Annotated in this window: 52 protein-coding genes and 1 tRNA gene (2 of these 53 running past the window's edge); 20 read left to right on the top strand and 33 right to left on the bottom strand. The window is 61.9% G+C overall.

What is annotated here, in order from left to right:
* On the bottom strand, positions 1-144 hold the start of the coding sequence (locus E1B25_RS15540) for a DUF6538 domain-containing protein (RefSeq protein ID WP_132830432.1). 2,730 nt of this gene lie to the left of the window's left edge; only the first 144 of its 2,874 coding nucleotides appear in the window; it begins with the start codon at positions 142-144; its stop codon lies off the left edge, out of view.
* Positions 145-244: 100 nt separating this feature from the next.
* Between E1B25_RS15540 and E1B25_RS15535 the strand changes: the two genes are divergently transcribed.
* Both E1B25_RS15535 and E1B25_RS15530 read left to right on the top strand, forming a co-directional pair.
* Positions 245-673 carry a hypothetical protein gene (locus E1B25_RS15535; protein WP_132830431.1) on the top strand — a complete coding sequence of 143 codons (429 nt, stop codon included), beginning with the start codon at positions 245-247 and terminating at the stop codon, positions 671-673.
* Positions 670-1,770 carry an AAA family ATPase gene (locus tag E1B25_RS15530; RefSeq protein WP_132830430.1) on the top strand — a complete coding sequence of 367 codons (1,101 nt, stop codon included), beginning with the start codon at positions 670-672 and terminating at the stop codon, positions 1,768-1,770. Before E1B25_RS15535 ends, E1B25_RS15530 begins: the two co-directional genes overlap by 4 nt.
* Before the next feature lie 797 nt (positions 1,771-2,567).
* Here E1B25_RS15530 and E1B25_RS15525 read toward each other — a convergent pair.
* Positions 2,568-3,026, bottom strand: coding sequence for a hypothetical protein (locus E1B25_RS15525; RefSeq protein WP_132830429.1), 459 nt, complete (start codon positions 3,024-3,026; stop codon positions 2,568-2,570).
* On the bottom strand, positions 3,013-3,723 hold the full coding sequence (locus E1B25_RS15520; RefSeq protein ID WP_132830428.1) for a hypothetical protein: 711 nt from the start codon (positions 3,721-3,723) through the stop codon (positions 3,013-3,015). The genes E1B25_RS15525 and E1B25_RS15520 overlap by 14 nt, the downstream gene beginning before the upstream one ends.
* Before the next feature lie 2,041 nt (positions 3,724-5,764).
* Here E1B25_RS15520 and E1B25_RS15510 point away from each other — a divergent pair.
* From E1B25_RS15510 to E1B25_RS15495, 4 genes are all read left to right on the top strand, one after another.
* Entirely contained in the window at positions 5,765-6,382 is a 618-nt protein-coding gene (locus E1B25_RS15510) for a hypothetical protein (RefSeq protein ID WP_132830426.1), read from the top strand.
* Entirely contained in the window at positions 6,382-8,373 is a 1,992-nt protein-coding gene (locus tag E1B25_RS15505; RefSeq protein WP_132830425.1) for a head maturation protease, ClpP-related, read from the top strand. Before E1B25_RS15510 ends, E1B25_RS15505 begins: the two co-directional genes overlap by 1 nt.
* Before the next feature lie 164 nt (positions 8,374-8,537).
* Entirely contained in the window at positions 8,538-8,768 is a 231-nt protein-coding gene (locus tag E1B25_RS15500) for a hypothetical protein (protein WP_132830424.1), read from the top strand.
* Positions 8,768-9,856: a tyrosine-type recombinase/integrase gene (locus E1B25_RS15495; RefSeq protein WP_132830423.1), complete on the top strand. Its 1,089-nt coding sequence runs from the start codon at positions 8,768-8,770 to the stop codon at positions 9,854-9,856. The genes E1B25_RS15500 and E1B25_RS15495 overlap by 1 nt, the downstream gene beginning before the upstream one ends.
* A 39-nt stretch (positions 9,857-9,895) precedes the next feature.
* On the opposite strand, the gene E1B25_RS15490 is transcribed toward E1B25_RS15495, so the two are convergent.
* Positions 9,896-9,970 (bottom strand) — tRNA-Gln (locus tag E1B25_RS15490).
* A 130-nt stretch (positions 9,971-10,100) separates the two neighbouring features.
* Positions 10,101-10,652, bottom strand: a complete 552-nt coding sequence (locus E1B25_RS15485) for an SH3 domain-containing protein (protein WP_206338560.1) — start codon at positions 10,650-10,652, stop codon at positions 10,101-10,103.
* Between the two features lie 105 nt (positions 10,653-10,757).
* Between E1B25_RS15485 and E1B25_RS15480 the strand changes: the two genes are divergently transcribed.
* Positions 10,758-11,744 carry a 2-hydroxyacid dehydrogenase gene (locus E1B25_RS15480; RefSeq protein WP_132830422.1) on the top strand — a complete coding sequence of 329 codons (987 nt, stop codon included), beginning with the start codon at positions 10,758-10,760 and terminating at the stop codon, positions 11,742-11,744.
* A 290-nt stretch (positions 11,745-12,034) separates the two neighbouring features.
* Here E1B25_RS15480 and E1B25_RS15475 read toward each other — a convergent pair whose 3' ends face one another.
* From E1B25_RS15475 to E1B25_RS15435, 10 genes are all read right to left on the bottom strand, one after another.
* On the bottom strand, positions 12,035-12,808 hold the full coding sequence (locus E1B25_RS15475) for an SDR family NAD(P)-dependent oxidoreductase (protein WP_132830421.1): 774 nt from the start codon (positions 12,806-12,808) through the stop codon (positions 12,035-12,037).
* Positions 12,809-12,851: 43 nt separating this feature from the next.
* Positions 12,852-13,997, bottom strand: coding sequence for a thiolase family protein (locus E1B25_RS15470; RefSeq protein WP_165937637.1), 1,146 nt, complete (start codon positions 13,995-13,997; stop codon positions 12,852-12,854).
* A gap of 25 nt (positions 13,998-14,022) precedes the next feature.
* Positions 14,023-14,448, bottom strand: a complete 426-nt coding sequence (locus tag E1B25_RS15465; protein ID WP_132830419.1) for a Zn-ribbon domain-containing OB-fold protein — start codon at positions 14,446-14,448, stop codon at positions 14,023-14,025.
* Positions 14,445-16,049: an AMP-binding protein gene (locus E1B25_RS15460; protein WP_165937636.1), complete on the bottom strand. Its 1,605-nt coding sequence runs from the start codon at positions 16,047-16,049 to the stop codon at positions 14,445-14,447. The genes E1B25_RS15465 and E1B25_RS15460 overlap by 4 nt, the downstream gene beginning before the upstream one ends.
* 4 nt (positions 16,050-16,053) lie before the next feature.
* Complete coding sequence (locus E1B25_RS15455) at positions 16,054-18,120, bottom strand: hydantoinase B/oxoprolinase family protein (RefSeq protein ID WP_165937635.1); 2,067 nt, start codon at positions 18,118-18,120, stop codon at positions 16,054-16,056.
* A 68-nt stretch (positions 18,121-18,188) separates the two neighbouring features.
* Positions 18,189-20,327, bottom strand: coding sequence for a hydantoinase/oxoprolinase family protein (locus tag E1B25_RS15450; protein ID WP_165937634.1), 2,139 nt, complete (start codon positions 20,325-20,327; stop codon positions 18,189-18,191).
* Positions 20,328-20,355: 28 nt separating this feature from the next.
* Positions 20,356-21,174, bottom strand: a complete 819-nt coding sequence (locus E1B25_RS22180; RefSeq protein WP_165937633.1) for a hypothetical protein — start codon at positions 21,172-21,174, stop codon at positions 20,356-20,358.
* On the bottom strand, positions 21,171-21,512 hold the full coding sequence (locus E1B25_RS15445; RefSeq protein ID WP_132830415.1) for an acetone carboxylase subunit gamma: 342 nt from the start codon (positions 21,510-21,512) through the stop codon (positions 21,171-21,173). The genes E1B25_RS22180 and E1B25_RS15445 overlap by 4 nt, the downstream gene beginning before the upstream one ends.
* Positions 21,513-21,515: 3 nt before the next feature.
* Complete coding sequence (locus E1B25_RS15440) at positions 21,516-23,489, bottom strand: hydantoinase/oxoprolinase family protein (RefSeq protein WP_132830414.1); 1,974 nt, start codon at positions 23,487-23,489, stop codon at positions 21,516-21,518.
* 62 nt (positions 23,490-23,551) lie between these two features.
* The gene (locus E1B25_RS15435) at positions 23,552-24,133 is read right to left on the bottom strand and encodes a TetR/AcrR family transcriptional regulator (protein WP_132830413.1); all 582 of its coding nucleotides are present in this window, start codon (positions 24,131-24,133) and stop codon (positions 23,552-23,554) included.
* 234 nt (positions 24,134-24,367) lie between these two features.
* Here E1B25_RS15435 and E1B25_RS15430 point away from each other — a divergent pair, with 234 nt between their 5' ends.
* On the top strand, positions 24,368-25,219 hold the full coding sequence (locus E1B25_RS15430; protein ID WP_245510731.1) for a hypothetical protein: 852 nt from the start codon (positions 24,368-24,370) through the stop codon (positions 25,217-25,219).
* Positions 25,220-25,407: 188 nt separating this feature from the next.
* Here E1B25_RS15430 and E1B25_RS15425 read toward each other — a convergent pair whose 3' ends face one another.
* From E1B25_RS15425 to E1B25_RS15395, 7 genes are all read right to left on the bottom strand, one after another.
* The gene (locus E1B25_RS15425) at positions 25,408-26,553 is read right to left on the bottom strand and encodes an iron-containing alcohol dehydrogenase (RefSeq protein WP_132830412.1); all 1,146 of its coding nucleotides are present in this window, start codon (positions 26,551-26,553) and stop codon (positions 25,408-25,410) included.
* 124 nt (positions 26,554-26,677) lie between these two features.
* Positions 26,678-28,060 (bottom strand): aldehyde dehydrogenase family protein, encoded by a 1,383-nt coding sequence (locus E1B25_RS15420; RefSeq protein ID WP_132830411.1) that lies wholly within the window; start codon positions 28,058-28,060, stop codon positions 26,678-26,680.
* Between the two features lie 8 nt (positions 28,061-28,068).
* Positions 28,069-29,430 carry a glutamine synthetase family protein gene (locus tag E1B25_RS15415; RefSeq protein WP_132830410.1) on the bottom strand — a complete coding sequence of 454 codons (1,362 nt, stop codon included), beginning with the start codon at positions 29,428-29,430 and terminating at the stop codon, positions 28,069-28,071.
* A gap of 91 nt (positions 29,431-29,521) precedes the next feature.
* On the bottom strand, positions 29,522-30,559 hold the full coding sequence (locus E1B25_RS15410; protein WP_132830409.1) for a TRAP transporter substrate-binding protein: 1,038 nt from the start codon (positions 30,557-30,559) through the stop codon (positions 29,522-29,524).
* A gap of 55 nt (positions 30,560-30,614) precedes the next feature.
* On the bottom strand, positions 30,615-31,937 hold the full coding sequence (locus E1B25_RS15405) for a TRAP transporter large permease (RefSeq protein WP_132830408.1): 1,323 nt from the start codon (positions 31,935-31,937) through the stop codon (positions 30,615-30,617).
* Positions 31,937-32,533, bottom strand: a complete 597-nt coding sequence (locus tag E1B25_RS15400; RefSeq protein ID WP_132830407.1) for a TRAP transporter small permease subunit — start codon at positions 32,531-32,533, stop codon at positions 31,937-31,939. The genes E1B25_RS15405 and E1B25_RS15400 overlap by 1 nt, the downstream gene beginning before the upstream one ends.
* A complete protein-coding gene (locus E1B25_RS15395; RefSeq protein ID WP_206338564.1) occupies positions 32,526-33,332 on the bottom strand; it encodes an N-formylglutamate amidohydrolase in 807 nt (268 codons plus the stop codon). Before E1B25_RS15395 ends, E1B25_RS15400 begins: the two co-directional genes overlap by 8 nt.
* Positions 33,333-33,482: 150 nt before the next feature.
* Here E1B25_RS15395 and E1B25_RS15390 point away from each other — a divergent pair, with 150 nt between their 5' ends.
* Positions 33,483-34,346 carry a MurR/RpiR family transcriptional regulator gene (locus E1B25_RS15390; RefSeq protein WP_132830405.1) on the top strand — a complete coding sequence of 288 codons (864 nt, stop codon included), beginning with the start codon at positions 33,483-33,485 and terminating at the stop codon, positions 34,344-34,346.
* 39 nt (positions 34,347-34,385) lie between these two features.
* Here E1B25_RS15390 and E1B25_RS15385 read toward each other — a convergent pair whose 3' ends face one another.
* The 6 genes from E1B25_RS15385 to E1B25_RS15360 all read right to left on the bottom strand — a co-directional run bounded on the left by E1B25_RS15385 (position 34,386) and on the right by E1B25_RS15360 (position 41,476).
* Positions 34,386-34,604 (bottom strand): formate dehydrogenase subunit delta, encoded by a 219-nt coding sequence (locus E1B25_RS15385; protein ID WP_132830404.1) that lies wholly within the window; start codon positions 34,602-34,604, stop codon positions 34,386-34,388.
* Positions 34,594-35,412, bottom strand: coding sequence for a formate dehydrogenase accessory sulfurtransferase FdhD (gene fdhD, locus E1B25_RS15380; RefSeq protein ID WP_132830403.1), 819 nt, complete (start codon positions 35,410-35,412; stop codon positions 34,594-34,596). Before fdhD ends, E1B25_RS15385 begins: the two co-directional genes overlap by 11 nt.
* A 2-nt stretch (positions 35,413-35,414) precedes the next feature.
* The gene (fdhF, locus tag E1B25_RS15375; RefSeq protein ID WP_132830402.1) at positions 35,415-38,315 is read right to left on the bottom strand and encodes a formate dehydrogenase subunit alpha; all 2,901 of its coding nucleotides are present in this window, start codon (positions 38,313-38,315) and stop codon (positions 35,415-35,417) included.
* A 112-nt stretch (positions 38,316-38,427) separates the two neighbouring features.
* Positions 38,428-39,945 (bottom strand): formate dehydrogenase beta subunit, encoded by a 1,518-nt coding sequence (locus E1B25_RS15370; protein WP_132830401.1) that lies wholly within the window; start codon positions 39,943-39,945, stop codon positions 38,428-38,430.
* Positions 39,942-40,442, bottom strand: a complete 501-nt coding sequence (locus tag E1B25_RS15365; RefSeq protein ID WP_132830400.1) for a formate dehydrogenase subunit gamma — start codon at positions 40,440-40,442, stop codon at positions 39,942-39,944. The genes E1B25_RS15370 and E1B25_RS15365 overlap by 4 nt, the downstream gene beginning before the upstream one ends.
* A 98-nt stretch (positions 40,443-40,540) precedes the next feature.
* Positions 40,541-41,476 (bottom strand): LysR family transcriptional regulator, encoded by a 936-nt coding sequence (locus E1B25_RS15360; protein ID WP_132830399.1) that lies wholly within the window; start codon positions 41,474-41,476, stop codon positions 40,541-40,543.
* Positions 41,477-41,650: 174 nt separating this feature from the next.
* Here E1B25_RS15360 and E1B25_RS15355 point away from each other — a divergent pair, with 174 nt between their 5' ends.
* The 3 genes from E1B25_RS15355 to arsJ all read left to right on the top strand — a co-directional run bounded on the left by E1B25_RS15355 (position 41,651) and on the right by arsJ (position 44,750).
* Positions 41,651-42,499: an arsenate reductase/protein-tyrosine-phosphatase family protein gene (locus tag E1B25_RS15355; RefSeq protein ID WP_132830398.1), complete on the top strand. Its 849-nt coding sequence runs from the start codon at positions 41,651-41,653 to the stop codon at positions 42,497-42,499.
* A complete protein-coding gene (locus E1B25_RS15350) occupies positions 42,496-43,494 on the top strand; it encodes an ArsJ-associated glyceraldehyde-3-phosphate dehydrogenase (protein ID WP_132830397.1) in 999 nt (332 codons plus the stop codon). Before E1B25_RS15355 ends, E1B25_RS15350 begins: the two co-directional genes overlap by 4 nt.
* 65 nt (positions 43,495-43,559) lie before the next feature.
* Entirely contained in the window at positions 43,560-44,750 is a 1,191-nt protein-coding gene (gene arsJ / locus E1B25_RS15345) for an organoarsenical effux MFS transporter ArsJ (protein WP_245510733.1), read from the top strand.
* Positions 44,751-44,762: 12 nt separating this feature from the next.
* On the opposite strand, the gene E1B25_RS15340 is transcribed toward arsJ, so the two are convergent.
* A complete protein-coding gene (locus E1B25_RS15340) occupies positions 44,763-45,242 on the bottom strand; it encodes a MarR family winged helix-turn-helix transcriptional regulator (RefSeq protein ID WP_132830395.1) in 480 nt (159 codons plus the stop codon).
* A 249-nt stretch (positions 45,243-45,491) separates the two neighbouring features.
* Here E1B25_RS15340 and ectA point away from each other — a divergent pair, with 249 nt between their 5' ends.
* Genes ectA through E1B25_RS15320 form a run of 4 tightly spaced genes read left to right on the top strand, consistent with a single transcriptional unit; the run spans position 45,492 to position 49,326 of the window.
* Positions 45,492-46,022 carry a diaminobutyrate acetyltransferase gene (gene ectA, locus E1B25_RS15335; RefSeq protein ID WP_206338559.1) on the top strand — a complete coding sequence of 177 codons (531 nt, stop codon included), beginning with the start codon at positions 45,492-45,494 and terminating at the stop codon, positions 46,020-46,022.
* 51 nt (positions 46,023-46,073) lie between these two features.
* Complete coding sequence (gene ectB, locus E1B25_RS15330) at positions 46,074-47,369, top strand: diaminobutyrate--2-oxoglutarate transaminase (RefSeq protein WP_132830394.1); 1,296 nt, start codon at positions 46,074-46,076, stop codon at positions 47,367-47,369.
* A gap of 6 nt (positions 47,370-47,375) precedes the next feature.
* On the top strand, positions 47,376-47,768 hold the full coding sequence (locus tag E1B25_RS15325; RefSeq protein WP_132830393.1) for an ectoine synthase: 393 nt from the start codon (positions 47,376-47,378) through the stop codon (positions 47,766-47,768).
* A gap of 58 nt (positions 47,769-47,826) precedes the next feature.
* On the top strand, positions 47,827-49,326 hold the full coding sequence (locus tag E1B25_RS15320; protein WP_132830392.1) for an aspartate kinase: 1,500 nt from the start codon (positions 47,827-47,829) through the stop codon (positions 49,324-49,326).
* Positions 49,327-49,395: 69 nt separating this feature from the next.
* Here the strand turns inward: E1B25_RS15320 and E1B25_RS15315 are convergent, their stop codons facing one another.
* Positions 49,396-50,985, bottom strand: coding sequence for a GMC family oxidoreductase (locus tag E1B25_RS15315; protein ID WP_245510729.1), 1,590 nt, complete (start codon positions 50,983-50,985; stop codon positions 49,396-49,398).
* A gap of 137 nt (positions 50,986-51,122) precedes the next feature.
* Between E1B25_RS15315 and lptF the strand changes: the two genes are divergently transcribed.
* From lptF to E1B25_RS15295, 4 genes are all read left to right on the top strand, one after another.
* Entirely contained in the window at positions 51,123-52,256 is a 1,134-nt protein-coding gene (gene lptF, locus E1B25_RS15310) for an LPS export ABC transporter permease LptF (RefSeq protein ID WP_132830391.1), read from the top strand.
* A 203-nt stretch (positions 52,257-52,459) separates the two neighbouring features.
* A complete protein-coding gene (locus E1B25_RS15305; protein WP_132830390.1) occupies positions 52,460-53,212 on the top strand; it encodes a glycosyltransferase family 2 protein in 753 nt (250 codons plus the stop codon).
* Positions 53,209-53,526 (top strand): lipid-A-disaccharide synthase N-terminal domain-containing protein, encoded by a 318-nt coding sequence (locus tag E1B25_RS15300; RefSeq protein WP_132830389.1) that lies wholly within the window; start codon positions 53,209-53,211, stop codon positions 53,524-53,526. Before E1B25_RS15305 ends, E1B25_RS15300 begins: the two co-directional genes overlap by 4 nt.
* Positions 53,492-54,997, top strand: coding sequence for an ArnT family glycosyltransferase (locus E1B25_RS15295; RefSeq protein WP_132830388.1), 1,506 nt, complete (start codon positions 53,492-53,494; stop codon positions 54,995-54,997). Before E1B25_RS15300 ends, E1B25_RS15295 begins: the two co-directional genes overlap by 35 nt.
* 6 nt (positions 54,998-55,003) lie before the next feature.
* Here the strand turns inward: E1B25_RS15295 and E1B25_RS15290 are convergent, their stop codons facing one another.
* The 3 genes from E1B25_RS15290 to E1B25_RS15280 all read right to left on the bottom strand — a co-directional run.
* Entirely contained in the window at positions 55,004-56,665 is a 1,662-nt protein-coding gene (locus tag E1B25_RS15290) for an ArnT family glycosyltransferase (RefSeq protein ID WP_132830387.1), read from the bottom strand.
* Positions 56,666-56,887: 222 nt separating this feature from the next.
* On the bottom strand, positions 56,888-57,046 hold the full coding sequence (ccoS, locus tag E1B25_RS15285; protein WP_132830386.1) for a cbb3-type cytochrome oxidase assembly protein CcoS: 159 nt from the start codon (positions 57,044-57,046) through the stop codon (positions 56,888-56,890).
* 4 nt (positions 57,047-57,050) lie between these two features.
* A protein-coding gene (locus E1B25_RS15280) for a heavy metal translocating P-type ATPase (RefSeq protein WP_132830385.1) crosses the window boundary here: on the bottom strand, positions 57,051-57,671 show its final stretch. The gene runs 1,563 nt beyond the window's last position; only the last 621 of its 2,184 coding nucleotides appear in the window; its start codon lies off the right edge, out of view — the gene reads right to left on this strand; it ends in the stop codon at positions 57,051-57,053.

Genomic DNA, 57,671 nt, shown 5'->3' with positions numbered 1-57,671 from the left:
CAGCCCCCACTTCCTGCGGGCATCACGCCGGCCGTACCCCCGGGAATGTGAAGCATTTTGTGAAGCACCAAGACGTGCAGACGGGAGGCTGGCCGCTTGATCAACGGCTATCCCATTGGGAAGTATGGATTTTTTATGGATCATGGCTGGGGTGGTAGGAACGAGTAGTTCTATTCACTCCAATGAGTTGGAATGTCGAACCTGCCAAAATACCCTTCTTGAAACATCACAGGAATCTTCCCCCGTGTCGAACTCCATCCCGGAGCTTTCGCGGGCGGTCAAATTCATTTTGAAGTGTATCGCCGCACTGGATGAATATGAAGTTGAGGAACTAGCGTATGAAATTTCACCGGACGACGCCGATCAATTGGCTATCCAGATTTTGGAGGAAGCCTGCGCAACACGGGAAGCTTGGGGCGGGGGCTCCCTCTTTGCTCAAGTCGCGGAAGAATACTGCCGCAACCGCTCGGCTGATCCTCATCCTGAAATCGAGTGTGATCTTCCTGATTTTGATGATCCCGATTTCGTGACCAAGATCCAACCCGACAGCGCCCCCCTGCCAGACAGGAAACGGTTGTTTGTCAGGTTGTGGAATGGCTTTGAACTTGAGGACAAGCGGGCATTTCTGTCGCGTGTGGACCCCAAAGGCGTGTTTAGGCAGGTGGCGGCATGAATGACTTTGACAACGTTACGCCGATTAGGAGCGATCCAGCACTATTGAAGCCAAAAGCCAAGGAACTGCTGGCAGCCGCAACATGGGCGGGGAATTTCGAGCCCTCCTTGAACCGGAACTATCTCGTTAAAGGCTGGTTGGACAAGGGCACTCTCACGGTTGTCTTTGGTCAGTCCAACGTGGGCAAATCGTTCTTTGCGCTCGATTTGGCGCACCACATTTCCAAGGGCGAGACTTGGGGCAATCGCCGCGTCAACAAGGGCAATGTTCTCTACATCGCGGCAGAGGGCGGCTCATCTTTTCCGAACCGGGTTTCCGCTCTAGATGATCCTGAATTCTGGGTCATTGCCGTGCCGGTGACTTTCGCAGGCAAAGCCTCTGATGCGGTATCAATGGTCGAAATGGTACAACACTTGGCGTCACAGACCGGAAGGTTTGACCTCATCGTTGTCGATACCCTGTCGCGCGTAATGGGGGATGGTGATGAAAACACCGCGCCAGATATTGCCGATTTGGTCAGGAATCTCGACGTGCTGCGGCGTGGCACCGGATCGAATATCATGCTGATCCACCATTCCGGCAAAGATGTTGCGCGGGGCGCGCGCGGGCATTCATCGCTGAGGGCCGCTGTCGATACTGAGATAGAACTGACCCGCGATGACATCGGGGTAATCACCGCAGAGGTGACAAAGCAACGGGACGGCCCGACCGGATACAAGTTTTCCTATTCTCTCCAGCAGATCGAGTTGGGGTGCGATCAAGATGGCGATCCCGTCACAACCTGCCTTGTTGAGCCGATCAGCGCAGGTGAAACCGACGGGGCGCAAGTCAACGGCCCCGCTCTAGCCGCGCTCAACGCCTTGGAAGTGCTTCTTGATGAGCGCGGTGAAATCCTTCGCGACCCTCGCTATCCCGGCACCCCCTGCGTGAACCACAAAGAATGGATGGAGGCGTGTATTGCAGGCGGCCAACTATCCAGTTCCGAAAAGCGAGAAACCCACCGGCGCATTTTCAATCGTGAGGTCGAAAACTTGAAAAAGCGTGGATTGGTCTCCATCCGGGATAATCGCGTCTGGCGACTTAATCCTGTAGATTAACATCAGGTTGCCCAGTTGTTCTCAGATTACAAATCAAGAAGTACTCAGATCAACATCAAAATGGAACGACGGCAACTCCCTAACGTCTTTCCTCTTTCTCTTTGGCGGCCAGCTATCCCTCTCGGACAAGCGGGGACCCCGTCAGCGAATCTTTAATCGCGAAGTCGCAACGCTCCAGCCCAATGTATTTGTGTCAGTTCGCGACCATCTGGTTTGGAAAAATGCGCTCATCCCCAAAATAGTCTTTCGCGCAACCAATCACGTCTATATGCCCCCCCCAAAAAAGGGTTAGCATTCTTGTGCTATGCGGTTAATCTACAGCTCTTGCCCAAGCTTTACTTCTAACACACTTACCCAAAGGTAAATCAAAGTCATAACCACTATCCCAGTAAAACACACTGCGATATTTGGCCAGACTTCCGTGGCAGCTTCTGAAAGAGAAAACTGAGCTTTCAGACCGGACTGTTCATTTAGATCAAATGACCTGATTCTTGGCCATCCAAACACTGAGAACCCTCCTGCGGCCGCGGAGTACATTAGAATAGCTCTCCAACCGAAAACCGTCAGCCTTCGCATTGTGGGGCAGTGGAAAGCCCAATAGAGAAATACTCCGATCACAGCAATAATTAGAAAGCTAAGCCCCAACAATATTGCTTTGACATTTACATTGTTGATCTGCTCTAGGGCCTCACTGGGAGTGACATACATGAATACCAGAAGGCCAAAAAATAAAACGCCGCCAACTGCAAGAATCGCGATAGCGAACGTCTTATTTTGCCCTATCGACGAGGAAGAAGTCACTGCGGGAGACTATCGCTTTGAATGAACTTTATGGACTTCCACAGCCGAAAGGCCACTAGGCCAATGATTGAAAAGATAAAGAATGCCGAGAAGCTCGGCACCAAATATTCTGGCCGTCCGGCGGATAACTCAAGGAGGAAAATAAAGAACGCAATGACCACAATGGCCCAAGACAATATCATAGCGCCATCGATTGCCAAGTTAATCCAACCAGAGAGGACGGGTCGGTTTGATGCCTTTGTTTGGGGAACCTTCAATTGCCGACGCGACTGAAGGGCAATACGCATAAATTCCAACTCTGCAGTTCGAGAACCATACTTCTTTGCGCCTAGAAGCACGGCTTCGGCCACAATGGTTCCGACTTTGTTTGTCGTGTAACCGGCCGAACACAAAACTTGCTGTTCGGCTCCGGGCGCCACTTCGTAACGACGTGATGCTAGTTCAGCTAAAGCCATAAGTTTCCTCACCAATTACAAAAATATCTGCACCGGTTTTTTGCCCGAAGCTCTCTTTTGCACATTCAGCTTTTTGTTTTGCCTTCTCAAGCTCAGCAATCAACTTCTTTATGTCATCTAAGTCGAGCGCCAAGCTTACTTCCTGCTCGCCCCCTTGCCCCCCGCTTCCCACATACTGAATTCGCAATGTTTGCGTCACTATCGCACCGGCGATAGACGCGTGATCACCGTCGAAGACTGGCCTTACATCAGTAATAACATTTGCCGAGGCGAACACTTGCTGGAAGTCTGTACTCAGATGCAGGGCCTTTGCTGGAAGCCTAACGCTTTCGCATTCAAGTAAGCTCAGAAACTCTACTCTAACCTCATCAAACCAAGCAATTGTAGCATCGGCAAACTCAGCGACTCTCATTCCCTCAAAAAGATCATCCCAAACAACCTCTGAGGAAACTTTTTCAACGCGTCGAAACGTCGCAAGAGAAACTAGCTGTGTACACAAGGCAATGGAGAATTCGTCATTTCCCGAAAGCTCTTTGACAGTGTCGAGCAGAGCAGAAGCGCGAATCGAAGGGGCGGCTTGCTTCGACAGCTTCCGTGCGATTTCACGGAAGTCGTCTGTTGTGATGCTGGCGACTGTTCTCAGCGCCTTAGCCTGGTGCGGCGCAATCCTCAGGTAGCCCACGACAAAGCCTCTCACGGTTCCTCCTGCTGCATTTCCCCCTGCGGAACAGAAAGAAAAGCGTTGATGGTGCTTAGATTCTATTGTCGTGGGGGCTGTCAACGCTCTTTTGTGTCGGTTTCTCATCAGGTCCAAGGTGTAGGGGCCGCTAGAAGCTCCGCCTATAGAGCTTATGTGGACTGGTGGGGTCGAAGGGGCGCGAGAAACCTTTGAGGCACCTCAGACCTCGCCTTCGTGCCTCTCAAGGGCATTCCCGTTTCTGAGGCAGGACAGTCGGCCGGATGTTGAGCGCAAGCATAACCAAAAAAGACTGTTTCAGTTCTGTCAGAAGTCGTTCGCTGGAAATTTCGCGGTTGCTGCCTTGCTGGCGCGAAAGATTCGGTGGCGACTGCCAACAACTTGAAACGCTAAAAGTTGAGACACATGCAGATTTAGGAGGTGTAGAACAGGACAAGGGGGGCACCCCCCTACGGGGGGTGTCCCTCCCCCCGTGTCCCATCCCACTATCACCGGGACAAGTCGAGACATGGCGGGACATATTGGATTTGTCCTACATGCCCACCCCGTCAACGCTACTGACTGCACCAAAAAGGGCGCGCTGCCCTTCCGACGCTCTATGCCTTGCTTGAGAGTTTTGGCTATTTGTCGCGCCCCATTCCCGCTGCGCTCGCATCTGGCAAAGCAGGTCAAGCGAGGTGGCCCGATGCTGGTGTTCGCCTGCGCTAGAGGGAGAAAACTTCGCGTTGATCCGCGCGTTCGCCTTGGGTCCTTCCGGGGCACCGAGCCCACGCGGGTAATTCGCACCCCACGCCCCCTCCGTAAGTGGGGTAAAATAATACCTACTTATTGAGATTGTTGTTGTTGTTCAGTGCGTTGCACGACAGCCCAAACAACTTCCTCCACGGCGAACTCGGAAGGTTACCTGTCGATAGTTCAATCCGATTCGGGATCAACTTGGGACTAAGGGATTTGCTTGGGATTAGTGTGCTCCACTAGTCCCAAGGTCAAGCCCTTGTTCTTATTGGATTTTATCCCAGATCTTCTTCAAATGGGACTATGGGAGTAATAATCCCGTATACGTATAGGGAAATAAGGACACACACCAAATTATTCACATGTAGAGGCCCAGAATACTAACCCCAATGGTCCCTTGATCCCAATTTTTTTGTTAAGTTTTTGATATACTTATGTAATCACCAAAAATTCCCGAGATTACTAATCCCAGCCCAATCCCAATTATGCCCCGTTAGTCCCAACCCGCGGGCCTAAGCCCGCCCGAAATCCGCGATGCAGGCTATCATCCAAGCGCACCAGATCTCAAATCTTCACCATTTCCCGAATGCGCTCGCCGCCGCTAGGCGGCCAATGCGCACGTTCTATTCGACTACGAGGCGAACACCGGCGCCTCCACCGTTTGGGCGTATGAATTCAATGCCAGCCGCCTCTAGCGCCGCTTGAACAGCTGAAACGTTGTTCGCAAGCCCGGTTGCCTCACCGGGGCTAGCTTCCATCCGGCGAAGGGTAGGCACCGAGATGCTTGCAGCATCGGCGAGCTCAGGCTGCGACATACCTATCAGCGTTCTAGCGGCAGCGATCTGCCTACCCGTTGGGTGATATTTTTCGCTCACTTTGATCATTTCCTATTGATCTTGGACCGTTTTGATCTAATCCTATCAGTATGAATTAAAGGTATCACCTTTTAAGGTTTGCGACAACAAACAACGAACTAAGGAAAATCGTTATGCCCCATCATCCTGACTTGGCACTTACCTCTCCAGCTGAGCGCCTCAAGACCCTTGCTAACCTTGTGGAGCTGGCCCTGTACGCCCCAGAGGGCGAGGTAACGCATGGAGGACGTACTGCACTGCAACTCGCTGCGAGGGAGGTTGTCGTTCTAACCGGCGAAGTCACCAAAGGCGCTATAGGTTCGCCTTGCAACTGCGGCAGATTTCAGCGTTTGCGCCCTAGCAAACAAGAATGCGAACAAAGTTCGCGAATCTCTTGACGTGCGAACTTTATTCGCGTATATTGCGAATATTATTCGTGAAAGGATAGAGATATGAAACTTGGAAAACTCATCGAACTGGCAGGGGGAAGCAAGAATGACTTCGACGGTGCTAAGCGTCGGGAGCTGCTGCCATTCAAACCGAAGGTCGGGTACTCGGCAAATTCCGATGGCAAAGTAAGTACTTTCGTCCAGCACGGGCCATACACGCTTGCCGATGCGGTTCTGTTTAAGGTGTACTTGGATTTGGTTCGCTCTGGCATGGTTGGAAAAGACGCCCGTGCATTTGCTCGCGCAGTCGGAAGCTTTGGACACATTCCTCGTGGCATTTCGAAGGTCGATCACAAGACACCAAATTTCTTGGATCATGCGGGCGATGATTTGTGGATCGCGCGAGAAGTCTTCACGGCGAACCACTTCTCAGACCCAAGACTTGATCCCAAAGACGGGCAGTACTTCGAAGTCAAACACTGGGCGGGCACACGAAGCGACATTGATCAGTTCATCGCAATGCAGAATGCCAGCCAAGTTGAGGATGAGCGCCAAACCATGTCGCTACACATCTACAACCTTTCGAAATCTGTCCGCGAGGTTAGGAATAAGGCAGATGTTCTGGGCATGGTCGAAGCCAAAGATAAGGGGCCGTATCGGGCACCGGCTGGTTTTCTGTGATGGCCCATGAATTGGCCCTCAATGGCATTGTTGGCATCGACTTTGATGCCGAGACCGTATCGGACGCTCTGGCCCTCATTTCCGGCCCCGTCCGTATCCGCTTGAACTCTGGCGGCGGTATTGCGTTTGACGGAACTGCGATCCACTCAGTTCTGTCTGGCTATCGAGGTCACAAGACGATCACCGTTCAAGGTATCGCGGCAAGCGCGGCTTCCGTGATCATGATGGCTGGTGATCGGATTGAAATGTCTGCCGGATCAGTTCTTATGATCCACGATCCTTCTCAGGACATCACCAGCTATCGCGGCACCAGCGAAGAGCACCGGCGGGTCGCGGAAAGTCTGGACAAGATTTGCGATGCAGTGGCGCAAATCTATGCGCAGCGGTCAGGTAAACCGATCAGCGAAATCCAGAAAATTATGGCCGCTGAAAGCTGGTTCACGCCGGAAGAAGCTGTCGCGGCAGGCTTCGCGGATGCTGCCCCCGCCGATGGCAAACAAGCGCCCCCGGCGGAATTTGACTATCGGGCTTATGCCCACTCCCCTTCAAACCTGATCCACATGTCCGTTCAGAACGATTGGATCAACGATTTTTCAAAGGCACCGATAATGGCAAATCAATCGACAGTCCAAGCCGACATTTCCGAACCCAAGGTTGCTCCGGCTAGCCTCGCACCGGTCATGAGCGCAGCGGATCGCAGCGATCCTCGCAAAGAGCTCAAACGTGTGACCGCCCTCACCAACTTGGCAATGCAGCCCCTTGCACAACGCGTTGGATCCACAACCCGGCTGGAAGGTTGGATTGACGAAGGAGTTACTTTTGAAGCAGCTCAAGCGTTCGTATTGAGCGAGCTTGCTGCACAAAGCCCCGTAACTCGCCGGTCGTCCGATGAAGCTCGCTCTTGCGGAGTTTCAGTTGGCCACTCTTGGGAAAGCGGTGACGCGCTCAACAGCAAAATTGTTGATGGCATCTATTCGCGTGTGAACCGCGCACATCAACCGACGATGGGCCGCGAATTCGCAGGCGCGTCTCTTTCCGAGATCGCCGACATTTGCTTGCAGCAAAATGGTAAGAGCACCGCAATGGCCTCTGTCGCCTCGCGGGTGGAAATGGCGCTGCATGGCACCAGCGACTTCCCCAGCATCCTGCGTGACGTGGGCAATATGTCCCTGTCGAATGCCTATGAGGCGGCGCAGTCGGCTATCAAGCAAACTAGCCGGGAAATCGCGGCCTCAAATTTCCGGTCTCTGCACTCCGTCAAGGTGTCAGCGGGCCCCGATCTTGAGGAAGTCAACGAGCATGGCGAATTCAGGTCCGGGACGGTTGAGGAAGGTGATGAAACCTTTGCCGTGAAGACCTATGGCAAAATATTTGGGATCACCCGACAGGCCATCGTCAATGATGATCTCGACGTGTTCTCGAACATGTTCCCGCTTCTGGGTCAAGGTGCCGCCAATACCGAGGCGAAACTGTTCGCCGGGCTGCTGGAAGAAAGCACGGGACTGGGGCCTAAGCTCTCGGACGGCAAGACGCTTTTCCACGCCGATCATGGGAACCTCGCGCAAGCGTCGGCAACGCTGTCGGTCGCAAGTCTGGGCACCGCACGGGTCGCGATGCGTCGCCAGACGGGCCTCGCAGGCGATTCTATCAATGTGGTCCCGGCATTCCTTGTGGTGCCGCCCGAACTGGAAACGCTTGCAGAGCAAGTCCTAACCGAGATCGCTGCCAGCGAGGTGGCGAATGCAAACCCGTTTGCAGGCAAGCTGAAACTGCTTGTTGAGCCGCGCTTCACCAGCGCAACCGCTTGGTACTTGTGCGCGGCCCCCGGTGCCCCTGATGGCTTGCAGCACGCCTATTTGGACGGTGTGACGGGGCCTCAGCTTTTCACGCGCGAAGGCTTTGAGGTGGACGGTGTTGAATACAAGGTTCGTATGGATTTCGGCGCGGGTTTCACTGACCATCGCGGCTGGTACATGAGCCCTTCTGCCTAAGCTGAGGGCGCGGCACACCGCGCCCGTACTTAATCGTGTGGCGGGGGGTTGTGCCTGTTTCCACATGTAGCGGGATGTCTGGTTGTCGATATGCCAGCATCCTTGACGGTCCCGGTGAGGTTTTTTCCTTTTCCGCACCGGGACGCACCCACCGGGAAATGAACATGTCAAACACTGCAATTCAATCCAGTATTCCCGCGATCTGTGTCAGCAAGCCCAGCGCCGCCGCCATGCTCAATCTGTCGCCCGGCAAGTTTTCGGAGTTGGTAGAGGCTGGTGCGATGCCGAAACCGCGTTGTGTTGGCTCTCGCCGCCTTTGGTTGGTGACTGAGCTTTACACCTGCGCAGCGGCACTGCCATCGCAGGACGAGGAAGACACTTGGGGCGATCTCTGATGGCTCGCCGGATCAAACGGGAATTTCCTGGCATCACCGCATACTTTGATCGGCATCGGAAACGCCGCTATCGGTTCCGCAAGAAGGGGTTCTCCACTGAAATTCACGGTGAGTACGGATCGAGCGAATTCCGCCAGAACTACGAAAGAGCCTTGAGCGGCTTCCAATCGCAGGAGATCGGCTCACCCGCGACAAAGCGTGGAACGGTCAACGCGCTTGCGGTTTCATATTACAAGAGCCCTGAGTTCGTGTCGCTCAAGGACAGCACCAAGTTGACCTATCGGCGGGAAATCGAGCGGTTGCGTGAGGATCACGGCCATAGGCTCGTGATCCAAATGAAGCGGCAGCACGTGATCAAGCTGTTGGAACCTTTGACTGATCGACCATCTGCCCGGAACAATCGTCTGAGGATGCTTAAAATGCTTTTGAACCACTCGGTTGACATCGGTTGGACAACTGCAAACCCAACCTCTGCAATCAAAAAAATGCGAACCAACGCGCATGGTTTCCACACATGGGCTGAGGATGAGTTGCAAAAATTCTTTGTGCATCACAAGGCGGGTTCCGTGGCGCACACAGCGGTCACGCTGATGCTCTACACCGCCTGCGCTCGGTCAGATGTCGTCAAGCTCGGATGGCAAAACCTAAAAGGCGGTCGTTTGCAGTACCGTCGCCAAAAGACTGAGGGTGTGTCCTCTGTGCTGATTGATATTCCGGTGCACCCGGAATTGCGAAAGGTGATCGACCAACTGCCGACAGACAAGCTCACCTTTCTGGAGACCAGAGGCAGGCGGTCGAGAACGGCAAACGGGCTAGGCACGGCCATGCGCAAATGGTGCGATGATGCCGGGTTGCCGAATTGTGCAGCTCACGGCTTGCGCAAAGCCTGTGCCACACGGCTAGCAGAGGCCGGGGCGACAGAGCGGGAAATCATGGCTTGGACGGGCCACACGTCGCCAACGATGGTGCAGGTCTACGCGGGCAAAGCGCGCCGTGGTCTGCTGGCAGATCACGGGTTTGAAAAGCTAATCCAGAACGAACAGGGTTCAAAAATTGACGAACCCAACAAGAAAGGTTCGACAAAGTGATCAGAAACATGAATGAAAACAGCCGCATGGCTGGAACATTGGCTGGGGTGGTAGGATTCGAACCTACGGTACACGCTACCAAAAAGCGTTGCCTTACCACTTGGCTACACCCCAACGATGTGTGGCTTCCTACTCGGCTTGTTCGGGCTGTTCAAGAGCCATTTGGCAAAAAATGCGGTAAAAATATTCGCCGCATGGGCTGCATGGATCACGGCCTCGTGTGACGCGCGACGCGGGCTCTGGATCAATCCCGGATCTCGTCCGAGGTGATCCCCCAAAGGCCCGTTTTCTGCGCCCAGCCCCGATATCCGCCAGCCGATATGCGACACCAGTCGAGCGTGCATTTTCCAAGACGGGCGACCACGCCCAACTCGAACCGGGCGGCCACCGGGGCCGCGCTGTCGGGACGTGACCGCACCGGCAGCATGTCCTGCTCCACCAGCACCGTGCGCACCCCGGACAGCAACGCATAGTGCACCCAGCCGCCCGCACCGTCGCGGTCCTGCACCCGGCGCCAGTGGCCATGTTCAGCCGTGATCTGCAGCGGCATGTCCCGGCGCTTGAACACCCAGTCGATCCGGTGGGTCAGCGACGGGCCACGGCGCACATTGCCCTCGCTCGTCTTCAGCGAGACAAAGCGCGGCAACGGCAGGTTGGTCACCGCCCCGCGATCGCCGGTTTGCTGCGCCTGTCCGGCACAGGCCAGAACGACAATTGCAACCGCCGCGACGGCGGCGCGTTTCAGTCCGATCGAAACATTCACTGACAGTCCGCCCGCATTCACAATGTGCCTCATGACGAAAAGCCTGCGTCATTTGCGCATGGGGTTCTTGTGCCCCGGCCCGTCCTGCGCCACGATGCCACGACGCGGGCGGTTTTGAAAAGCGTTGGAGGAGCATAAGTGCCAAGAGAACGACTGAGTGTTGTTGTGACGCGACGGTTGCCGGAAGCGGTCGAAACCCGGCTGAGCGAACTGTTTGACGTGCGTCTGCGCGAAGAAGACACGCCAATGACCCGGACCGAGCTGATCGAGGCGGTGAAAACCGCCGATGTTCTGGTCCCCACCCTGACCGACGCGATCGACGCCGGGCTGATCGCGCAGGCCAGTGACAAGCTCAAGCTGATTGCGAATTTCGGGGCCGGAGTGGACCATATCGATGTCGCCACCGCACGCCAACGCGGTATTCTGGTCTCGAACACGCCCGGCGTCGTGACCGACGACACCGCCGACATGACCATTGCCCTGATTCTGGCCGTCACCCGCCGCATGCCCGAAGGGCTGGCGATGATGCAACGTGGCGACTGGACCGGCTGGGCCCCCACCGCGATGCTGGGCGGGCGGATCGGCGGGCGGCGGCTGGGCATTCTCGGCATGGGCCGGATCGGTCAGGCCGTGGCCAAACGCGCCGCCGCCTTTGGTATGCAGGTGCATTATCACAACCGCCGCCGCCTGCGCCCCGAAATCGAAGAGGCCTATCAGGCTACCTATTGGGACAGTCTCGATCAGATGGCGGCGCGGATGGACGTGATTTCCATCAACTGCCCTTCGACGCCCAGCACCTTTCACCTTATGAACGCCCGGCGGCTCAAGCTGATGAAGCCCAGCGCCGTGATCGTGAACACCTCGCGCGGCGAGGTGATCGACGAAAACGCTCTCACCCGGATGATCCGCACGGGCGATATCGCCGGAGCCGGGCTTGACGTCTATGAACGGGGCGCCGAGGTCAATCCGCGCCTGCGCGAACTGCCGAACGTGGTGCTGTTGCCGCATATGGGCTCGGCCACGATCGAAGGGCGGATCGAGATGGGCGAGAAGGTGATCATCAACATCAAGACCTTCGAGGATGGCCACCGTCCGCCCGATCAGGTGGTTCCGTCGATGCTCTAGCTGCTCTTGCGGTGGCAGGGCGCGGGGTCCCCCGCAGACCCTGCGCCGGGATTTGAACGACGGGGTTTGAACCACAGGATTTAGACTACAGGATTTGGACAGCGGGCGCTGATTTCGATCTTGCGCCCGGAGCAAACCGGACACACGCCCAAACGCCGATTTGCAGCTTTGGCATAGCCGGCGTCCGGGGCTTCTGGCCCGATCTCTCGGTCGCCGAAAACCGGACGCCGCGATACGAGGATCGCCGCGTCCGGTTGTTTCGCTGATGGCGCTCTGCGATCCCCGACTGGTCAGACGGTGGTAAAGCCGCCATCCACGGTCATCACTGCACCATTGACAAAACTCGCCGCGTCAGAGCCGAGGAAGCTCACCAGTTCGGCCACCTCGGACGGTTTGCCATAGCGTTGCATCGGCACCATCTGCGTCATCATCTGGCGAACCGCGCCGTCGGGCATACCGGCCCCCATCCCTTTCTCGACATCGCCCATCATGCGCGACTCGATAGGCCCGGGATTGACCGCGTTCGAGCGGATCCCCGCCGCGCCGCATTCGGCGGCCACGGTGCGCATCAGGCCAAGCACAGCGTGTTTCGTGGCCGTATAGCCGCAGATCAGCGGGGTGCCAACCAACCCGCCGACCGACGAGGACACGATGATCGATCCACCGCCCGACTCCAGCATCCGGGGCACAACGTATTTGTATCCCATGAAGACACCGATCAGGTTGATATCGACAATCTTGCGAAAGTCCTCAGTCGGATAGTCGCCGATGGGATGGAAATCGCCCTCAATCCCGGCGTTGTTGAAAAAGATGTCGATCTTACCCCGCGCCGTGATCGCCGCCTCGACATAGGATTTTACCGCAACCTCGTCGGTGACATCGGCCACCACCGTGGTGCACTCGGGAATGTCATCGGCCAGCGCCTTGAGCGCGGCAGGGTCACGATCCACCGCCACGATATGCGCCCCGCGCGCCGCCATCAGCCGGGCGGTTGTCCCGCCGATGGCCCCACCGGCCCCGGTGATCAATGCGGTTTTCCCTGTCAATCTGGTCTTGTCGTCCATGGGCTTCTCTCCCTCTCCCTGAAAATATGGCGGGCCGCCGCTGTCAGGCGGCCGTTCGTTCGATGATTGCGATGGTGCAGGATTTGGTGTCGGCGTCCTTGTCCCCGCCCATGCAATGGGCCAGACCCAGCGCGCCCGTGCGCGGCGCCGGTCCCGCGTCAAGATAGCGAGCCACCTCAATGATCTGGGCGACCCCCGTGGCCCCGATGGGGTGACCGCGCGACATAAGCCCGCCCGAGGGGTTCACCGGCGTACAACCCGCCTCCCCCGCCAGCAGGCGTTCGGCGTACCGCCCCCCCTGCCCGACCGGGCACAGGCCCAGCCCCTCGTAGTGCAGGATCTCGGCGATGGAAAAGGCATCGTGACATTCCACCACGCTCAGATCTTCCGCCGTGATGCCGGCACGTTCATAGGCGATCCGCGCGGTGCGTGTATCGGTCTGCCATTCCGAAAGATCGGCGACCTGATCGTATGCGCCACTGGTCAGAACCGAGGCCCGCACCCGCATCCGCGCGCCCAGTTCGCGCGCCAGCCGGTCATTGACCAGAACCATCGCCGCCGCACCGTCGGCAACGGGCGAACATTGCAACCGCGTCAGCGGATCGACCACCATCGGCGCGGACAGCACATCCGCCAGCGTGATCGGATCGCGCATCATCGCGCGCGGATTGCCAGCAGCGGCGCGACGGTTCTTGACCGAAACGGCGGCAAGCTGCTCTGCCGTGGTGCCGAAACGGTCCATATGACGGCTGGCGCGCAGGGCAAAACCCGCAGGCGTCACCCGGCCCAGCAGCGTATCGGGCAGCGTCTTGCCCGAGTCGATCAGACCCAAGGCCGGGTGAAACATCTTCTCCGCCCCGACAACCAGCGCGGCGTCCACCTCTCCCGAACGGATCGCCATACCGGCGACGTGAAACGCTGTGGAGCCCGAGGTACAGGCGTTTTCCACATTCAGCACGGCACAGCCCGCCAGCCCGACATGGGCCAAGGCGTCCTGCCCCACCGTCAGGCTACCCGTCAGGCGGGCGGCCAGCGCATTGGCGAAAACCGCCATGCCGATACGTCCGGGCGACAGCCCGGCCTCCAACAGCGCCTCACGCGCTGCCGTCGCGGCCAGGGCCTCCAGCGAGGTATCCTGATGGCGACCAAACGCGGTCAGGCCGCAGCCCGCGATCCAAGGGGTTGTCATGGTCATCTTTTCCTTCTCGAAGGCCTCAGGCCGCGACGAAAACAGGCCGCAGGCAGGGGGTGCCCTCGTTATCTGTTCCAAACGGCTGCAGGGTCAGCGCCACCGCCCGGCCCGGCACCATTGCGCCGGCATCCTGCGGGGCGAACAGGCCAAAGACCCGCACCGGGGCGGCGTCGAGATCGACAAAGCCGATCATATAGCCCTGCGGCAGATCATAGGGCGGGCGCACCCGCACCCGGGTGACACAGTTCACCCGCCCCGCGCCGGGCAGCAGCACCTCTTCCGGGTCCGACATGTCGTCGCCGCAATACCGGCGCGGCGGGAACACCACCGTCTCTGCACACCGCCCGGCGCGCAGCCAGACCGTGCCCGCAGAATCGACATGAAACTGCTGCGCCAACTCGGGCGGCAACTCGGGCCCCACGGGGGCCGCTGAGGGATCGCCCGTCATGCCCGCACCTCGACCGTTGTCTCGGCATCCCCGGTTTCAGCATCTTCGGTTTCGGCGTCCCAAGTGTCGGCCGTCACGCCCTCGGACTTGAGTTTGTGTTTCTCTACCCGGGCGGTCGCCGTCTTTGGCAATACCGGCACAAAACGCACGTAGCGCGGCAACATGAAATCGGCCATCTTGCCCTGACAATAGGCGCGAACCGCCTGCCCGCTGACCTGTGCGCCGTCGCGGGGAACAACGCAGATCATCACGTCATCCTCGCCCAGATCCGACGGCACCGGGATCACCGCACATTCCACCACCTCGGGCATCATGTTGATCACCCGCTCCACCTCGAACGAGGAAATATTCTCGCCCCGGCGGCGCAGCGCATCCTTGTCGCGGTCAAGAAAGAACCAAAAGCCATCGGCATCGCGTTGCAGCAGATCGCCGGTGTGAAACCACAGATCACGGAATGCCTCGACGGTTTTCTCAGGCATCTCCACATATTCGATCATCATCCCGTTTGGCCGCTTTGGCCGCACCAAAAGCTCGCCCGGCGTATCCGGGGTTTCGATCGCGTTGCCGTCCCGCCCCATCAGCATCAGGTCATAATGCGCGGTCTGGCGCCCGCAGGAGCCGGGCCGCTTGCGCGCCGGGTCACTGGTGATGGGAACGCCGATCTCGCTCATGCCATAACCCTCGATGAGCGAGACACCGAAACGGGCCTCGAAGGCTTCGAACAGCCCTTTGCCAGCCCCGGCCCCCATCATCACCTGCAACCCATGGTCGCGGTCCGCCGGGCTTTCCGGCGCCTTCATCAGAACCGAAAGGATGGTGCCGATATAGTTGAAGGCCGTGCAGCGATGGTCCCGGATGTCATCCCAGAACCGACGCGCCGAGAACCGGTCACACAGCACCGTGCGTGCGCCAGCCATCAGTGCCGGCAAGGCGCTCAGCACCTGTGCGTTGCCGTGGAAAAGCGGCAGCGCATTGTACAGGCAATCGCCCTCGCCATAGCCGGTGGCCTCGCAGATCTGGCGCGCCGCGTTCAGGGCATAGCCCTGCGGCATCAGCGCCCCCTTGGACAGGCCCGTCGTGCCAGAGGTGAACATGATCGCATAGGGATCACTTGGCGCGACCGCGACCTCTGGCGGCACGTCCTCTATCGCCATCACCGCATCAAGGGACACGGCACCGTCCATATCCACAGGCCCCCGCACCACCATGCACGGCGGGGACGCCAAGTCGGCCGCGGCCTCTTTGAACGTCGGGATCAACCCGGGCTCGATCACGATCACCCGCGCCTTGGACAGCCGCAGCATATGCGACAGCACCGCGCCGCGATGCCCGGTATTGAGCGGCACCTCCACCGCGCCAAGGCGCGACAGACCGAACCACAGCGCGAGGTATTCGACACAATTGTCGATCATCAGCGCCACCCGGTCGCCCTTGCCCACACCGATTGCGGCCAACCCGGCGGCGGCCCGACGGCTCATCGCGTCAAGATCGGCAAAACTGAACGCGACATCCTTGAAGGTCACGAACGGCGCCTCGCCATAGCGGCGGGCCTGCTGCGCCAGCAGGTCGTGGATGGTTTGCGCAGTCATCGGATCTGTCATCGGATCATGCCTCCTGCGCCGCAGACCCGTCCCAGGGCCCGTAATACCGCAGCACCTCGGCCGGCGGCGAGAGTTTGGACCACTCTGCGACAAAGGCGTCATAGGGTTTGGCCCGGGCCAGACGCGCCTTGCGGGCCGCATCGCGCCGCGCTGTGGTCCCGTCTTTGTCGGCCAACCCGGTGCGCCCGTCGATCTCGACGATATAGATGTCGCGCGCGGCCTCGACCGAACAGCGACCGCTCGACACATCGTGCGCCACGGCATCGGGATCGCGCTGCAGCGGATCGCCATATCCGGCACCGCCGGTGACCGGAACATAGAAGGTGTCACCGCCCTCGTAGAGCGCGGGCGGATGCGCGACGCTGAGGTAATCGCGCGTGCCCTCCTCTGGCGTGCCCCCGGGCGCATAAAGGTCTTCCAACCGGCGTGGAAGATCGGCGCGCCCCTCTGCCATCAACCCGTCAAGATTGGAGCCGCGCACGGTCTGCACAAACGCCGGCGGTGCCGCGCGCCCGCCAAAGATCCCCAAGGTAGCCGGAAAATGCGATCCGAACCCCATTGAGCCGATGGCGACCATCGGCACCCCGTGCACCTTCAGCCCCATCCCCACGCCAGAGCCGCCCCGGTATTTCCCGTGGCCATAGGAATTGTTGAAAAAGTTGCGGAATGTGTACAGAAACGGGCGCTCTGCCTCGGTCGTCTCGACGTCACCGCAATCGCTCATCGTGGCAAAGAACGCGCCTGCCACGTCAACCCCATCGGCACCGGGCCGTCCGCCCGCGCCGGTGGCGTTGATCTCGGGGGTGATGTCGGCAATCGGTTCGCCCCATTGGTTGTAGCCGGCGAAAACCGTCACCGCGAACCCGGTATGCCACGCCCCAACCGCACGGCTGGGATCGGTGGCATAGGTCATCTTGGCCCCCGTCATGAACATGCCCTGGGCAAAGGCGACCTGGGTGGCAGGCGCATAGGAGACCGGCACATCGCCCTGCGCGTTGATGAAACTGCCTTCGGGAAACTCCCAATCCACCGCCTCAAGCAGCCCGTTGTTTGCCGGCAGCTCCGGGAACAGCCAGCCACAGGCATAGACCATGGCCATGCCGATGAGGCCTTGGAAAAAGGTGTTCATGGGCCGGTCGGGCAATGTCGGAGACGACCCATGCAGGATCAGCTTGATCCGGTCGCCCTTCTTCTCGACGACCAGGTTGATCTTGAGCAGCGCGGCTTCCGGCCCGGTGGTGTCGATGAAACGCGGCTGGCGAAAGATGCCATCGTTCAGCGTCGCGACCTTGGCGCGCGCGGCTTCGCCGGTTTGTTGCAGGATGCGCCGCAGCCCACCGACAAGGAAATCCGCCCCCGTCTCGGCCAGTGTCTCATGCACCCGCCGTTCCGCGATCCGCGAGGCGGCCAGCCGGGCCTTGATGTCCAGAACCATGGTGCGTGGGTCACGGGTCGAATTGGCCAGCAGACCCAGCAGATCCTCTTTCAGCTCAAAGTTCTCACCAATCTTGATCGGCGGGGACATCAGCCCCTCGTCATAGCGCGACTTCGCGCTGTTCACCATGCCGCCGGGCTCAGAGCCGCCGCACTCGCCGGTGTGCACCGCCGCCCCGATAAAGCAGATCAGCTTGCCCTCCGAAAACACCGGCACGCAAAGCCCCATATCGGCATTGTGCACGCCGCCATAATAGGGATCGTTATAGAAGAAGGAGTCGCCCTCCTTCAGCCCGACGGTGGGGTCGTTGGCCAGATGCTTGATCAGGTATTTGACCGGCAACTGGCTGAGCACCGCGTGGTGATAGATGCCGGTGGCGCAGACCGCCAGATCGCCCTGCGCGGTATAGATCCCAAAGGCCACATCGCCCCAGCGCATCCCCGTGGACGCGCCGAGTTTCATGGTGGTTTCCTTGCCCTCAAGCGCGATCATCTGCATCTTGTGGGTGAAGATCTCATAGTCCAGCGGGTCAAGCCCCGGCATCGTACGGGCCTCCCAATCGCTGGGCGGTTCGGGGCGCAGATGCTGTACGATCTCGGGATCGCGGCTGTACTTGATGGTATTGAAAGCGTTCATGTTATCCTCCCTGCCGCGGACCGCCCCCTGCCCGCCGGTGTGGCGGATCGGGGCGGCGGCGGCTGTTCTCAGTCGGCCTTGACGGTGACGATGCCGTTGCGGAACTCGTTCATGCGATAGCTCCATCCCGGATCGATCACATAGGTCGTGTCCGGGGCCTCGATGATCGCGGGACCGGCAATCGTGTCGCCCGGCGCAAGCGCGCTCCAGTCATGGATCGGCGTCTCCACCAGCCCCTGAGCGGGATCGAAACAGGCCAAACGGGTGGCCTGTGCGACCGCATCGCGCGGCGGGTTGTCGCCTGCACCGATCAGTTTGCGCGGCTCTTGGTGCACCCGCGCGGTGACAAACACCGCCTCGATATTGATCCCCCCCGACGGAAAGGCCGCCTCGGGCGAATAGATCTCAGCGTATTGCTGTTCAAAGAGACCACACAGCGCCTCGATATCCGCGACCCCGTCAAAGCCCAGCTTCGGCGCGGTCACCCGTGTCAGGTGATATTGCGAGCCATAGCGCATATCGAATTCAAGCGTGAAACCGATCCGGTCCTCGTCAAACCCTTCAAGCTTGAGATCGCGCATGGCCTTATCGGTCAATTCTGCGATCAGGCCGTTGAGCGGCGCGCAATCGGCCAGATGCGACTGGTCCATGAAGTTGAACACCCGAAAGCTGCGCGACTGTTCCCAGACCTGACGGATTTCCATGCTGGATGCGCCAAACGCCCCGGAAACCGAGGACATCGCCGGCACGATCACGGTATTTGCGCCGATATGGCGGGCAAAGCCACAGGCATGCCCAGCCCCGGCCCCGCCGCAGGCAAAGACAACAAACTTGCGCGGGTTGTGCCCTTTGAGCGCGACCTCGTTGAACATCTCTTGCCCCATGCGCGCATCGACCAGCCGGCGGATGCGCCAAGCGGCCTCAAGCGTGGAAATCCCGAGCGGCTGCGCGATTTTCTCCTCGATCACCTCTTCCGAGGCGTCCGGGTCCAGCAGCATGGCCCCGCCGAGATAGTTATCGGGGTTGATATAGCCCAGCACCAGATCGGCATCGGTCACGGTCGGGTAGGTGCCGCCCTGATCGTAACAGGCCGGACCGGGAACCGAGCCCGCCGATTGCGGCCCGACCTCCAACTGTCCGCCCATCGCCGTATTGATCCACGCGATAGAGCCGCCACCGGCCCCGATCGACTTGACCTCGATTGCCGGAATATTGGTCCGCCAGCGGTCGATCACCGGGATGAAATCCTGCGCCTTGAGGGTGCCGCCCGCCAACACCCCGATATCGAACGAGGTGCCGCCCATGTCGGCAAAGATGATGTTCTTGTGCCCCTCTTGCGCGCCGATCAGCGACGCGCCGTACATCCCCGCCACCGGGCCGGCATTGTGGGTCAGAACCGCGCGGGTGCGCGACACCTTCTTGGACCCGCCGGTGTTGTGCACCAGAATAAGCGGCCGACGATAGTTGGCCCGGCGCAGGTTGGTGGTGAGATCGCCCAGCTCCTGCGTCATCACGCCATGGATATAGGCATTGACCAGCGCGGTCATGGTCCGGGTGTATTCCCCCGCCTTGGGCGAGACCTCGCTGGCCAGCGTTACCGGCATCGAGCCAAGGAACTCTTCGGGATATTCCTCTTCGATGATGCGGCGGACCTCGCGCTCATGCGCCGGGTTCAAAAACGACCACATCAGCGATACGACGATCCCCTGCACCCCCTGATCGACCAGTTTCTGCAGCTGTTCGCGCACCTCGTCGTGGTCTAGCGGACGCACCGCTGCGCCGTGGCAATCCATCCTTTCGGACAGGCCCACCACCATTTCCGGCGGCACCAGCGGCGCCGGTTTGGCGATGGTGGCCATGTCGCGGATCTCGTGCAGCGCCATGCCATCGGCCCAGCTGCGGCTGCGCCCGATAAAGATCGTGTCTTCGAACCCGGCGGTGGTGATCAGACCCAGCCGCGGCCCCTTGCGCTCGATCAGCGCATTGGTGCCGATGGTAGTGGAATAGCGCAGCGCCTCCACGTTGCCCAGAAACGTCTCGGGGTCCTGTCCGGCGCGGGTGCCCAGATCCTTGAGCCCCCGGATCAGCCCGACCGACAGGTCATAGTGGGTGGTGGGGGTCTTGGCGGTGATCAGACCGCCCTCCGCGCCGATCGCGCAGAGGTCGGTGAAGGTGCCGCCGATGTCGATGCCAACATCATATGTCATGGTTGTCTCCTCCTGTTGGGCGCGCAGCTCAGGCGCGGCCCCGTATCCCTTGCACCGCGGTGCGGATCGCCTCTGGGCTCGCCACGCTCGCTCCTGAGATGCGGCCCGATACGATAAGCGTTTCTGCGCTTTGGCGGGCCGCCTCCATGGCGTTGCGGACCTCGCGGGTGAACGTCTCCTCCACGCTCCAGTCCGGCGCGATGGCGCGCGCGCGCTCTGTTGAGCCCGGCGCATCCGGATCGCCAAACGCCAGATCCGGCGCGGTCGGGCCGGACATGCCCGGCTGGGCGGGGCACATGCCCTTGAGAATGTCGTAATGCTCGGCCAGCCGCTTCAGCGCCCCATAAAGCCGGGCAAGCGCGCGGCTGTCGGCCTGCTCCGGGCTGGCTTTGGGATCGGCCAGCACGATGATGTCAGGGCGCAGATTGGCGATGGCCTCGAACTCCGCGATCATCGCCGGTTTGATGGTCTTGAGCGCGGCATCCACGTTGCCGCCAGTCTCGCCGCCAATCTCCAGCGCCCGGGCCAGTGGCCCGCGCAGTTCGACCACCACCCCCAGCCCGGCAATGCGGGCCGCCGCGATGGCCCGCGTCGCGGCATCGCGCAGAAACTCTGGCCCGAAATCGGCGCCCCCATCCGGGGCCAACGCCGAAATCCAGACCGCATCCGCCTCCAGAAAGCGGGCCGCCGACAGGCAGGCATCGGCCAGAACCTGCGCGCTCGCCCGCAGGTCTTCCGGGACGCGCCCATCCAGCCGCGCCCCCAGCGCTGCCGCACAGGGCATCACGATCGGCTCTGGCCAGACCTCGGCCCGGCGCAGCGCGGTGATCGCTGCCTGCCCGCTCATGATGCGCTGCCTGACGCGCGGCGTGCCTTGAGCGCGTCGATATCAAGCTCGATATCATGGGTCAGCGGATGCCCCGGCGGCACATATTCGTTTTCCAGAACCGTGCCGCAATTCGGGCAATAGAACTCCACCAGTCGACAGAAATCCGGGTTCGGCATAAAGCTGACAGCCGCCCCTTCCAACATCGGCGGATGCGCCTCTTCCATCGGCACCTCGGCGACCATGCAACCGGTCTTGTAGTTCTCTCGCGCCTTGGCAAGACGATGACCACAGGCGACACAGCACCAGTCCTCGCGATCAAGGTCGATGGACAGGTTTTCGGTGATACGAACAGTCATGGATCAGCCCTCCGTCAGTATGAGATTGGAGAAACGGTCAATCGCCGCAGTCCAGCCCGGCGCGACCCAAACGGTTGTCTTGGCGCTTTCCAGAAGGACCGGCCCGACACAGACATGGCCCGGTTCCATCCGCTCCAGATCGAACACCGGCACCCTGCCGCGCGCGCCGTCGGCCGCAACGACCACGTCGCGCAGCCCGGTCTGGGCACTGCTCGCATCAGAGCTGGTCTCTGGCCTCTCCTCAAAGGTGAAATGCGGCACCGGCGCCGACACGAAAAGACCGACCGCATTCATCTCGACCGCATCGGGCATCTGCGCCAGGATCGCCGCGTGCAGCGCCGCATGGGCTGGCTCTGCCGTCGGATCGGAGACATCGACGCGAATGCGCCCTTCGGTTCCATCAGCGCGGCGCAGAAACGCGTCCAACTGCCACAACAGGCTGGCGGTATCAAAGCCTTCGCCGCGCATGTCGCGCAGGGCGGCGGCCTGCATATCGCCCACAGCAGCTTTCACCGTATCACGCAAAACCGGGTCCTCGCGGCCGGCATTGACCGCGCGCAAATAGCTGTGCCCCACATCCATAAGCGAGGAGGAGAAGGCCGAGAACACCGCCGAATACGGCGTGATCGCGATCTTCTTCAGCCCCGCCGCCTCGGCGACGCGACAGGCATGAAGCGGCCCGGCACCGCCATAGACGGTCAACAGCGGGTTGCCCCCGACCGATTGGTCCCTCAACGCGCCGATGGCTTGCCCCACCTCGCAATCAACCTCGGAAATCACCGCAAGCGCGGCCTCCTCTACGGACAGCCCCAACGGCCCGGCCAAGACACGTTCGACCGCCGCGCGCGCCTTGTCCGCGTCAAGCTTGCGCGCCCCGCCAAGAAAGTTATCCGGATCGATCCGGCCCAGCACAAGATTGGCGTCGGTCACGGTTGGCTCGCTCCCGCCCAGCCCGAAACAGGCCGGCCCCGGCATCGCCCCCGCCGAGCGCGGCCCGACAAAAAGCGTCCCGTCCCGCACCCCGGCGATAGAGCCGCCGCCAGCCCCCAGCGCCTGAACCTCGTTCATTGGCACATTGGTGCGATAGCCTTCAATCTCGGGGCGCAGGGCGACATTCAGCCGCCCGTTGCTGACCAGACCGATATCGAAAGAGGTGCCCCCCATATCGGCCGAAATCACATCGGTTTCGCCGTAAAGATCGGCCACCGCGCGTGCGCCCACCAGCCCTGCGGCGGGGCCGGAGTTATAAGTACTGATCGCACGGGTCTTGGCCACTCGGGCCACCGCGCCATCATTATGACCGATCAGGAACGGCCCGCGATAGCGCAGCCCGCGCAGCTCCTGCTCGGCCTTGTAGAGCAAACGTGCCAGACGGCTGTGAGAATAGGCCGAGATGACAGCGCTGTTGATGCGCTCACCATAGCCGTCGCGCACGGTGATATCCGAGGACAGGAACACCGGGATGGAGCCCAGAAAATCGCGCGGGTATTCCCGCTTGATCGTCTCACGAACCGCCCGCTCACGCGACGGATCGCCTTCACTGCCCGCCAGCGCGATGACCAGACATTGCGCCCCGGCATCAATCAGATCCTGGGCATGACCCAGAACCTGATCAAGCGGCATGTCAGGTGTGATTTCAACCAACATGTCGGGGTCGATGATCCCATGCCCCTCGCCCCCGGCGAGCGGGGCCAGCGCCCTGGCATCCTGTGACAGGATCAACCCGATCTTGGCACCGCTGCGCTCGATCAGCGCGTTGGTGCCCACGGTGCTGGCGAACCGGATCACATCGGTCTGCTCAAGGAACTTTTCGACCGGCAGCGCCACCGCATCGGCCCCGGCCTTGATGCAGTTCAGAAAACACTCGGTCAGATCATGCGGGGTGGTGGGTGTCTTGACCGCGTGCGCGATCCCCTCCCCGGCCACAAACCCATCGGTGAACGTGCCCCCGGTGTCGATATCTATGGTGTATCCCAATTCTTCCTCCCTTCTGTGCGGATGATCCGCCCAGCTCTTTTCCGTCCGGGTCCGGCACGCGCCTAGGCTTCGCGACAGGCGCCATGCAGCACGAACCCCAGGACCTCCTGATGAATGGTCTCCAAATCCAGCGGACCGTCCGCGCGATACCAGCGCAGGTACCAGTTGATGACACCAAGAATGTTGAAGACGGTGATCTTCACATATTTGGAATGCAGCGCCCCTTCGGCGCTCAGCCGTTCAAGGACGCCGGAATAGATGTCGAGAATCTCGCGCTGGATCTCTACCGTGTCATGACCGATCCCCTCTTCCAGCTGCGCCTCCTGAACCAGCAGCATCAGCAGTTCGCGCTGATGGGCGACCGCCTCTTGTAGATGCGCGCGCACCACCGCTTCCAACTGCGCCCGCGGCGCGGTTTCGCTCTGTTCGGCCTGACGCAGAATGCTCGGAAGCTCCTGCACAGAATGCTTCAGGATCTCGCGCCAGAGCCCCTCTTTGTTGCCGAAGTGATAGTAGATATTTGACAGGCTCACGCCGTGCACCTTGGCGATGTCGCGGATCGACGTGCCGCTAAAGCCCTTCTCCGAAAAGATATCGAGCGCCGTCGCCAATAGGCTTTCACGCATGTCGGCGTGGTTGGTCATATCCGGTCGTCCTCCCTGTGATCGATGATCTCAACTCGAATCAATCGAACGTTCGATCTAAAATCACCACAAGAAAGTTTTTCCGTCAACACATTGTTGCCGGGCATACCGGGGGAAACCTTCAGAAAATGGTATTAGTATATTGTTTATAAATGATATTTAATATCGTAATTTTCGCACGCAACGGCCCTATCGGGGCACGTTTCACCCCCATAGGGTCCGCGAACCTGCCCCGTGATCGGCCCCTATCAGCTCGACCCGGCCGAGGCGCTGCGCTGGTCGCGCGATCAGCTTCCGGTGTTCTATGCCGAGACGCTCGGATACTGGGTCGTGACCCGCTATGACGACATCAAGGCGGTGTTTCGCGACGGCATCCTGTTTTCGCCCCGCAACGTGCTGGAAAAGATCACCCCCGCCACGCCCGAGGCGATGGAGGTTCTGAAAAGCTACGGCTACGCCATGAACCGCACCATGGTGAACGAGGACGAACCGGCACATATGGAGCGCCGCCGCGCCCTGATGGATCACTTCATTCCCGCCAACCTCGAACATCACCAAGAGATGGTGCGCCGCCTGACGCGGGAAAAGATGGATGCTTTCATCGACGAGGGCCGTGTCGATCTGGTCGAATCCCTGCTGTATGAGGTGCCGCTCAACGTCGCGCTGCATTTCCTCGGCGTGCCCGAGGACGAGATCGCGGTGTTGCGCAATTTCTCCGTCGCGCATTCGGTCAACACATGGGGCAAACCCACGGACGAACAGCAGATCGCCATCACCCATGACGTCGGCCAGTTCTGGCAACACGCGGGCACGGTCATCGAAAAGATGAAGGCCGAGCCCGAGGGCACCGGCTGGATGCATGAGACCATCCGCAAGAACGCTGAGATGCCCTTGATGGAGCGGCTGCAGGCCGATCATTCGGGCCATCTGAGCCTGCAGATCAAGGACGACGGCGCTCGCGCCGATCTCACGACGATCGTGGCCGCCCTGCCCGAGGGCGGGCAGATCTATTGCTGCGGGCCAGAGCGGATGATCACCGCGACAGCGTGCTGTCGCGCCGCGAACGGGCCGCAAACAATCGCATGATGTCCTGCTGTTCGCGCGCAAAGAATGGTGGCTGGATCAAGCTGGCGCTTTGACGGGCCTCTCTCGGCCTCGCGCTATTGTGGCAGGAGGCCGAGAGGCTCAAACTCGTACTTCCAGTGTGGGGGCCAGAACGTCAAACGCCGCACCCGACCCGAAGGGCGGCTGCGGCGCAGGGGATATAGGTCGTCTCAGAGCGCAGCGTTGAACAGCTGCGTCAGGTTCTCTTCGGTCAGCTCGATCGGGTTGCCGCCGCAGGACGGGTCGACGATCGCGCCTTTGACAAGCTCGGGGATGCTCTCGGCGGTCACGCCCAGATCCGCCAGTTTGCGCGGAATGCCCATGCTGTCGTTGAACTCCTGCACAAAGGCACGGAACCCGTCAAAGCCACCGGAAATCCCCAGATAGGCGGCGACGCTTTCAAAGCGGTCGGCGATGACCGGGGCGTTGAACGCCAGAACGGCGGGCATGCAGACCGCATTTGTGGTGCCGTGGTGGCTGTTGAAATGGGCCCCGATCGGATGGCTCATGGCGTGGATCGCGCCCAGCCCCTTCTGGAACGCGGTGGCACCCATGGCCGCCGCGCTCATCATGTTGGCGCGGGCTTCGATATCGCTGCCGTCCGCATAAGCGCGCGGCAGATACTCCTTGACCAGCCGCATCCCTTCCAGCGCGATGCCCTGGCTCATCGGGTGGTAATGCGGCGAGGAAAACGCCTCGACGCAATGGGCAAAGGCGTCAAGGCCGGTGCCTGCGGTGATGAATTTCGGCATACCCACGGTCAGTTCGGGATCGCAGATCACCACGCTCGGCAGCACCTTGGGGTGAAAGATGATCTTTTTCACATGGGTTTCGGAATTGGTGATGACGCTGGCGCGCCCCACTTCCGAGCCGGTGCCCGCCGTGGTCGGCACAGCAATGATCGGTGCAATCGCATCGGCATCGGCCCGCGTCCACCAATCGCCGATATCCTCGAAATCCCAGATCGGGCGGGTTTGCCCGGCCATGAAGGCAACCATCTTGCCCAGATCAAGGCCAGAGCCGCCGCCAAAGGCGATCACGCCGTCATGGCCACCAGCGTTATAGGCGGCGACACCCGCCGCGAGGTTCTTTTCGTTCGGGTTCGGATCGACCTGCGAGAACATGCCACGGCCCAGCCCGGCCGCCGCCATGATGTCGAGCGTCGATTGCGTGACCGGCAGTTCGGCCAAACCCTTGTCGGTGACCAGCAGCGGTTTGCTGATACCGGCAGCGGCGCAGGCCTCGGCCAGTTCCTTGATCCGGCCAGCGCCGAATTTGATGGTGGTCGGATAGGACCAGTTTCCAACGAGAGACATGTTTTCGCCTTTCATGAATGGCCGTGTCGGCCAGCGAGTCAGTTTGCCCCCTGCATGCGACAAGGGGCCGAGTCCGCCCGGAACGGGCGTGGCCCGGAGCAGAAACGATCCGGGCCGGTATGCGTTACCCCGTCACCTTTTTCAGGTGATAGGATTTCGGACGTGTCAGATTGTGATAGCCGATCACCGACAGCCCGCCGCCGCGCCCGGTCTGCTTGCACCCGGTCCAGCACAGGCCGGGGTCAAGATAGTCGGCGCGGTTCATGAACACGGTGCCGGTCTCGACCCGGTCCCCGACCCGCTCGGCCCGCGCAAGATCACGGGTCCACAGGCTGGCAGTCAGGCCAAAATCGCTGTCGTTCATCAGCGCGATGGCCTCTTCGTCATCCTTGACCGGCATGATGCCGACCACCGGACCAAAGCTTTCTTCGCGCATCACCCGCATGTCATGGGTGACATTGGTCAGGATCTGCGGCGTCAGATAGGTGCCGCCATCATCCTCGGGCATGGTCTCGATATGGGCCACGGCACCGGCGGCAATCGCCTCGTCTGTCTGGGCGCGCACCTGATTGGCAAAGCGGATATTGGCCATCGGCCCGATCGAGGTTTCCGGCTCCATCGGGTTGCCCAGCTTATAGCCGTTGACGATCGCAACGGCCTTTTCCACGAAAGCGTCGAACAGGCTTTCATGGACATAGATCCGCTCGATCCCGCAGCAGCACTGGCCGGAATTGAACATCGCCCCGTCGATCAGCGTTGCGACCGCCGCGTCCAGATCGGCGTCCTCCATGACATAGCCCGGATCCTTGCCGCCCAGTTCCAGCCCGACGCCGGTGAAGGTCCCCGCAGCCGCACGTTCCATCGCCTTGCCGCCCCCGACCGAGCCGGTGAAGTTGACAAAGTTGAACGCCTTGCCCGCGATCAGCCCAGAGGTGGTGTCATGGTCAAGATAGACGTTCTGGAACACATCCGCCGGGATGCCGACCGAGTGAAATGCCTGCGCCATCCTCTCGCCGACCAGCAAGGTCTGGGTGGCGTGTTTCAGCATCACGGTATTGCCCGCAATCAGCGCCGGCGCGACCGTGTTGATCGCGGTCATATAGGGATAGTTCCACGGTGCCACCACCAGCACGACGCCCAACGGCACCCGCCGGATATAGCGTTTGAAGGTGTCGTCTTCGCCCACCGCGATATCGGCCAGCGCGCCCTGCGCGATTTCGGCCATATAGCTGGCGCGTTCCTCGAACCCGCCAAATTCACCGCCAAAGCGGATCGGGCGGCCCATCATATGCGCCAGTTCCGGCACGATCTGATCGTTGAACGCGCCCACGGCGGCGACCCCGGCCATCACCAGGTCGATCCGCTCTTGTAACGGGCGTGCGGCCCAGCCAGCCTGCGCCGCTCGTGCGCGGTCAGCAGCTTCGCGCGCGGCCTCTGGTGTCAGCGCGGCGCGCTCGGCGAAAACCGATCCGTCGATCGGCGAGATACATGTCAATGTTTGGGTCATTTTCGTCCTCAGACCAGTTCGAACCCGCGCGCCACTTCGTAATCGGTGACAACGCGGTTGAAATCATCAATCTCCCACTCGGCCGCACGGGCGTAATGGGTGATCACATCGTCGCCCAGCGCCTCCCGCAGCATGTCAGAGGCCAGAAGCGCCTCGCGCGCGTCGCGCAGGGTGTGGGGAATATGGCCGCTTTTGCCTTCATAGGCATCGCCCTTGAATGGCGCTTGAAGCTCCAAGCCCTCTTCGATGCCCTTGATACCGGCCGCCAGCAGCGCCGCCATCGCAAGATAGGGATTGATATCCGATCCGCCAACGCGACATTCGATCCGCACCGCCTTGGTCCCGTCGCCGCACAGGCGGAAGCCGGCGGTGCGGTTATCAATCGACCAGATGATGCGGGTGGGGGCAAAGCTGCCCTTTTGGAACCGCTTGTAGCTGTTGATATAGGGGGCCAGAAAGTAGGTATAATCACCGGCGTACTTCAACAGCCCGGCAACATAGTTTTTCATCAGCGCCGACATGCCCAAGTCGTCCTCGGGGTCGAAAAACACCGGTTTGCCATCCTTCCATAGCGACTGGTGCACATGGCTGGACGAGCCAACCTTGTCCGCGCTCCATTTCGGCAGGAAGGTCACGGCGCGGCCCTGCTGCCAAGCGATCTCCTTGGTCGCGTGCTTGGCGATGGTGTGATAATCGGCCGTGTTCAACGCCGGGGCGTATTTGATGTTCAGTTCTTCCTGCCCGGTCTCGGCCTCGCCCTTGGTGTTCTCTATCGGGATGCCAGCGTCCCACAGGTGATTGCGCAGCGGGCGCATCACATGTTCTTCCTTGGTGGTTTGCAGGATGTGGTAATCTTCGTTGATGCCCGACAGCGGCGCCAGATCGCGGTAGCCATCCTTGCGCAGCTCTTCAAAGCTTTTCTCGAACAGGAAGAATTCCAGCTCGGTCGCCATCATGGCGTCAAAGCCCATCGCCTCCAGCCGCGCCAACTGCTTTTTCAGGATCGCGCGCGGCGAATGGGGAATTTCCTTATGGGTGTGGTGGTCCAGCACGTCGCACAGCACCATCGCCGTGCCCTCAAGCCAGGGCATCGGGCGCAACGTGCTCAGGTCCGGCTTCATCACGTAATCGCCATAGCCCGCGCTCCACGAGGTCGAGGCATAGCCCTCTGGCGTCGACATCGCCAGATCGGTGGCCAGCAGGTAGTTGCAGCAATGGGTCTCTTCCCATGCGCCGGCGATGAAATGCTTGGCATGGAATCGTTTGCCCATCAGCCGACCCTGCATGTCGACAATGCAGGTCAGGACGGTATCGATCTCACCGGCCTCGACCCGGGCCTTCAGATCCTCGAAACTCAGTGTGCCAGACATCGGAAGCTATCCTGTATTATTGTAGATGTGAAAACGGCCGGTAAACAGCGGGTTGGCCCCGGCACGCGAAAGGTGCGCCGGGGCCGTCGGGTCAGCCGAAGGTATACGGCGGACCCGCTTTGCTGATCACATCGTTATAGTCGCGGAAGACCTGAACGATCTTGGCATGCACTTCGCCCTCTTGCGCGATCTCATCCCAGAAGGTCACGGCGGCCTCCTCGACGGCCTTCCATTCCTCTTGCGGGATGGAGCGCAGTTTCAGCTTGTCGCCCTGCGCCCGCAGCCGTGCCTCACCGCCCCAGTACCACTGGTTGCGATAGGTGTGCCCGGCCTCGATGCCCGCCATCACGATCGCCTTGAGATGCTCGGGCAGGTTTGCCCATTGCCGCTGGTTGACGAAGAACGACCCGATCCACGCCCCCGAGATGTTGTTGGTCAGGAAATAGTCGGTCACGTTGGCCCAACCGACGGTATAATCCTCGGTGATGCCCGACCACGCCATGCCGTCCAGCTCGCCGGTCTGAACCGCCACTTCGGCGTCCTCATAGGGGATCGTCACCGGCACCACACCGAACTGCGACAGGAACCGCCCCGCCGTCGGGAAGGTATAGAGCTTGAGACCATCGAGATCGGCCAGCGAAGTGACCTCTTTCTTGGTGTTGAAGTTGCAGGGGTCTTGCCCGGCCGCCGACAACCAGGTCACGCCGACCTTTTCGTATTCGCTGCGCCAGACATCGGCCAGCCCGTATTGTTCGAACAGCACCGGCACGTCGAGCGAATGCTTGGTGGCCAGCGGGAAATAGCCGCCGAACACCTGCAGCGGCGTCGGAGAGGCCATCGAATCGTCGTCCGAATGCACGGCGTCGATGGTGCCGCGCTGCAGCGCCTGAAACAGCTCTCCGGTGGGCACGATCTGGTCGGCGTAATAAAGTTCGATCTCCATCTCGCCGTTGGCGGCAGAGTTGATGAAATCGATCACGGGCTTGGTCACATGCTCGCCCAGGGCCGCGCCAGCATAGGTCTGGAACCGCCATTTGATCGGCGCCTGAGCCTTGACGATGGCCGGAGAGGCCAGTGTCGCTGCGCCACCTAGGGCCGCAACGCTAAGAAAGGAACGTCTGGTAGTCATGTCGTGCACTCCTGCTGAGGTTTGCGTTGATGCTCCGTTGACGGAGTTCTTGGTGTTAATTGTTATAGATCAGATTCGGCAGCCACAGGGCGATTTCGGGAAAGATCATCACGATTGCCAAGGCAAACGCCATCACGATCACAAAGGGAATGATCGAGATGTAGATGTCGCGCATCCCGATCTCGGGCGGGGCCATCGCCCGCATCAGAAACAGGTTATACCCAAACGGCGGCGTCATATAGGCGATCTGGCAGGTGATCGTGTACAGCACCCCGTACCAGATCAGATCAAAGCCCATCGCCCCCACCAGCGGCACATACAGCGGCGCCACGATCACCAGCATCGCGGTATCGTCCAGAAAGGTGCCCATGATGATAAAGCTGAGCTGCATCAGGATCAGGATCATCCAGGGCGACAGGCCCATCTGGTCGGTAAAGAGATCCTTGATCGCATTGACCGCGCCCAGACCGTCGAACACGGCGCCAAAGCCCAGCGCCGCCAGAATGATCCACATGAACATGCAGGAAATCGCCAGCGTTTCGCGCACCGAGGTTTCGAACACCTGCTTGGTCATCCGCCCCTTGAGCACGGCGGCAACAAAGGCCGCCATCGCCCCGATGGCCGAGCTTTCCACCAGCGAGGTCCAGCCTTTGACGAAGGGCACCATCATCACCGCGAAGATCACCAGCGGCAGCAGGCCCGCGCGCAACAGCCGCAGCTTTTCGCGGGTGGAGACGTTGCGCTCCTCCTCCGGCAGGGCCGGGCCCAGCTCCGGCTGCAACCGGCAGCGGATATAGATGTATAGGATGAACATCGCGGCCATCATCAGCCCCGGCACCACCCCGGCGAGCCAAAGCTGCCCCACCGGCTGGCGCGCGATCATCGCATAGAGCACCAGCACCACCGAGGGCGGCACAAGGATTCCAAGCGAAGACCCTGCCTGAATCACCCCCGTGACCATGATCTTGTCATAGCCGCGCTTAAGCAGCTCCGGCAGTGCGATGGTGGCGCCGATCGCCATGCCCGCCACGCTCAACCCGTTCATCGCCGAGATCAGCACCATCAGGCCGATCGTCCCGATCGCCAACCCGCCCTTTACCGGCCCCATCCAGACGTGAAACATCTTGTACAGATCGTCGGCGATCTTGGACTCCGACAGCACGTAGCCCATGAAGATGAACATCGGCAGCGTCAGCAGCGGATACCATTTCATCAGCTTCATCGCCGCCGAGAACGGTACGCCAGCGCCGCCCGGCCCCCACAGCAGCAGCGACGCGACAGCGCCGACAAAGCCGATGGCGCCGAACACCCGCTGGCCGGTCATCAGCATCAGCATCATCGAGCTGAACATCAGCAGGGCGATCATTTCATAAGGCATCAGATTTCTTCCCCGCGGATGATCCCGATGTCCCGGAACAATTCGGCCAGCGCCTGCAGCAACATCAGCATCAGGCCCACAGTCAACAGCACCTTCACCGGCCACAGCCATGGCCGCCAGGCGGTCGGGCTGCGCTCAAGAAAGCCCAGCTTTTCGCCCGCCGCGTCAAACCCGCCAGTGACAAACGAACTGAACAGGTCCCAGAAGAACGTGAACGGCTCCATCCCGAAATAGCCCAGCGCATAGGCGAGCGAGCCGACCGCGCCATAAAACAGGATGCAGAGATAGGTCATCAGAAACAGCACGGTAAAGGCATCAACCCAGGCCTTGGTCCGGATCGACCAACTGCCATAGAACAGATCCATCCGCACGTTGGAGCCAAGCTGGATCGAATAAGGCCCGCCCAGCACATAATAGGCCACCATGACGAATTGCGCAGTCTCCAACGTCCAGATCGTCGGGGTGAAAAAGGTCTTGGACACCGAGGACCAGACCAGCACCCCCACCAAGGCAAAGATCAGGTACATCGCGATGCGCCCGATAAAACGGTTGAGCCCGTCGACGGCCCGAACATAGCGGCGGATGATGCTAGGCATTTGCGCCCTCCCCGGTCCCCTGCCCACCACCCGGCTCACCCAGCGTGTCAAGCGCCGGTGCGATCAGGGTCATAAGCTCTTGTGCCATCGCTGCCACGCCCGCCTCATCAACGACAAGGTCATTGCGCAGCTCGATCATCACATTGTGCAAGCCGTTGGCGATCCCATGCAGCTTGAGTGAATGGGTCACGCCATCCTCGGGGCCATAGGGATCGTTGCGCGCGATGCGCCGCTCCGGCAGGCGGTCGGCCTCGGCCAGCATCGCGTCGGCTAACCGACTGTCGCTGTCGTGCAGGATGCCGATTTCCGTTTCGCGCCACGCCCCGAAATAGATCGGGGTGAAGCTGTGAATGGTGATGACAACGGTGGACAGGCCCCGTGCCCGGCGCGTGGCGATCATATCGGAAACCGCAGCGCAGAACGGGCGATAGACGGCCTCGGTCCGCTCCTCCCGCTGCGTCGGCGTCAGGTCACGATTGCCCGGCACCTCGATCAGCTCGGATTGCTGCGGCATGGCGGTTTCGGCTTCGGGCGGACGGTTGCAGTCATAGACCAACCGCGACACCCGACTGGCAACCAGCGGCGCATCCAACGCGCGCGACAACTGCAGCGCGACGGCGCGGGCGCCGGGGTCCCATGCAGCGTGACTATCACGCGCCTGTGCATCCAGACCCAGCCCGTCATAGCGCGCGGGGATATGGCGCGCCGCATGTTCGCACAGCAAAAGCACGCCCCCGGCACCCTTCGGGTGGACCACCTCAACGCTGTTTGATGTGTCGTTCACGTCCCCGCCCGGCATAAGCCCCCCCATGATGCTGGAAAAATCTTTTCACAAGGGCGCACAATGTGTCAATATATGTTCAGCGAGACATATGAGAGAAAGTCTTTCCCCCCCGGACGCCCGGCGACGGATTGCCCGAAATGCGTGCACGAGAGACAGGACATACCCGTGAGCAAACCCGCCGCCACAGTGCGCGAACTGATCCGCGAACACCACGCCGCCCTGACCCAGTCAGAACGGAAATTCGCCCAGGCCCTGCTGGAAAATTACCCGGCGGCGGGGCTGGCCTCGATCACCATCGTCGCGGCCAATGCCGATGTCTCGACCCCCACAGTGGCGCGCATGGTGCAAAAGCTGGGGTTCAAAGGCTATCCCCAATTCCATCAGGCGCTGCTGAAGGAGTTGGAGGCCAAGGGCTCCGGCCCGACCCAGCGCCGGGAAAAATGGGCATCAGAGGCCCCCGAATCGCATCTGTTGAACCGGTTTGCCCAGACGGTGACCCGCAACATCGAACAGACCTTCGCCAATATCGACACCGAAAGCTTTGACGGCGCGGCCAGCCAACTTGCCGATACCAAGCACCAGCTTTACGTGGTGGGCGGGCGCATTACCCGCGCGCTGGCCGATTACGCCTTTACCCATTTTCAGGCGGTGCGCCCGCGCGTGACCTCGATGACCGCCTCCTCGGCGACTTGGCCGCACTACCTGCTGGACATGGAAAAAGGCGACACGCTGCTGCTGTTCGACGTGCGCCGCTACGAGACCAATCTGGAGCGGCTGGCAGAACTGGCCGCCGAGCGCGGCGTGCAGGTGATATTGATAACCGATCAATGGGCCAGCCCGATCTCGCGCGTGGCGCGGTTCAGCTTCAATTGCTGGGTCGAGGCGCCCTCGGCGTGGGATTCCAATATCGCCACCATGATGCTGCTGGAAGCGCTGATCGCCGCCACGCAGGAAGAATGCTGGCCCGAGACCCGCGACCGCTATGAGCGGCTGGATGCCCTGTTCGACCTGACGCGACTGTTTCGCTAGCCGCCCCACGGGTGGGGCAGCCATACAAGCGCGCGCGCCTTATTCGGCAGGTTCCTGCACGAATTGCGCCGCAGCCTTCACCACCGGATCGAACCCTTCACCGCCCAGCGCCACATGCGCCAGCAGCATGCGCCGCATACGGGGGTCCCAGAAATCGTTGAGATGCGCCGCCACCCGTTCCGCCCGGTCGGTCTCGGGCTGGGTCTTGAAGAAGGTGGCGATCTGATTGGCCATATAGATCATCTTTTCAGGCGACATCGCTGGCTCCGGTCTGGATACGATCAGGGTGGGAATAAAGATCAAAAGCACCGCTATGGGCAAAGGCGGCCAATGTGATACCCGCCCCCTCGGCCAGCCGCACCGCATGCGCCGTGGGGGCCGACACCGCGATCAGGACGCCACAGCCGACCATGGCGCATTTCTGCACCAGCTCGACCGAAAGCCGGCTTGTCATCACGATGGCGCCCGTCGCGGGGTCGATCCCCGCCCGCATCAGCGCGCCGATCAGCTTGTCGAGCGCATTGTGTCGCCCGACATCTTCGCGCGCCAGAACGATGCCGGCCCCGGGCAACAGAAAGCCCGCCGCATGGGTGGCGCGGGTCTGATCGTGCAACGGCTGATGGGCACGCAGCGCATCGGTGGCCTGCGCCAGTTCTCTCTGCTCCAACCGCAGATCGCAGACCACCCGTGGCAGCGGACGCAACGCCTGTTCCAGACTGTCGATCCCGCACAACCCGCAGCCCACCGGCCCGATCATGCTGCGGCGACGCTGCTGTAGGGCCGAGCGCCGCTCAGGCGCCAGCCAGAACCGCGCCTCGCTGCCGGTGTCATGGGTGACCAGTTCGAACCCCTCGACCTGATCGGGGGTCTCGATCACCCCCTCGCTCAGCGAAAAGCCCAGCGCGAAATCCTCCAGATCGGCCGGGCTTGCCATCATCACCGCCTGTGTGGAGCCGTCATAGACCAGCGCCACCGGCCACTCCTCGGGCAGGCTGCGGGTGACGGCCCGCGACCCGTCGCGCCGCACCGAAAGGCCCGGCAAGCTGTGAGAGGTGCGCGGGGCCATCTCTATTCCGCCGCCGGCAGGATGCGCCGCGACCGATCGGCCTGCGCGGCGTAATCCTCCTGCCAGTCCGTTGGCCCGTTCGACAGGCTGACCTGCACTGCCGTCACCTTGTATTCCGGGCAATTGGTCGCCCAGTCGCTGAAATCGGTGGTGATCACATTGGCCTGCGTATCGGGGTGGTGAAAGGTGGTATAGACCACACCGGGGCTGACCCGATCGGTCAGCTTGGCACGCAGCGCCGTCTCGCCAGAGCGGCTGGCCAGCCTGATCCAGCCGCCGTCCTTGATCCCGCGCACCTCGGCGTCGTGGGGGTGAATCTCCAACAGATCCTGATCGTGCCATATCACGTTCTCGGTGCGCCGGGTCTGGGCGCCTACGTTGTATTGCGACAGGATCCGCCCGGTGGTCAGCAACAGCGGAAAGCGCGGGCCGGTCTTTTCATCGGTCGCCACATATTCGGTGACGATGAACCGCCCCTTGCCGCGCACGAAACCCTCCACATGCATCAGCGGCGTGCCGTCGGGGTTTTCCGCGTTGCACGGCCACTGGATGCTGCCCTTTTCCTCCAGCAGATCATAGGTCACGCCAGCGAAACTGGGGGTAGTCGCCGCGACCTCTTCCATGATCTGGGCCGGATGGGTGTAGTGCCAATTCGCCCCCATCGCATTGGCCAGCTTCTGGGTCACCTCCCAGTCGGCAAAACCATTGCGGGGCGCCATCACCCGGCGCACGCGATTGATCCGGCGCTCGGCATTGGTAAAGGTGCCGTCCTTTTCCAGAAAGGTCGAACCGGGCAGAAACACATGGGCGTAATTCGCCGTCTCGTTCAGAAACAGATCATGCACGATGACACAGTCCATCGCGGCAAGACCGGCGGCGACATGTTTGGTGTCCGGGTCCGATTGCAGGATATCCTCGCCCTGACAATACAGCCCCTTGAAGCTGCCATCGACGGCGGCGTCCAGCATGTTGTTGATACGCAGCCCCGGCTCGGGGTCGATCTCGACGCCCCAGGCCTGTTCAAAGACCGCGCGCACCTCGGGCAGTTTGACGTGACGATAGCCGGGCAGTTCATGCGGGAAACTCCCCATGTCGCAAGAGCCCTGCACGTTGTTCTGCCCGCGCAACGGGTTTACCCCCACGCCCTCGCGCCCGACATTGCCGGTCAGCATGGCAAGGTTGGCGATGGCGATCACAGTGGTCGAGCCCTGGCTGTGCTCGGTCACGCCCAACCCGTAATAGATCGCCCCGTTGCCGCCCGTCGCGAACAGCCGCGCGGCGCCGCGCAACTCCTCTGCCGGAACGCCGGTCAACATCTCGGTCGCCTCGGGGCTGTGGCGCGGGTCCGAGACAAAGGCGGCATAGTCCTGGAATTCGTCCCAGTCGCACCGCTCGCGAATATAGGCCTCGTCCATCAGCCCCTCGGTAACGATCACATGCGCCAGCGCCGTCACCACGGCCACATTGGTACCGGGGCGCAGCGCGAGATGATGCGCAGCCTCGACATGCGGCGATTTCACCAGATCAATCCGGCGCGGGTCGATCACGATCAGCTTGGCACCCTGACGCAGCCGCTTTTTCAGCCGGCTGCCAAAGACCGGGTGCGCATCGGTCGGGTTCGCGCCGATCACGATCACCACATCGCTCTTTTCGACCGAGTCGAAATCCTGCGTCCCGGCCGAGGTGCCAAAGGTCTGGCCCAAGCCATAGCCGGTCGGCGAATGGCAGACCCGGGCACAGGTATCGGTGTTGTTGTTGAGAAACACGGCGCGCGCCAGTTTCTGCACCAAAAAGGTTTCCTCGTTGGTGCACCGGCTTGAGGTGATCACCCCGATGGCGCGACGGCCGTGGGTTTCCTGCAACCCGCGCATCTTCTTCGCGGCAAAGCCCAGCGCCTCATCCCAGCTGACTTCGCGCCAAGGGTCTTCGATACTGTCGCGGATCATCGGGTTCAGGATGCGATCCTTGTGACTGGCATAGCCATAGGCAAAGCGGCCCTTGACGCAGCTATGACCGTGGTTCGCGTGGCCGTTCTTGTACGGGATCATGCGGACCACCTGATCGCCCTGCATCTCGGCCTTGAAGGAACAACCGACGCCGCAATAGGCACAGGTGGTCACCACCGAGCGTTCCGGTGTGCCCATCTCGATCACCGATTTCTCCTGCAAGGTCGCGGTCGGGCAGGCCTGCACGCAGGCGCCACAGCTGACGCAATCCGAGCTGAGGAAATCATCGCCCGCCGCCCCCGGCGACACCCGGCTGTCAAAGCCACGCCCCTGAATCGTCAGGGCAAAGGTGCCCTGCACCTCTTCACAGGCGCGCACGCAGCGCGAGCAGACAATGCACTTGGACGGATCATAGGAGAAATAGGGGTTGCTGTCGTCCTTGGGCAGCCACTCCGGGTTCGCCACACCCGAGGTATCGCGGGCGCTGAAATGGTTGGCAAGCGGGGCCTTTTCGGGGGCCTGATAGCGCACGTCGCGCAGACCGACCGCGCCGGCCATGTCCTGCAATTCGCAATCGCCATTGGCGGCGCAGGTCAGGCAATCAAGCGGATGGTCCGAGATATACAGCTCCATCACGCCCTTGCGGATGCGGCGCACCTTGTCAGAGTGGGTATGCACCACCATGCCCGGATGCACCGGTGTAGTGCAGGACGCCGGTGTGCCGCGCCGCCCCTCGATCTCCACCACGCAAAGCCGACAAGAGCCGAAGGCGTCAAGACTGTCGGTGGCGCAAAGCTTGGGGATCTGCAGCCCGGCCTCGGCAGCCGCCCGCATGACGCTGGTGCCCTCAGGCACCGTCACCTTGACGCCATCGATGGTCAGCTTGACCGGTTTTCCGGATTTGGCCGCGGTGCCCATATCGCGGTCGTCGTCCCACGGGATGATGAAATCTTTCATGACGTGACCTCCTGTGCGGAGTGGAAAAGGGAGACTTCAAAGCGCCTCCCGGATCGCAAGCGATCCGGAAAGGCATTGCCGCGAACTGCGGTCCTGATCTGCGAAGCGCTGTTCATTCCGCCGCCTCCTTCGTCGCTGCAAAATCGTCGGGGAACAGCGTCAGCGCCGACATCACCGGATAGGGGGTGAAGCCGCCCAGCGCGCAAAGCGAGCCCTCTTTCATCGTCTCGCACAGATCGGTCAACAGCGGCACCGCCGCCGCATCGCCCTGCGCGATGCGATCTATGGTTTCGACCCCGCGCACGGCACCGATCCGGCATGGCGTACACTTGCCGCAGCTTTCCACCGCGCAGAATTCCATCGCGAAGCGGGCCATTTTCAGCATGTCGGCGCTGTCGTCGAACACCACGATCCCGGCATGCCCGATCAGCCCACCAGCCCCGTCGAATTCCTCATAGCCAAAGGGCGTGTCGAACTGCGACGGCGCGAAATAGGCCCCCAGCGGCCCACCCACCTGCACCGCCTTGACCGGTCGCCCGCTGGCCGTACCCCCGGCAATCTCATTGACCAAATCGCCCAGCGGCAAGCCGAAGGCGGTTTCGAACAGCCCGCCATATTTCACATTGCCCGCGATCTGGATCGGCATGGTGCCCTTGGACCGGCCCATCCCGAAATCAGCGTACGCCGCCGCGCCTTTCTCAAAGATCACCGGCACCGTGGCCAGTGACAGCACGTTGTTCACCACCGTCGGATGGCCAAAGGCCCCCTCCAGCGCTGGCAACGGCGGTTTCGCCCGCACCACACCGCGCTTGCCCTCAAGCGAATTCAAAAGCGAGGTCTCTTCGCCACAGACATAGGCCCCGGCACCGACCCGCACCTCCAGATCAAAGGCACTGCCAGAGCCCAGAACATCGCCCCCCAGCACCCCGGCCCTGTAGGCGATCTCGATCGCCTCGCCCATCACCGCAATGGCATCGGGATATTCCGAGCGCAGATAGACGAAACCCTTGGTCGCACCGGTGCCAAGCCCGGCGATGATCATGCCTTCGATCAGGCAGAACGGATCGCCCTCGATGATCATACGGTCGGCGAATGTGCCGCTGTCGCCCTCGTCTGCGTTGCACACGATATATTTACGGTCCGCTTTGGCCATACGCACCGTGTCCCACTTGATGCCGGTGGGGAAACCGGCGCCACCGCGCCCGCGCAGACCCGAAAGCTTGACCTCATCCACAATCGCCTCGCCCGACAGGCCCAGCGCCCGGCGCAGCCCGGCCAGCCCGCCATGCGCCTCATACTCGGTCAGGTTCAGCGGATCGATCAGGCCACAACGGGCAAAGGTCAGCCGGGTCTGGCGGGCAAAGAACGGGATCTCTTCGACCGGCCCCAGCCCGGCGAGCGTGCCATCCAGCAACGCGGGCACATCGGAGGGCGCAACCGGGCCGAACCCCTCGCGCCCCGTGCCGCGATCAACCTCGACCAGCGGCTCCAGCCAGATCATGCCACGGGTGCCGGTGCGGATCAGCTCGATCTCCAGCCCGCGCTTATCGGCCTCCACCTGAAGGGCGACGGCAACCGCATCAGCGCCCAGCGCCTTGGCGGCACTATCGCGGGGAACATAAATCTTCATGCGCCCACCTCCGTCAGGATCTCGTCCAGCCGGTCGAAATCGACACGGCCCAGCAAAGCGCCATCCACCATCGCTGCCGGTCCGCAGGCACAAAGGCCAAGACAATAGACCGGCTCGATCGTCACCGCGCCATTGGCGGTGGTGCCATGCCACGCCACCCCCAGCCGCTCCAGCGCCGCATCGGCCAGCGCCGCGCCGCCCACCGCCTGACAGGCCTCGGCCCGGCAGATCCGCACCACGTGGCGCCCGGCGGGGACATCGCGGAAATCGTGGTAAAAGGACATCACCCCATGCACCTCTGCGCGCGAGATGTTCAGCGCCTCGGCAATCAAGGGCGCCGCCACCTGAGGCACATGACCATAGGCGGACTGGATCGCATGCAGGATCGGCAACAACGGCCCCTCCAACCCGATCTGGCTGTCGATCAGGGCGGCGATCTCTGCTGTGCTCGGCTGCTGCGCACTCGGCTGCAGGCTCTGCTGCGGGGTATGTGGCATGACTCCTCCCTTGGATGGCCTTAGGACTGGGTGGAGGATTCTATATTTCGATTCAATATCGTTCTTTCGTTGAACGATAGCATATCCCTATCAAGAAATCACCTGTTCCGACGTCTGCCCGCCGCCGCAGTCAGCCGCCGCCGCCCCGCCGTGTCCGCCGCCAGCTTGCTCGCCATGTCGAGCAGCGCCTGCAGCACCGGGGTCTGTGGCGCTTGATGCGGCGCAACCAGACCCACCGCATGGCCTGCGCCCTGCCCCCGGATCGGGATCACGTTCAGCCCCTTTCCCGCAGTCAGGAACAGTGCCAGATCCTCGGGTAGAACGGTCACCGTGCCGCCATGCAGCACCTGCGACACCAGCACCACCGTCGAATTGGATTCCAATTGCGCCACCGGGGTGATCCCCGCTTCCATGAAGGATTTGTTGATGATCCGCCGGTTCTGCATGTCAGGGGTCAAAAGGCTCAACGATTCCTCGGCCAGATCTGCCCAGTCCACCGCCTCGCGCCCGGCCAGCCGGTGCTGTTCAGCACAGATCAGCGAATAGGTCTCGCGGTATAACTCCACCGAGGACACCCGCCCCAGGGGTTCATTGTCGAGATAGGAAATCCCGGCGTCGATATCGAGATTTTCCAACATCTTGAGCACCTCGACCGAGGTGGTGGAGCGGATCGTGAAGCCCACATTGGGATGCTCGGCATTGAAGGCCGAGGCCAGCCGCGAGGCGGCGGTCAGCGCGGTCGGGATCACCGCGATGCGCAGATGGCCCGACAGCCCCTCACGGGTAAAGCGCATCTCTTCGCGTAGACGCCGGGCATCCCCAACGATCTGGCGCGCCCAGACCAACGCCCGCTGCCCCTCGGGCGTCAGCCCGCCATAGCGCGAGCCGCGCAGCACCAGCTTGACCCCCAGCTGATCCTCCAGATGGCGAATACCGGTCGAAAGCGTCGGCTGGGTGACCCCCAGACTGGCGGCAGCGCGGCCAAAATGCTGTTCCTTGGCCAGCGCGATGAGCATTTCAAGTTTTCCGATCATGATTTGAAATTGACACAGGCCAAGCCGATAGGAAATGCCTTTCAACCCGGCACGCCGTAAACCTTCCCCCTCCCCGCCTGTCCGCCCGATCCCGGAAAGGACACGACGAGATTTCAGTGTGGAGGGTTTGGGTTTTGACTTGCATCCGTTCATAATTTCATTATTTCACGAAATATGGAAAAAGAATCCCTTTCCCAGCTTGCCGCGCTCAGCCACCCGCAGCGAATGCAGCTGTTTCGCCTGCTGATGCGCCGCTATCCCGATGCGGTCCCCGCAGGCGAAATCGCCACGGCGCTCGACTTCAAACCCAGCACCAACTCGGCCTATCTCTCCACTATGGTCGAGGCCGGACTGGTGACGCAGGACCGCCACGGCACTTCGCTGCGCTACCGGTCTGACACCGGGGCGCTGCAACGGCTGATGGGTTATCTGCTGAATGATTGCTGTCACGGTCGGCCCGATCTGTGCCCGCCACGCCCCGCGCGCAAACCTGACGAAGCGCCGGACAGGACCGACCGGAAATATAACGTGCTTTTCCTGTGCACCGGCAATTCCGCCCGCTCAATCTTTGCCGAGGCCCTTTTGCGTTCTGAGGCGGGCGCGCGGTTCAACGTCTATTCGGCGGGCACCCACCCCTATCCCGAGCTGAACCCTCATGCGGTGGGCCTGCTGGCGGCCAAGGGACACGATATATCCAACCTGCGCGCCAAGTCCGTTTCGCAGCTCCAACAGCCCGATGCCCCGAAGATGGATTTCATCTTTACCGTCTGCAATCAGGCCGCGAACGAGGATTGCCCCACATGGGAGGGGCAGCCGGTCAGCGCCCATTGGGGCATGCCTGACCCGGTCAAGCACGACGGAACCGATGCCGAGAAACGGCTGGCGTTCCAACAGGCCTATGGCGCGCTGCGCAACCGCATCCGCACCTTTGCCGCGCTGCCGCTCGACACGCTGGACCGCATCTCACTGCAGGCGGCGGTGGATGGCATCGGCGCAACCGCACTGCAAGGAGAACCGGCATGACCACATACGCATTGAACGGGCTGGGCCGCATGGGCAAGCTGGCGCTACGCCCGCTGCTGGAACGCGGCGCGAAAATCGCTTGGATCAACGACAAGACCGGCGATGCCGAGATGCACGCCCATCTGCTGGAATTCGATTCCGTGCATGGCCGCTGGCCCGCCACCTTCAGCCATGACGCCGACAGCCTCAGCATCGACGGCACCCGCCTGCCGGTGCATCAGCTCGCCCGGCTTGAGGATCTGCCGCTCGACGGCGTCGATGTGGTGATCGACTGCACCGGCGCCTTCAAGACCGAGGCCAAGCTTGCCCCCTATTTCGCGGCCGGGGTTAAAAAACTCGTGGTTTCCGCCCCGGTCAAGGACGGGCCGACCGCCAATATCGTCTATGGCGTCAACGACGACATCTATGACCCGGCCAGCCACCAGATCGTGACGGCGGCAAGCTGCACCACCAATTGCCTCGCCCCGGTGGTCAAGGTGATCCACGAAAATCTGGGCATCCGGCACGGGTCGATCACCACGATCCATGACGTGACCAATACCCAGACCATGGTCGACCGCCCGGCCAAGGATCTGCGCCGCGCCCGCTCGGCGTTGAATTCGCTGATCCCGACCACCACCGGCAGCGCCACCGCGATCACGCTGATCTATCCCGAACTGACCGGCAAGCTGAACGGCCATGCGGTGCGGGTACCGCTGCTGAACGCCTCGCTCACCGATTGCGTGTTCGAGGTGGCGCGCGAAACCTCGGCGCAAGAGGTCAACGCGCTGTTCAAAGCCGCCGCCGAAGGGGCACTGTCCGGCATCCTTGGCTATGAGCCCCGCCCGCTGGTCAGCGCCGATTACACCAATGACCCGCGCTCCGCGATCATCGACGGCCCCTCGACCATGGTCATCGACGGCACACAGGTGAAAATCTATGCCTGGTATGACAACGAATGGGGCTATGCCAACCGGCTGGTGGATGTCGCGCTGATGGTCGGGACCAGCCTGTGAACCAGACCGCGCGTGATCGTGGGCTGACGGCCTATGTCGCCGTCACCGCCGCCTACTGGGCTTTCATGCTCACCGACGGGGCGCTGCGAATGCTGGTGCTGCTGCACTTTCACACGCTGGGCTTCTCGCCGGTGCAACTGGCCTATCTGTTCGTTCTGTACGAAATCGCGGGGATAATCACCAATCTCTCGGCCGGGTGGATCGCCGCGCGCTTCGGGCTGACCTCGACGCTCTATGCCGGGCTGACCCTGCAGGTCGCCGCCCTGCTGGCGCTGGCACAGCTTGATCCCGGCTGGTCCATCACCCTCTCGGTGGCCTATGTGATGCTGGTGCAGGGGCTCTCTGGCGTGGCCAAGGATCTGGCCAAGATGAGTTCGAAGTCGGCGGTCAAACTGCTGGCCCCCAGGGGCGAAGGCGCGCTGTTTCGCTGGGTAGCGCTACTGACCGGATCAAAGAACGCGGTCAAGGGCCTCGGCTTCCTGTTGGGCGCGGCGCTGCTGGCGCTGACGGGGTTTCACGCCGCCGTTCTGGGTATGGCGGGCGTGCTGGCTTTGATCCTTGTTGCCGTGCTGATCGGCATGCCCACCGGCCTGCCAGCGGGGCGCAAGGACGCCAAGTTTCGCGAGGTGTTTTCCAACAACCGCAACATCAACTGGCTCAGCTTTGCCCGGGTGTTCCTATTCGGGGCGCGCGACGTGTGGTTCGTGGTCGGCATCCCGGTCTATTTCCATGCCGTACTCTCGGACGGGAGCGGGGCGGGCAATCGCAACGCCTTTTTCATCATCGGCGGCTTCATGGCGGTCTGGATCATCCTGTACGGCGCGGTTCAAGTCAGCGCGCCGCGACTGTTGCGCGCCGCATCGCGGGGCGAAGCCGCCATGGCGGAAAGCGCCCGGCACTGGGCCACGGCGCTGATCGCCATCCCGGCCCTGCTGGCCGTTCTCACCCTCGCCGCCGGCGCCCCCGCGCCTTGGCTGACCGCCGCATTGATCGCCGGTCTGTTGCTGTTCGGTGCGGTATTCGCGGTGAACTCGGCGCTGCACTCCTATCTGATCCTCGCCTTTAGCGAGGACAGCCGCGTGACCATGGATGTGGGATTTTACTATATGGCGAATGCCGCCGGGCGGCTGCTGGGGACGGTGTTGTCCGGTGTCAGCTACCAGCTTGGCGGCGTCGCGCTGTGCCTTGCCACGGCGGCACTGATGATCGCCCTCAGCGCGTTCGGGGCCAGCAAACTGCGCCCGACCCACCCCTGAGGGCGCGCGCCCTCAGCCTGCAGAGGTGGTGAAATCGCCGGTATCCAGAACCGGCGAAGCATCAATGTCCTCGGCATCCAGCATCGAGGCGACCCGTTCGAGCGAGGCGACGAGCATCGATTGCTCCCAATCCTCCAGCGCCTCGAACTTGCGCACGTAGCGTTGCTGCAACGCGTCCGGGGCCCGCGCCAGCGCGGCGCGCCCCTTTTCGGTCTTGACGATATGGGTCTGCCGCCGGTCCTTTTCCGAGCGCTGCCGCTCGACCATGCCCTGTCGCACCAGTTTGTCCACCAACGAGGTGACAGTGGCCTGCGACACCCCCATGCGCTGCGAAATCTCGGTGGCGGTGCAGTTCCCGCGCTCGCTGACAACCTGCAACACCCGGAACTGAACCGCGGTCAGCCCGGCCGCCTGCGCCAGCTCGCGACCATAAAGCTCGGTCGCCCTGAGGATCCGCCGCAAGGCGATCAAACTGATATCGGTCCGGTCCATCCGCCCTCCAGCGTGCAGTATATCCAATGATGACAGAGCCTTAGCAACGCTTCAATACCTTCACTCCAGCCCTGACACAATCCAATACATAATTCATCAAGACGAAGTATCCACCCCCGCAGAAACTAAGAAAATTCAGAGGAAATAGGTGCATTTATGCGCGTATAATGAGTTTTTACTTTTACGTGTTGAAGTTTCTGGCTCAGATGTTACTTAGATAGTCGAAGCAAAATAGGAACAGAACTCATCATGACCCAGGCAACACACATGCCGCACAAGACCCTCCCCACCCTGCGCAAGCCTGTCTCTGCAGACGGCGGCGCGATCTGGGATCTTGTTCGCGCATGCAAGCCGCTTGATGAGAACTCCATGTATTGCAACCTGATCCAGTGCGATCATTTCCGCGACACCTGCGTGGTGGCAGAGCAAGATGGCGACGTTCTGGGCTGGGTTTCGGCCTATGTCATGCCCAGCGCGCCCGATACATTGTTCGTCTGGCAGGTCGCCGTCTCTGAACAGGCGCGCGGCATGGGACTGGGCACCAAGATGCTGGGCCATATCCTTGATCGCGAGGACTGCGCCGAGGTGCGCCGCCTGCAAACCACCATCACCCGCGACAACGAAGCGTCCTGGTCGCTGTTCCGCCGCTTCAGCGAACGCCGGCTCGGCCAGCTCGACTCGCAACCTCACTTTACGCAAGACGATCACTTCATGGGGCAGCACGAGACCGAACATATGGTCACCATCAAGCTGCCGGAGCGGATGAAGAAAGCGGCGTAATCCATGCTGCGCCCGCCCCTGCTCCCCATGTTATTTCTGGAAGGATTACCCATGTCGACCAAGACATCAGCCGTCATCAATATCTTTGAACGCCGCGAATCCGAGGCCCGCAGCTATTGCCGCAGCTTCGACACTGTCTTCACATCGGCCCGGGGTTCGGAAATGACCGATGCCAAGGGACACAGCTATATCGACTTTCTGGCTGGCTGTTCCTCGCTGAACTATGGCCACAACGATCCGGACATGAAGGCCGCCCTGATCGAACATCTGAGCAACGACGGGCTGGCCCATGCGCTGGACCTGCACACCGATACCAAGGCCGCGTTTCTTCAGGCGTTTGAAACCCATATCCTGAAGCCGCGCGGCATGGATCACCGGGTGATGTTCACCGGCCCGACCGGGGCCAATGCCGTCGAGGCGGCGATGAAGCTGGCCCGCAAGGTGACCGGGCGGACCAATATCGTCGCCTTCACCAACGGGTTTCACGGTGTCACGCTGGGGGCCTTGGCCGCGACCGGAAATGGCTATCACCGGGGCGGCGCCGGGATCGAGTTGCACGGCGTCACTCGGATGCCGTTTGATCGCTATTTCGGCGACAGCACCGACTCCGCCGACTTCCTCGAAGCGATGCTGCGCGACACCTCCAGCGGCATCGACGCACCGGCGGCGATCCTGCTGGAAACCGTGCAGGGCGAAGGTGGCCTGAACGCGGCGCGCCCGGAATGGATCAAGCGCGTGGCCGATCTGGCCAAGGAATTCGGCGCGCTGCTGATCGTTGACGACATTCAGGCCGGGTGCGGCCGCACCGGCAGCTTCTTCTCGTTCGAGTCGATGGGGGTGATGCCCGATATCGTGACCATGGCGAAATCGATCTCGGGCTTTGGCCTGCCGATGGCGCTGACGCTGGTGCGTCCAGAGTATGACGTGTTCGGCCCGGCCGAGCATAACGGGACGTTCCGCGGCAACACCCACGCCTTTGTCACCGCCCGCGTCGCGATCGAGAAATTCTGGGCCGATGACACGTTCCAGCAAAGTCTGGCGACAAAGTCGATGATCGTGACCACCGCATTGGGTCAACTGGCCCGGATGATCCCCGGAGCGCGGCTGAAAGGACGTGGCCTGATGCTGGGCGTTGATGTCGGCTCGGGCGATCTGGCCCGCCGGATCTGCGCCCGCGCCTTTGGCAAGGGGCTTGTCATCGAGACCTCGGGCTCCGAGGATGAAGTCATCAAGGTTCTTGCCCCCCTCACCACGCCGGAGGCCACCTTCCGCAAGGGGCTGACCATCCTGCTGGAGGCGGCGCGCGAGATCCTGTCCGAAGAAACCAAAAGCATTGCAGCGGAGTAAGCACCGATGATCGTACGCGACTTTAGCGAAATCACCAAAACCCAACCCGAGCGCGTGGTCTCGGACGCGAAGTGGTCTTCGGTCCGGATGTTGCTGGCCGAGGACGGCATGGGGTTTTCGTTCCACATCACCTTCCTTGAGGCCGGTTCAGAGCATACGTTCCACTACAAGAACCACTTCGAGAGCGTCTATTGCATGCAGGGCAAGGGCTCGATCACCGATCTGGCCACCGGCGAGACCCATGAGATCAAGCCGGGCGTGATGTATGCGCTGAACGCGCATGACAAGCACATCCTGCGCGCCGAAGAAGAACTGGTGATGGCCTGCGTCTTCAATCCGCCCGTTACGGGCAACGAGGTGCATCAGGCCGACGGTTCCTACGCGTTGGAATCGGCCTGATCCATCTTTCCAAAGACAGAACAGGAGGCCCGGCGCATCCCGCCGGGTAATTCCCCTCGTGAATTTTCCAAAGCACACCGTCGAGAAAATCGGCGGCACTTCCATGAGCCGTATCCGCACCCTGCGCGATACGCTTTTCATCGGCACACGGTCGGGCAGCGATCTGTATCGCCGCATTTTCGTGGTCTCTGCCTTCGGCGGTATCACCAACCTGCTGCTGGAGCACAAGAAGACCGGTACGCCCGGTGTCTACGCCCTGTTTGCCAATGACGACAACGGCCATGACTGGCTTGATGGGCTGACCCGCGTGGCGGATGCCATGCGCGAGGCGCACAGCGCTGTGCTGGATCACGGTGCCGACCTGACCGCCGCCGACGAGTTCGTGCGCGAAAGGATCGAGGGCGCGCGCTCGTGCCTGTTCGACCTGCGGCGGCTCTGCTCCTATGGCCATTTCCGCCTATCGACCCACATGATGGTGATCCGCGAACTGCTTTCGGGTCTGGGCGAGGCGCATTCCGCCTTTGTCACCACGCTGCTGCTGCAACGCGCCGGTGTGAACGCGCGCTTTGTCGATCTCAGCGGCTGGCGCGACGAAAAGGAACACAGCCTGAAAGAGCGGATCCTCGCCGGGCTGGAGCAGGTCGACCTCGCGTCCGAACTGCCCATCGTCACCGGCTATGCCCAGTGCAGCGAAGGGCTGATGCGCGAATTCGACCGTGGCTATTCCGAGGTGACATTCTCCAATATCGCCGCGCTGACACAGGCGAACGAGGCGATCATCCACAAGGAATTCCACCTTTCTTCAGCCGACCCGATGCTGGTGGGCGAAGAGGCCGTGCGCAAACTGGGGCACACCAATTACGACGTGGCCGACCAATTGTCGAACCTCGGGATGGAGGCGATCCACCCCAATGCGGCCAAGACCCTGCGCAAGGCAGGCATCGCGCTGCGGGTGACCAATGCGTTCGAACCCGGCGATCCCGGCACACTGATCGACGACGCCCCGGCCAAGACACCTGCGGCGGAAATCGTCACCGGGCTGGACACCTATGCGCTGTCGCTGTTCGAACAGGACATGGTCGGCGTCAAAGGCTATGATCAAAGCGTGCTGGAGATTCTGGCCCGCCACAAGGTGCATATCGTGTCCAAGGGCACCAACGCCAATACGATCACCCACTATCTGGCCGCGCCGCTCAAGGCGGTGCGCCGGTCCGAGCGGGATCTGATCGATCGTTTTCCCAATGCCGATGTCACCGTTCAGGGGCTGGCGCTGGTGTCGGTCATCGGGCGTGACCTGAGCGGGCTGAACGCCGCCCAGTCCGGGCTTGCCGCCTTGCAGGCCGCGCAGATCACGCCGCTGGCTGTGCAACACTTGCCGGGCAGCGTCGATGTGCAATTCCTGATAGCCAAGGACGACCGCGTCAAGGCGATCAAGGCGCTGCACCGTGCCTTGATCGAAACGCCGAAATCCCAAGGCAAGGCCCCGATCCCGATGAAACGGGCGCTGCCGCCGAAACAGGCTCCCGAGACCGAGTTTCAGCTCAGCAACGCGAGCTGAGCGCAGATTGAAGCGGCAGCGGGGCGGTCTCTTGCCCCGCTGCCGCCCCTTTGCCGGGCCTGCGCCTGTTCAGCGCGCGGCGCGGATCATGTCAGAGATCTTTTCAGCGATCATGATGGTCGGCGAATTGGTATTGCCCGAGGTGATCCGCGGCATCACCGAGGCATCCACTACCCGCAGCCCCTCGATCCCGTTCACCCGACACTCCGGATCGACCACCGCGCCCGCATCCGCACCCATCCGCGCCGTGCCGACGGGATGAAAGATCGTCGTGCCCACATCACCGGCGGCGCGCATCAGATCCTCTTCGCTTTGATAGTCGGGGCCGGGACGAACCTCTTCCGGCCTGTACTTTGCCAGCGGCTCCGCCGTCATCACCTGCCGCGTCAGCCGGATCGCCTTGGCGGCCACCCGCCGGTCAGATTCCTCCGCAAGGTAGTTCGGTGCAATCTCCGGCGCAGCAGTGGGGTCTTGCGACACGATCGACACATGACCACGGCTTGCGGGCCGCAGATGGCAAACGCTGGCGGTCACCGCCGGGAAATCATCCAACTCCTGACCGAAGGCCGGCAGCGACAGCGGCTGCACGTGGTATTCCAGATCCGGCGTCTCCAGATCCGGCGAGGAATAGGCGAAACCGCCCAGCTGGCTTGGCGCCATCGACATCGGACCAGAGCGGAACAGCGCATATTCCAGCCCGATCTTGGCCTTGCCCCAAAGCGAGGCCGACAGCGTGTTCAGCGTCTTGGCCCCCGTCACCTTGTAGGCACAGCGCAATTGCAGATGATCCTGAAGGTTGGCCCCCACCTCGGGCGACTCATGCACCACCTCGATCCCGTGCTGCTGTAACAGCGTGCCGGATCCGATCCCGGACAATTGCAACAGTTGCGGCGACCCGACAGCGCCCGCCGACAGGATCACCTCGTGCCGGGCGTGCAGTTTTTCGCCATCGATCAGTTCAACGCCGGTGGCGCGGCGCCCCTCGAAGGTGACGCGCGCGCATTGCGCATGGGTGCGCACCGTCAGGTTGGCCCGCTCGCGCACCGGGGACAGGAACCCCTTGGCGGTGCTCCAACGCCACCCGTTGCGCTGGTTCACCTCGAAATAGTTCACCCCGAAATTGTCGCCGGTGTTGAAATCATCGCGCCGGGGAATCCCTGTGGCCTCGAAGGCGTCGGCCACATCGTCCAGAATGTCCCACCGCAGGCGCTGTTTCTCAACCCGCCATTCGCCGCCCGCGCCATGATCCTCCGAAGCCCCGGCATGGTGATCCTCGGATTTCAGAAAATAGGGCAGCACATCGTCCCAGCCCCAGCCGGTACAGCCCAGCTGACGCCAGGTGTCATAGTCGCGGGCCTGCCCCCGCATATACAGCATCCCGTTGATCGACGAGCAGCCGCCCAGCACCTTGCCGCGCGGATAGCCCAGGCTGCGCCCGTTCAATCCCGGTTCGGGCCGGGTCTTGAAACACCAGTCGGTGCGCGGATTGCCGATGCAGTAGAGATAGCCGACCGGGATATGGATCCAGTGGTAATTGTCGCGACCGCCGGCCTCCAGCAGCAGCACACGCATATCGCGGTCCTCGCTCAGCCGATTGGCCAGGACGCAGCCCGCGCTGCCCCCGCCAACAATAATGTAATCATAGTCCTGCCCGCTCACGCCGTATCCCCTCTGTCCGGTTTGCGCGGATATTGTGTCACGTGGCGTCCGGGGTCCAGCCCAGAGCGACCAAATTGCGGTTCCAACGGCGCGGCAACTGCAATATGGTCCGCGAGCGCAGCGCCTGCGGGAGAGAAATGGCAAGATTTGACGGATATGTTCTGCGCCAGCTTCTGGTGCTGCTCTCGTTCTTCCTGTTGGTGCTGGTGGGCGTGCTGTGGATTTCCCGCTCGGTCAGCCTGTTCGACAAGCTGATCGGCGGCGGCCAGTCGGCGCTGGTGTTCCTTGAATTCACCGCCCTGTCGCTGCCCACCCTGATCCGCACGGTGATGCCGATGGCGACCTTCGGCGCGGCGGTCTATGCCACCAACCGGCTAAGCCGCGACAGCGAGATGACGGTGATGCTGGCCACTGGCGCCAGCCCGCTACGGCTGGGGCGGCCGGTGCTGTACTTTGGGCTGGTCGCGGCGATGATGATGGCGGTCCTGACCACCTATCTGCGCCCCGCCTCGATCCAGAAGCTGGAGCTGCGCCAGGCCGAGGTGTCGCGCGATGTCACCGCGCAGCTGCTGAACGAGGGCAGCTTCATGCACCCGGCCAGCGGCGTCACCTTCTATATCGGCAAGATCGACACCGACGGCACGCTCAATGACGTGTTCCTGTCGGATCGGCGCGATCCCGCCTACCCGATCACCTATACCGGCGCGCGGGCCTTTCTGGTGCGCGACGAGGCGCGGATCAACCTGGTGATGGTCCAGGGGATGGCGCTGCGCTTCGATGCAAAAGGCAACACCCTTTCCACAACGGTATTCGACGATTTTTCCTATGACATCAGCGCAATGGCTGCCGGTCGCGCGGATCTGGCCCGCAACATCCGCGGCATTCCCACGCTCGAGCTGATCAGCCCCGCGGCCCGGGTGCAGATTCGCGACGAGAACGGATATTCCGACGGCCAGATCGCCGAAGAACTGCACGAGCGGCTGGCATGGATCCTCATTTGCATCGCCACGCCGCTGGTCGGCTATGCCACGCTGATGCTGGGCGGATTTTCGCGCTTTGGCCTCTGGCCGCAGGTGCTGGGGGCCTTCGCCATCCTGTTGGTGCTCGAAGCGCTGCGCGGATTCGCGACCCCGATCGTGACGGAACGGCCACAGATGTGGTGGGTTCTGTATATGCCCAGTCTGGCGGGGCTGATTTTGGCGGCGCTGTTCCTGCGTCTGGCCGGGCGTCCGATGCGCCTGCTGTTGCACCGCGACCGGGTGGCAGCCTGACATGCCCGCCATATTCCCGTTGAACAATCGCCGCGAAAGTGTATTGAAGCCCGACCGGAGCGCAGCGGACAAACGGGCTTGCGCATGCCCGGCGACGGATCCCCAGCAGGGATGCCCTCACGCCGGACAGATCCGTGCAATCGCCCGTTTCGCCCGTTATACTCGGTCGAAGAAATGAAACGCGACGCGGCGGACCCGTGACCATGCAGCTTTCCATCGTAATTCCCATGCATAACGAGGCGGAGAACGTCATCCCCTTGGTGCGCGAGATCGACAGCGCCTGTGCCGGGCTGACCGACAAGGAACTGATCCTTGTCGATGACGGCTCTTCCGACGACACCGCAAGGCTGATCCGTGAGATGCAGGCCGACTATCCTTGGCTGCGGCTGGTGCAACACCCGCATGCCGGCGGTCAGTCGGCAGCGGTCCACAGCGGCGTTCTGGCCGCCCATGGCCGGGTGATCTGCACGCTGGACGGCGACATGCAGAACCCGCCGTCAGAGATCCCCAAACTGGTGGCGCCCCTGCTCGCCCCCGACGCGCCGGCCGATCTGGGGCTGGTGGCCGGTCAGCGGGTCAAACGTCAGGACACCTGGTCGAAAAAGATCGCCTCGCGCCTCGCCAACGGGCTGCGGGCGTGGATGCTGAACGATCACACCCGCGACACCGGTTGCGGGCTCAAGGCGTTTCGCCGCGACGCCTTTCTGGCGCTGCCGTTTTTCAACCACATGCACCGTTATCTGCCGGCGCTGTTTTCGCGCGACGGCTGGCAGGTCGCACATGAGGACGTCACCCATCGCGAACGCGGCGGCGGCACCTCGAAATACAACAACTTTCAACGCGCGCTGGTCGGCATCTATGACCTGATCGGGGTCGCCTGGCTGATCCGTCGCGCCAAGACCGTGCGCCCGCTGGCCCCCACGCCCCAAGGCCACGACGAAGGGAATGCCGCGTGATTGAAACGCTGCTGGGCTTTTTCAAGGTCGACACACGGGCCGAACTGATCTGGGTGGTCATCGGGATCGGGGCGCAGCTGTTGTTCTCGATGCGCTTCATCATCCAGTGGATCGCGTCGGAAAAACAACGCCGTTCGGTTGTGCCGGAGCTGTTCTGGTGGTTCTCGATCACCGGCGGGCTGACCCTTCTGGCCTATGCGATCCACCGACAGGATCCGGTCTTTATCCTCGGCCAATCATTGGGCGTGGTGATCTATCTTCGTAATCTCTGGCTGATCTATGCAGAAAAACGCAGCGCACGCTCGGGGTCCTGACCCGCTTTGGACCGGTGTTGCGGTGGTTGCCGCGATCACGCTCTATCGGGTCGTGATGCTGGGCTTTTCCACGGCCGAGCTTTTCGTCGATGAATCGCAGTACTGGCAATGGGGACAAGAGCTCGACTGGGGCTATTACTCCAAACCGCCACTGATCGGCTGGGTGCTGCGCGCCTTCAACGAACTGTCGGGCAGCGATAGCGCATTCTGGGTCCGCCTGCCCGGCGCCCTGTTTCATGCCGCCACCGCGCTGATCCTGATGGGCGCCGCGCGCGAAGTAACCGACCGGCGCGCCGCGATGATGGTGGGGGTGTTCTATGTCACCCTGCCGGTGGTCTCGGTCGGCGCGCTGCTGATGTCCACCGACACGATCCTGCTGCCGTTCTTCGCGGGGGCGCTCTGGCTCTACCTGAGCCTGGCGCGCCGCCCCTCGTGGACGCGCGCGCTGGCGCTGGGGCTCTGCCTCGGGCTGGGGATGCTGGCGAAATACGCCGCGATCTATTTCGTGATCGGGGCCGGGATCGGTGCGGCACTGCTTCCGGCGGCGCGGATTTCATGGCGCGATGCAGCCCTTGCCACCCTCGCCTTTCTGCTGGTGATTTCGCCCAATCTGGTCTGGAACCTGCAAAACGACCTGACCACCCTGTCGCATACCGCCGATAACGTCGATTGGGTCCGCCGCCCCGGTCTGCACCTGAACCCGCAGGGCGCGGTGGAGTTCTTCCTGTCGCAATTCATGGTGCTGGGGCCGGTCCTGTTCGGCGCCTATCTGGGGGTCGCCGCGCGCGCGCTGTTGCGCAAATCTCGGCATCCGAACGGGCACCCCAACGGTCTCCGGGAGGACTGGCAGGCGCGCTGGCTGGTCTGGATGTCCGCCCCCACCCTTGGGCTGGTCACCCTGCAGGCGCTCTTGTCCAAAGCCTATGCCAACTGGGCAGTCACGGCCTGCGTCGCCGTGCTGTTGCTGGCGGTTCCGGTGCTCTGGCACCGGGCGCGCATGTGGCTGTGGGTCGGGCTGGCGTTGAATCTTGCCGTCGCCGCTTTCCTGCCGATCGCGGCCACCCAGGCGACACATTGGACCAAGGGCGAAGACGGCCGTCTTTTGATGCGCCGCTATGTCGGGCAACAGGCGATGAGCGCGCGTATCCTGCAAGAGGCCCGCACCCAGGGCGTCAGCGCCGTGGTCTCGGGCAATCGCCACCTGCTGGCCGACCTGTTCCGCGCCGCCAAGGGCAGCGACATCGCGATCTTTGCCGTGCCTGTCCCCGGACATGCGCCGCATTTCTACGCCCAGAAACACCCTTATCCCGCTGACCGGACCGGGGCCTTCCTGTTTGCGACGCTGGGCGATACGCCGCCCTGCCCCGGCGCGCTGCCGGTGGCGAGGTGGAACCCCGGACCAGGCATCTATGCCGCCGCCACCCTGTCGCTCTATGTCCGCGAAACAAGCTGCTGGCCCGCCGCCGACTGATCCGCTCTAGCGGAACAGATAGGCGGTGATCCCCAGCTCCTCTGCGCCACCCAGACCGAATCCCTCGACCCGCCCGATCACCTCGCCCTTGCGCGGCGCGGAGATGTCGAAATCGACCCGCTGGCGGTCCTCGACAAAGATCAGGGCACAGCCCGCCCCCGCCTCTGGCAGCGCCCCGGCGGCCTCTTCGGCCCCGACAAAGCGCGGCAATTTCCGGCTCAAAAGCATCAGCGACGGCTCCGCATACCCGACCGAGAAATAGGCAGGCTGATCGCACATCTCCTGCGCCTGCACATGCAGATCCGCCAGCGCGTTCGAGGGCCAGATATGCTCGAACCGGGCGAGATGACCAAACAGGCTCACCGACAGCCCCAGTGACAACAGGCCAAGGCCCAGAACCGGGCTCAGCCGCGCGCCATCGCACATCCGCGACCAGACGAACCAGATCCCCACCAGCGTAAAGGCAACACCCAGCGCCCAGATCAGACCGGGCCCGGTGCCATATTGCAGGGTAAAGATCACCGGCGCCGCTGCCAGCCCAAGCCCCAGTAGCAAGAACGCCGCAAGGAACAGGCGATAGGGGCGACGCAAGGCCTCGTCCGGGCGCGCCAGCCAGCCCGCCGCACAGAGCACGGCCAAGGCCGGATAGGTCGGCATCACATAATGGATCAGCTTGGTCGCGGTAAACTCGAACACCAGCCAACTGGGCAGCAGCCAAGCCAGACAGAACAGCACCGCGCGATCACGCCGCGCACGCCAAGCAAACCACAGCCCGAACGGCAGCAGGATCGAGGCGGGCCAAAAGCTCAGCCAAACCGCCAGCGCATAGGCTCCAAAGGGGGCGCCGTGGCTTTCCTGCCCCTCGCCGATCTTGCCGATCAGATCGCGACCCAATGCCTCGGCCCAAAAGGCGTCACCCGATTTCACCGTAATCGCCACATACCAAGGCAGCACGATCACCGCGAACAGCAACAGCCCCCGCCCCCAGCGCAGCGGCGCCAACCAACGTACCCCGCGCCGCAACGCGATCAGCGCCAGCACGGTCAAGCCGACGACCATCGGACCGATCGGCCCTTTGATCAGCGTCGAGCCCCCCATCGCGCCCCAGAACAGCCAGGGCCAGCCGCCGCGCAGGGCCTCGGCCCCGCGCATATGCAGCCGCGCCAGCACCAACTGCGCCGCCAATACGGTAGTGAGCAAGGTGGCGTCGGTCTTGGCCAGCCGCGCCTCGCCGCCCAGCACGAAACAGACCGCCATCAGCAGCGCCGCAACCAGCGCCCCCTGCGCGCCGATCAGCGAAAGCGCGATCAGATAGGTCAAAAGACAGACCGCCACCCCCATCACCAGCGACGGCAGCCGATAGACCCAGATCTCATTCACGTGACTCTCGCCCACCAACTTGACCGCCGCCGCTTGCAGCCAATAGATGCCCACCGGCTTTTTATACCGCGTGCCCTCGCCCAGCCGGATGTCGATGTAATCCCCGCTCTGCGCCATCTGGCGCGAGGCTTGGGCAAAGCGGGTCTCGTCGCGATCGATCGGCGGCAGGGAGAAAAACCCCGGCAGGAACATCACCAGCGCGAACAGCGCGACAAAGATCATCGGCCGCGCGGGCCGTTCCGCCGCCAGCCCCGCCAGGGTCAACTCTGTGCGCTCACGCCAATCCACCTGCGTCTCCCGTTCTGGGTTTCCGGTCTTCTCTGTGGCCGAATCCGCCCCGCATTGCAATCCGGGTGCCCCCCGCTCTTCTTCTTGGCAAAAATACTCCCGCCGGAGGCATCGCGGTGTAGCCGCGACCGCTTGAGCCGAGGGTTCGGGATTGACGCGCAACGACCCGCCCTGCGGCGCGGCGCTGAACCCGTACAATTTGAGAGTAATTCCGTACCGCAATCACGGCTTCGGGTGGTCGTCCCATTCGTCGCTGAGGATGCGGCGGCTGTCGCCTTCCGGGTCGTCATACTGCCCCGAGCGCACCGTGTAGAGGAATGCCAGCAGCCCCACCCCGCCCAGCGCCAGAGAGATCGGGATCAAATAGGATAGCACTTGCATTGGCTTACCTCAGTCTCAGCGCGTTCAGCGAAACCGTAATCGACGAGGACGACATCGCCAATGCGGCAATCAGCGGCGTCGCCAGCCCCGCTACCGCCAGCGGCACCGCGATCAGGTTATAGACCGTGGCGATGCGAAAGTTTTCACGGATGCGCCGCGTCGCCTTGACGGCGGTGTCGCAGGCATCGGGAATCGGAGACAAATCCTGTCCCAACAGCACGATATCAGACGCCACGCGCGCGGCGTCGAGCGCGGAGGCAGGCGAAATCGACACATGCGCGGCGGCAAGCGCGGCGGTGTCATTCAGCCCGTCGCCGACCATCAGAACCTTCTTGCCCTCATCGGTCAGTGTGGCGATGCGCGCGGCCTTGTCCTGTGGCAGGGCCTCGGCCACCCATTTGACGATGCCCAGACGCTGCGCCAGCGCCTCGACCGCGCCAGCGGTGTCGCCAGAGATCAACAGCACCTCTTTCCCTGATTTTTGCAGCGCCGCCACCGCCTCGGCCGCACCGGGGCGCAGCGCGTCAGAGAAATAGAACGGATGCGGTTCGCCCTCGCCGACTGAAAGCCAAGCGACCGTGCGGACCCCCTGCGTCGCCCCGACCCAAGCGGCCCGGCCCAAGCG

The sequence above is a fragment of the Antarcticimicrobium sediminis genome (assembly GCF_004348975.1).
GTDB classification, from domain to species: Bacteria; Pseudomonadota; Alphaproteobacteria; order Rhodobacterales; family Rhodobacteraceae; genus Antarcticimicrobium; species Antarcticimicrobium sediminis.
This window is presented reverse-complemented; position numbering and strand designations above follow the sequence as displayed.

What these genes read in the sequence shown, in the direction of transcription:
- ccoS (WP_132830386.1), bottom strand. Translation starts at nt 57,046, where the DNA reads ATGCAAGTGCTATCCTATTTGATCCCGATCTCTCTGGCGCTGGGCGGG.
- E1B25_RS15485 (WP_206338560.1), bottom strand. Translation starts at nt 10,652, where the DNA reads ATGAGGCACATTGTGAATGCGGGCGGACTGTCAGTGAATGTTTCGATC.
- fdhF (WP_132830402.1), bottom strand. Translation starts at nt 38,315, where the DNA reads ATGAAAGATTTCATCATCCCGTGGGACGACGACCGCGATATGGGCACC.
- E1B25_RS15305 (WP_132830390.1), top strand. Translation starts at nt 52,460, where the DNA reads ATGCAGCTTTCCATCGTAATTCCCATGCATAACGAGGCGGAGAACGTC.
- E1B25_RS15500 (WP_132830424.1), top strand. Translation starts at nt 8,538, where the DNA reads ATGTCAAACACTGCAATTCAATCCAGTATTCCCGCGATCTGTGTCAGC.
- E1B25_RS15505 (WP_132830425.1), top strand. Translation starts at nt 6,382, where the DNA reads ATGGCCCATGAATTGGCCCTCAATGGCATTGTTGGCATCGACTTTGAT.
- E1B25_RS15400 (WP_132830407.1), bottom strand. Translation starts at nt 32,533, where the DNA reads ATGCCTAGCATCATCCGCCGCTATGTTCGGGCCGTCGACGGGCTCAAC.
- E1B25_RS15495 (WP_132830423.1), top strand. Translation starts at nt 8,768, where the DNA reads ATGGCTCGCCGGATCAAACGGGAATTTCCTGGCATCACCGCATACTTT.
- E1B25_RS15460 (WP_165937636.1), bottom strand. Translation starts at nt 16,049, where the DNA reads ATGACAGATCCGATGACTGCGCAAACCATCCACGACCTGCTGGCGCAG.
- E1B25_RS15530 (WP_132830430.1), top strand. Translation starts at nt 670, where the DNA reads ATGAATGACTTTGACAACGTTACGCCGATTAGGAGCGATCCAGCACTA.
- ectB (WP_132830394.1), top strand. Translation starts at nt 46,074, where the DNA reads ATGTCGACCAAGACATCAGCCGTCATCAATATCTTTGAACGCCGCGAA.
- E1B25_RS15350 (WP_132830397.1), top strand. Translation starts at nt 42,496, where the DNA reads ATGACCACATACGCATTGAACGGGCTGGGCCGCATGGGCAAGCTGGCG.
- E1B25_RS15355 (WP_132830398.1), top strand. Translation starts at nt 41,651, where the DNA reads ATGGAAAAAGAATCCCTTTCCCAGCTTGCCGCGCTCAGCCACCCGCAG.
- E1B25_RS15525 (WP_132830429.1), bottom strand. Translation starts at nt 3,026, where the DNA reads ATGGCTTTAGCTGAACTAGCATCACGTCGTTACGAAGTGGCGCCCGGA.
- E1B25_RS15420 (WP_132830411.1), bottom strand. Translation starts at nt 28,060, where the DNA reads ATGACCCAAACATTGACATGTATCTCGCCGATCGACGGATCGGTTTTC.
- E1B25_RS15385 (WP_132830404.1), bottom strand. Translation starts at nt 34,604, where the DNA reads ATGTCGCCTGAAAAGATGATCTATATGGCCAATCAGATCGCCACCTTC.
- E1B25_RS15445 (WP_132830415.1), bottom strand. Translation starts at nt 21,512, where the DNA reads ATGACTGTTCGTATCACCGAAAACCTGTCCATCGACCTTGATCGCGAG.
- E1B25_RS15325 (WP_132830393.1), top strand. Translation starts at nt 47,376, where the DNA reads ATGATCGTACGCGACTTTAGCGAAATCACCAAAACCCAACCCGAGCGC.
- E1B25_RS15470 (WP_165937637.1), bottom strand. Translation starts at nt 13,997, where the DNA reads ATGACAACCCCTTGGATCGCGGGCTGCGGCCTGACCGCGTTTGGTCGC.
- E1B25_RS15405 (WP_132830408.1), bottom strand. Translation starts at nt 31,937, where the DNA reads ATGCCTTATGAAATGATCGCCCTGCTGATGTTCAGCTCGATGATGCTG.
- E1B25_RS15410 (WP_132830409.1), bottom strand. Translation starts at nt 30,559, where the DNA reads ATGACTACCAGACGTTCCTTTCTTAGCGTTGCGGCCCTAGGTGGCGCA.
- ectA (WP_206338559.1), top strand. Translation starts at nt 45,492, where the DNA reads ATGACCCAGGCAACACACATGCCGCACAAGACCCTCCCCACCCTGCGC.
- E1B25_RS15465 (WP_132830419.1), bottom strand. Translation starts at nt 14,448, where the DNA reads ATGACGGGCGATCCCTCAGCGGCCCCCGTGGGGCCCGAGTTGCCGCCC.
- fdhD (WP_132830403.1), bottom strand. Translation starts at nt 35,412, where the DNA reads ATGGCCCCGCGCACCTCTCACAGCTTGCCGGGCCTTTCGGTGCGGCGC.
- E1B25_RS15340 (WP_132830395.1), bottom strand. Translation starts at nt 45,242, where the DNA reads ATGGACCGGACCGATATCAGTTTGATCGCCTTGCGGCGGATCCTCAGG.
- E1B25_RS15365 (WP_132830400.1), bottom strand. Translation starts at nt 40,442, where the DNA reads ATGCCACATACCCCGCAGCAGAGCCTGCAGCCGAGTGCGCAGCAGCCG.
- E1B25_RS15295 (WP_132830388.1), top strand. Translation starts at nt 53,492, where the DNA reads ATGCAGAAAAACGCAGCGCACGCTCGGGGTCCTGACCCGCTTTGGACC.
- arsJ (WP_245510733.1), top strand. Translation starts at nt 43,560, where the DNA reads ATGCTCACCGACGGGGCGCTGCGAATGCTGGTGCTGCTGCACTTTCAC.
- E1B25_RS15370 (WP_132830401.1), bottom strand. Translation starts at nt 39,945, where the DNA reads ATGAAGATTTATGTTCCCCGCGATAGTGCCGCCAAGGCGCTGGGCGCT.
- E1B25_RS15510 (WP_132830426.1), top strand. Translation starts at nt 5,765, where the DNA reads ATGAAACTTGGAAAACTCATCGAACTGGCAGGGGGAAGCAAGAATGAC.
- E1B25_RS15425 (WP_132830412.1), bottom strand. Translation starts at nt 26,553, where the DNA reads ATGTCTCTCGTTGGAAACTGGTCCTATCCGACCACCATCAAATTCGGC.
- E1B25_RS15475 (WP_132830421.1), bottom strand. Translation starts at nt 12,808, where the DNA reads ATGGACGACAAGACCAGATTGACAGGGAAAACCGCATTGATCACCGGG.
- E1B25_RS15395 (WP_206338564.1), bottom strand. Translation starts at nt 33,332, where the DNA reads ATGCCGGGCGGGGACGTGAACGACACATCAAACAGCGTTGAGGTGGTC.
- E1B25_RS15415 (WP_132830410.1), bottom strand. Translation starts at nt 29,430, where the DNA reads ATGTCTGGCACACTGAGTTTCGAGGATCTGAAGGCCCGGGTCGAGGCC.
- E1B25_RS15450 (WP_165937634.1), bottom strand. Translation starts at nt 20,327, where the DNA reads ATGACATATGATGTTGGCATCGACATCGGCGGCACCTTCACCGACCTC.
- lptF (WP_132830391.1), top strand. Translation starts at nt 51,123, where the DNA reads ATGGCAAGATTTGACGGATATGTTCTGCGCCAGCTTCTGGTGCTGCTC.
- E1B25_RS22180 (WP_165937633.1), bottom strand. Translation starts at nt 21,174, where the DNA reads ATGAGCGGGCAGGCAGCGATCACCGCGCTGCGCCGGGCCGAGGTCTGG.
- E1B25_RS15455 (WP_165937635.1), bottom strand. Translation starts at nt 18,120, where the DNA reads ATGAACGCTTTCAATACCATCAAGTACAGCCGCGATCCCGAGATCGTA.
- E1B25_RS15435 (WP_132830413.1), bottom strand. Translation starts at nt 24,133, where the DNA reads ATGACCAACCACGCCGACATGCGTGAAAGCCTATTGGCGACGGCGCTC.
- E1B25_RS15360 (WP_132830399.1), bottom strand. Translation starts at nt 41,476, where the DNA reads ATGATCGGAAAACTTGAAATGCTCATCGCGCTGGCCAAGGAACAGCAT.